At 70.7% G+C, this 57671-nt stretch carries 43 protein-coding genes, 2 tRNA genes and 1 pseudogene (1 of these 46 running past the window's edge); 25 read left to right on the top strand and 21 right to left on the bottom strand.

The window, feature by feature from the left end; translation table 11 throughout:
• Positions 1 to 457 carry the 3' end of a glycosyltransferase family 2 protein gene (locus tag FJM51_RS17840; RefSeq protein WP_181164614.1) on the top strand. The gene continues 629 nt to the left of window position 1, outside the view, so 457 of the gene's 1086 nt are visible here — the last part of the coding sequence; its start codon lies off the left edge, out of view; it ends in the stop codon at positions 455 to 457.
• 69 nt (positions 458 to 526) lie between these two features.
• Positions 527 to 1570: a glycosyltransferase gene (locus FJM51_RS17835; protein WP_140455489.1), complete on the top strand. Its 1044-nt coding sequence runs from the start codon at positions 527 to 529 to the stop codon at positions 1568 to 1570.
• Here the strand turns inward: FJM51_RS17835 and FJM51_RS17830 are convergent.
• From FJM51_RS17830 to FJM51_RS17815, 4 genes are all read right to left on the bottom strand, one after another.
• The gene (locus FJM51_RS17830) at positions 1548 to 2519 is read right to left on the bottom strand and encodes an aldo/keto reductase (RefSeq protein ID WP_140455488.1); all 972 of its coding nucleotides are present in this window, start codon (positions 2517 to 2519) and stop codon (positions 1548 to 1550) included. The two genes, FJM51_RS17835 and FJM51_RS17830, sit on opposite strands and share 23 nt — an antisense overlap.
• Positions 2520 to 2570: 51 nt before the next feature.
• Positions 2571 to 4217 carry a GMC oxidoreductase gene (locus FJM51_RS17825; RefSeq protein ID WP_140455487.1) on the bottom strand — a complete coding sequence of 549 codons (1647 nt, stop codon included), beginning with the start codon at positions 4215 to 4217 and terminating at the stop codon, positions 2571 to 2573.
• A gap of 268 nt (positions 4218 to 4485) precedes the next feature.
• Positions 4486 to 5844, bottom strand: coding sequence for a right-handed parallel beta-helix repeat-containing protein (locus FJM51_RS17820; RefSeq protein ID WP_140455486.1), 1359 nt, complete (start codon positions 5842 to 5844; stop codon positions 4486 to 4488).
• 255 nt (positions 5845 to 6099) lie between these two features.
• Positions 6100 to 7347: a right-handed parallel beta-helix repeat-containing protein gene (locus FJM51_RS17815; RefSeq protein ID WP_181164613.1), complete on the bottom strand. Its 1248-nt coding sequence runs from the start codon at positions 7345 to 7347 to the stop codon at positions 6100 to 6102.
• A gap of 925 nt (positions 7348 to 8272) precedes the next feature.
• On the opposite strand from FJM51_RS17815, the gene FJM51_RS17810 reads away from it, so the two are divergent.
• Positions 8273 to 8362 (top strand) — tRNA-Ser (locus FJM51_RS17810).
• Positions 8363 to 8541: 179 nt separating this feature from the next.
• On the opposite strand, the gene FJM51_RS23850 is transcribed toward FJM51_RS17810, so the two are convergent.
• Both FJM51_RS23850 and FJM51_RS17800 read right to left on the bottom strand, forming a co-directional pair.
• Positions 8542 to 9726 carry a ParB/RepB/Spo0J family partition protein gene (locus FJM51_RS23850; protein ID WP_181164612.1) on the bottom strand — a complete coding sequence of 395 codons (1185 nt, stop codon included), beginning with the start codon at positions 9724 to 9726 and terminating at the stop codon, positions 8542 to 8544.
• Positions 9726 to 11153 carry an AAA family ATPase gene (locus FJM51_RS17800; RefSeq protein ID WP_140455484.1) on the bottom strand — a complete coding sequence of 476 codons (1428 nt, stop codon included), beginning with the start codon at positions 11151 to 11153 and terminating at the stop codon, positions 9726 to 9728. Before FJM51_RS17800 ends, FJM51_RS23850 begins: the two co-directional genes overlap by 1 nt.
• Positions 11154 to 11529: 376 nt before the next feature.
• Between FJM51_RS17800 and FJM51_RS17795 the strand changes: the two genes are divergently transcribed.
• Complete coding sequence (locus FJM51_RS17795; protein WP_140455483.1) at positions 11530 to 12663, top strand: replication initiator protein A; 1134 nt, start codon at positions 11530 to 11532, stop codon at positions 12661 to 12663.
• 111 nt (positions 12664 to 12774) lie between these two features.
• On the opposite strand, the gene FJM51_RS17790 is transcribed toward FJM51_RS17795, so the two are convergent.
• From FJM51_RS17790 to FJM51_RS17775, 4 genes are all read right to left on the bottom strand, one after another.
• Positions 12775 to 13488: an SDR family NAD(P)-dependent oxidoreductase gene (locus FJM51_RS17790; RefSeq protein WP_140455482.1), complete on the bottom strand. Its 714-nt coding sequence runs from the start codon at positions 13486 to 13488 to the stop codon at positions 12775 to 12777.
• A complete protein-coding gene (locus FJM51_RS17785) occupies positions 13485 to 14807 on the bottom strand; it encodes a DUF4910 domain-containing protein (protein ID WP_210240330.1) in 1323 nt (440 codons plus the stop codon). The genes FJM51_RS17790 and FJM51_RS17785 overlap by 4 nt, the downstream gene beginning before the upstream one ends.
• A 140-nt stretch (positions 14808 to 14947) precedes the next feature.
• Positions 14948 to 16186, bottom strand: a complete 1239-nt coding sequence (locus FJM51_RS17780; RefSeq protein ID WP_140455481.1) for a class I SAM-dependent methyltransferase — start codon at positions 16184 to 16186, stop codon at positions 14948 to 14950.
• Between the two features lie 165 nt (positions 16187 to 16351).
• Complete coding sequence (locus tag FJM51_RS17775) at positions 16352 to 18481, bottom strand: hypothetical protein (protein WP_140455480.1); 2130 nt, start codon at positions 18479 to 18481, stop codon at positions 16352 to 16354.
• Positions 18482 to 18882: 401 nt separating this feature from the next.
• Between FJM51_RS17775 and FJM51_RS17770 the strand changes: the two genes are divergently transcribed.
• The 3 genes from FJM51_RS17770 to FJM51_RS23845 are packed head-to-tail and all read left to right on the top strand — an operon-like array spanning position 18883 to position 23799.
• Complete coding sequence (locus FJM51_RS17770) at positions 18883 to 19146, top strand: spike base protein, RCAP_Rcc01079 family (RefSeq protein WP_140455479.1); 264 nt, start codon at positions 18883 to 18885, stop codon at positions 19144 to 19146.
• A 43-nt stretch (positions 19147 to 19189) separates the two neighbouring features.
• Positions 19190 to 19993 carry a hypothetical protein gene (locus tag FJM51_RS17765; protein ID WP_140455478.1) on the top strand — a complete coding sequence of 268 codons (804 nt, stop codon included), beginning with the start codon at positions 19190 to 19192 and terminating at the stop codon, positions 19991 to 19993.
• 5 nt (positions 19994 to 19998) lie between these two features.
• Positions 19999 to 23799, top strand: coding sequence for an exo-alpha-sialidase (locus tag FJM51_RS23845; RefSeq protein WP_181164611.1), 3801 nt, complete (start codon positions 19999 to 20001; stop codon positions 23797 to 23799).
• A gap of 112 nt (positions 23800 to 23911) precedes the next feature.
• Here FJM51_RS23845 and FJM51_RS17755 read toward each other — a convergent pair whose 3' ends face one another.
• The gene (locus FJM51_RS17755; protein WP_140455477.1) at positions 23912 to 24745 is read right to left on the bottom strand and encodes a sulfotransferase family protein; all 834 of its coding nucleotides are present in this window, start codon (positions 24743 to 24745) and stop codon (positions 23912 to 23914) included.
• Positions 24746 to 25017: 272 nt separating this feature from the next.
• Positions 25018 to 25209, bottom strand: a pseudogene (locus FJM51_RS25990) (transposase); the annotation flags it as partial.
• A gap of 269 nt (positions 25210 to 25478) precedes the next feature.
• On the opposite strand from FJM51_RS25990, the gene FJM51_RS17745 reads away from it, so the two are divergent.
• The 3 genes from FJM51_RS17745 to FJM51_RS17740 all read left to right on the top strand — a co-directional run bounded on the left by FJM51_RS17745 (position 25479) and on the right by FJM51_RS17740 (position 26729).
• Positions 25479 to 25766: a hypothetical protein gene (locus FJM51_RS17745; protein ID WP_140455476.1), complete on the top strand. Its 288-nt coding sequence runs from the start codon at positions 25479 to 25481 to the stop codon at positions 25764 to 25766.
• 102 nt (positions 25767 to 25868) lie between these two features.
• Positions 25869 to 26003 (top strand): hypothetical protein, encoded by a 135-nt coding sequence (locus tag FJM51_RS24745; RefSeq protein WP_267901444.1) that lies wholly within the window; start codon positions 25869 to 25871, stop codon positions 26001 to 26003.
• A 129-nt stretch (positions 26004 to 26132) separates the two neighbouring features.
• Positions 26133 to 26729: a hypothetical protein gene (locus FJM51_RS17740; protein ID WP_140455475.1), complete on the top strand. Its 597-nt coding sequence runs from the start codon at positions 26133 to 26135 to the stop codon at positions 26727 to 26729.
• Between the two features lie 184 nt (positions 26730 to 26913).
• Here FJM51_RS17740 and FJM51_RS17735 read toward each other — a convergent pair whose 3' ends face one another.
• A complete protein-coding gene (locus FJM51_RS17735) occupies positions 26914 to 28989 on the bottom strand; it encodes a hypothetical protein (RefSeq protein WP_140455474.1) in 2076 nt (691 codons plus the stop codon).
• Positions 28990 to 29241: 252 nt separating this feature from the next.
• Here FJM51_RS17735 and FJM51_RS17730 point away from each other — a divergent pair, with 252 nt between their 5' ends.
• Together FJM51_RS17730 and rfbC (FJM51_RS17725) are read left to right on the top strand one after the other, a co-directional pair.
• A complete protein-coding gene (locus FJM51_RS17730) occupies positions 29242 to 30351 on the top strand; it encodes an NAD(P)/FAD-dependent oxidoreductase (protein ID WP_140455473.1) in 1110 nt (369 codons plus the stop codon).
• Between the two features lie 17 nt (positions 30352 to 30368).
• A complete protein-coding gene (rfbC, locus tag FJM51_RS17725) occupies positions 30369 to 30899 on the top strand; it encodes a dTDP-4-dehydrorhamnose 3,5-epimerase (RefSeq protein WP_140455472.1) in 531 nt (176 codons plus the stop codon).
• Positions 30900 to 30980: 81 nt separating this feature from the next.
• On the opposite strand, the gene FJM51_RS17720 is transcribed toward rfbC (FJM51_RS17725), so the two are convergent.
• Positions 30981 to 32018 (bottom strand): NAD-dependent epimerase/dehydratase family protein, encoded by a 1038-nt coding sequence (locus tag FJM51_RS17720; RefSeq protein WP_140455471.1) that lies wholly within the window; start codon positions 32016 to 32018, stop codon positions 30981 to 30983.
• A 46-nt stretch (positions 32019 to 32064) separates the two neighbouring features.
• Positions 32065 to 32871: a glucose-1-phosphate cytidylyltransferase gene (gene rfbF, locus FJM51_RS17715; protein ID WP_140455470.1), complete on the bottom strand. Its 807-nt coding sequence runs from the start codon at positions 32869 to 32871 to the stop codon at positions 32065 to 32067.
• A 423-nt stretch (positions 32872 to 33294) separates the two neighbouring features.
• Between rfbF and FJM51_RS17710 the strand changes: the two genes are divergently transcribed.
• The 10 genes from FJM51_RS17710 to FJM51_RS17665 all read left to right on the top strand — a co-directional run bounded on the left by FJM51_RS17710 (position 33295) and on the right by FJM51_RS17665 (position 48148).
• Positions 33295 to 33594, top strand: a complete 300-nt coding sequence (locus tag FJM51_RS17710; RefSeq protein WP_140455469.1) for a hypothetical protein — start codon at positions 33295 to 33297, stop codon at positions 33592 to 33594.
• Positions 33584 to 35116, top strand: coding sequence for a GMC oxidoreductase (locus tag FJM51_RS17705; RefSeq protein WP_140455468.1), 1533 nt, complete (start codon positions 33584 to 33586; stop codon positions 35114 to 35116). The genes FJM51_RS17710 and FJM51_RS17705 overlap by 11 nt, the downstream gene beginning before the upstream one ends.
• 103 nt (positions 35117 to 35219) lie before the next feature.
• A complete protein-coding gene (locus tag FJM51_RS17700; RefSeq protein ID WP_140455467.1) occupies positions 35220 to 37166 on the top strand; it encodes an acyltransferase family protein in 1947 nt (648 codons plus the stop codon).
• Positions 37167 to 37287: 121 nt separating this feature from the next.
• Positions 37288 to 37848, top strand: a complete 561-nt coding sequence (gene rfbC, locus FJM51_RS17695; protein WP_140455466.1) for a dTDP-4-dehydrorhamnose 3,5-epimerase — start codon at positions 37288 to 37290, stop codon at positions 37846 to 37848.
• 90 nt (positions 37849 to 37938) lie between these two features.
• Positions 37939 to 39267 (top strand): UDP-glucose dehydrogenase family protein, encoded by a 1329-nt coding sequence (locus tag FJM51_RS17690; RefSeq protein WP_140455465.1) that lies wholly within the window; start codon positions 37939 to 37941, stop codon positions 39265 to 39267.
• A 14-nt stretch (positions 39268 to 39281) separates the two neighbouring features.
• Positions 39282 to 40343: an NAD-dependent epimerase gene (locus FJM51_RS17685; protein WP_140455464.1), complete on the top strand. Its 1062-nt coding sequence runs from the start codon at positions 39282 to 39284 to the stop codon at positions 40341 to 40343.
• A 124-nt stretch (positions 40344 to 40467) separates the two neighbouring features.
• Entirely contained in the window at positions 40468 to 43140 is a 2673-nt protein-coding gene (locus tag FJM51_RS17680) for a glycosyltransferase (RefSeq protein WP_140455463.1), read from the top strand.
• A 2-nt stretch (positions 43141 to 43142) separates the two neighbouring features.
• On the top strand, positions 43143 to 44711 hold the full coding sequence (locus FJM51_RS17675) for a sulfotransferase (protein WP_140455462.1): 1569 nt from the start codon (positions 43143 to 43145) through the stop codon (positions 44709 to 44711).
• A complete protein-coding gene (locus tag FJM51_RS17670) occupies positions 44692 to 47277 on the top strand; it encodes a glycosyltransferase (protein WP_140455461.1) in 2586 nt (861 codons plus the stop codon). The genes FJM51_RS17675 and FJM51_RS17670 overlap by 20 nt, the downstream gene beginning before the upstream one ends.
• Before the next feature lie 10 nt (positions 47278 to 47287).
• The gene (locus tag FJM51_RS17665) at positions 47288 to 48148 is read left to right on the top strand and encodes a glycosyltransferase family 2 protein (RefSeq protein ID WP_140455460.1); all 861 of its coding nucleotides are present in this window, start codon (positions 47288 to 47290) and stop codon (positions 48146 to 48148) included.
• Here the strand turns inward: FJM51_RS17665 and FJM51_RS17660 are convergent.
• Both FJM51_RS17660 and FJM51_RS17655 read right to left on the bottom strand, forming a co-directional pair.
• Positions 48102 to 49319, bottom strand: coding sequence for a glycosyltransferase family 2 protein (locus tag FJM51_RS17660; protein WP_181164610.1), 1218 nt, complete (start codon positions 49317 to 49319; stop codon positions 48102 to 48104). The genes FJM51_RS17665 and FJM51_RS17660 overlap by 47 nt on opposite strands.
• Before the next feature lie 8 nt (positions 49320 to 49327).
• The gene (locus FJM51_RS17655; RefSeq protein WP_140455458.1) at positions 49328 to 50050 is read right to left on the bottom strand and encodes a class I SAM-dependent methyltransferase; all 723 of its coding nucleotides are present in this window, start codon (positions 50048 to 50050) and stop codon (positions 49328 to 49330) included.
• 131 nt (positions 50051 to 50181) lie between these two features.
• Between FJM51_RS17655 and FJM51_RS17650 the strand changes: the two genes are divergently transcribed.
• Positions 50182 to 52137 carry a polysaccharide pyruvyl transferase family protein gene (locus FJM51_RS17650; protein WP_140455457.1) on the top strand — a complete coding sequence of 652 codons (1956 nt, stop codon included), beginning with the start codon at positions 50182 to 50184 and terminating at the stop codon, positions 52135 to 52137.
• 11 nt (positions 52138 to 52148) lie between these two features.
• Here the strand turns inward: FJM51_RS17650 and FJM51_RS17645 are convergent, their stop codons facing one another.
• Positions 52149 to 52940 (bottom strand): glycosyltransferase family 2 protein, encoded by a 792-nt coding sequence (locus FJM51_RS17645; RefSeq protein WP_140455456.1) that lies wholly within the window; start codon positions 52938 to 52940, stop codon positions 52149 to 52151.
• On the bottom strand, positions 52937 to 53806 hold the full coding sequence (locus FJM51_RS17640; RefSeq protein WP_181164609.1) for an ABC transporter permease: 870 nt from the start codon (positions 53804 to 53806) through the stop codon (positions 52937 to 52939). The genes FJM51_RS17645 and FJM51_RS17640 overlap by 4 nt, the downstream gene beginning before the upstream one ends.
• A gap of 154 nt (positions 53807 to 53960) precedes the next feature.
• Between FJM51_RS17640 and FJM51_RS17635 the strand changes: the two genes are divergently transcribed.
• Both FJM51_RS17635 and FJM51_RS17630 read left to right on the top strand, forming a co-directional pair.
• The gene (locus FJM51_RS17635) at positions 53961 to 55598 is read left to right on the top strand and encodes a KpsE/RkpR family capsule polysaccharide export protein (RefSeq protein WP_181164608.1); all 1638 of its coding nucleotides are present in this window, start codon (positions 53961 to 53963) and stop codon (positions 55596 to 55598) included.
• Positions 55599 to 55628: 30 nt separating this feature from the next.
• The gene (locus FJM51_RS17630; RefSeq protein WP_140455453.1) at positions 55629 to 56291 is read left to right on the top strand and encodes an ABC transporter ATP-binding protein; all 663 of its coding nucleotides are present in this window, start codon (positions 55629 to 55631) and stop codon (positions 56289 to 56291) included.
• A 37-nt stretch (positions 56292 to 56328) separates the two neighbouring features.
• Here the strand turns inward: FJM51_RS17630 and galE are convergent, their stop codons facing one another.
• A complete protein-coding gene (gene galE, locus FJM51_RS17625) occupies positions 56329 to 57384 on the bottom strand; it encodes a UDP-glucose 4-epimerase GalE (RefSeq protein WP_140455452.1) in 1056 nt (351 codons plus the stop codon).
• A 195-nt stretch (positions 57385 to 57579) separates the two neighbouring features.
• A tRNA-Met gene (locus FJM51_RS17620) sits at positions 57580 to 57656 on the bottom strand.
• Positions 57657 to 57671 lie beyond the last annotated feature (15 nt).

Raw genomic sequence — 57671 nt, 5'->3', positions numbered from 1 at the left:
GATCATGGGCTGCTGCCTGCTGATCCGGCGCGACCTCTGGGAGGCGCTTGGCGGTTTCGACCTCTCCTTCGTCATGTATGGCGAGGAGACCGATCTCTGCCGGCGCGCCCGCGACCGGGGCCTCGCGCGGCCCCGGATGACGCCCGAGGCCGAGATCATCCATTTCGGCGGCGCCTCCTCGCCCAAGCTCTCGAGCGACAGTCTGAAGCTCAAGGCGCGGATCACGCTGGCGCGGCGCCACCTCAGGCCCTGGCAGCGGCCGCTCGGCGTCGGGATGATCCGGATCTGGCCGCTGACGCGCAAGCTGACCGGCGGGCTCGCCGCCCGGCTGACCGGCGACGCGCGCTTCCACGCCGCCGCCGCCCGCTGGTCCGCGGTCTGGGACAACCGCGCCGCCTGGCGCGACGGTTTCCCGCTCATCCCGCCCGCGACGGGTGGCGGTGTCCGGCGAAACTAGGCTATCCGCTTCGGAAGACGAGCTAACGCGTTTAAAAGGTATCCTTGAGTCGAGGAGCAGGCGGCACCCGTGAGCAAGCAGATCTACATCACCTGGATCGATTTCCAGCGGCGCGCGGAATCGATGAACCAGTACGTCGATTTCGACCTCTACTACCTGCCGCCGCCGGTGTCGCGGAAATGGCTGAAGCCGTTCGGCTATCTGCTCCAGGCCTGGCGCACGATCCGCATCGTGCTCGCCGAGAAGCCGGACGTGGTCTGGGTGCAGTCGCCCCCCAGCCTGGTGCCGCATATCCTGCTCGGGCTTCGCGCCTTCACCAGGCGCTACGGGCTGATCGTCGATTGCCACAACGCCTCGATGCTGCCGCCCTGGGTGCATTTTCCCGCCGCGACCTGGGTGCTGAACCATTCCGACCGGGTGCTCGTCCATAACGAGGAGATGCGCGGCGTGGTCGAGGCGCATGGCGTGCGGCCCGAACTCGTCCGCGTGCTCGAGGATCCGCCGGCGATGCTCGATCTGCCGCCGGCGGCGCCCCGCGCTCCCGATGCCCGGCCCTATGTGCTGGTGCCCTGCTCGTTCAATCCCGACGAGCATCTGCCGCTCCCCGCGGTGATGGGCGCGGCCCGGCTGCTGCCCGAGGTCGATTTCAAGATCACCGGCCGCAAGTGGAAGGCCGAGGCGCAGGGCCTGACGAAGGACGCGCCCCCGAACGTCCATTTCACCGACTATCTGACGATCGGGCAGTTCGAGGCGCTGCTCGCCGGGGCCAATGTGGTGCTCGGGGTGACGAGCCGGACCAACTGCCAGCTCAGCGTCGCGAACGAGGCGCTCGGCGCGCATTCGCCGCTCGTGCTCTCGGATACCGGCATCCTGCGCAAGATGTTCGGCGACGCCGCGCTCTTCGGCGAGAACACGCCCGAGGCGCTCGCCGCCGCGCTCGGCGAGGCGCTCGCCCATCAGCCCGAGATGCGCGCGAAGAGCGAGGCGCTGAAGCTCCGGCGTCAGGAAAGCTGGCTCGCCGAGGCCAGGCGCGCGAGCCAGATCGGAAACGGTCCGGCGAGCGGCGGCACGCCGGGGGCCGGAACCCTGGTCAAGCCGCCAGCCGGTCGATGAGCGCGCGGGCGGCGTCTCCCGGCGCCGCCCCGGCCATGGCGATGTTCTCCGACCGGCTGCGCCCGGAGAACATCGAGGCGAGCACGATGCCTTCCGGATTGATCGCGAAGGCGCGGGCGAGCAGCAGCCTCCCGAGCGCCGCGCGCGGCTGGTCCACGCCCGCGGCCGCGAGCACCTCGGCGCGGGCGACGGGATCGGCGCCGAGCCGCGCCTCGAGCCCCGCGAGCGCCCCCTCGACGCCGAAGACCGAATGGCCGATCGCGCCGAATCCCGAGCCACGCGCCGCCGCGAAGACCATGTCGGGCCGGCCCGGGTCGGGCAGCGCGAGCTGGACCACGCCGAAGGGCGCGCCGCGGCCGATCGCAGCCTCCGCCACCTCCGGGCTCGTCGCCACCGCGACCGCCCGGGCCTTGCCGGAGGCGAGGATCTCCTCGAGCGCGCGCAGGATGTCGTCGCGGGCGATCTCCGCGGCCTCGGCGTTGTGCAGCGCGTAGAGATCGACATGGTCGGTGCCGAGGCGCGCGAGGCTCTGCTCGAGCGAGCCGCGCAGCAGTTCGGGCGTCAGCGGCAGCTTGGTATTGGCCGTCGCCCCCGAGGCGCGGGCGAGGCCGCGGAGCGCCGGCACCGCGCCGATCGCCTTCCGCGCGAGCGGCATCGCCGCGCCCATGACCCGCCCCTTCAGCCCGCCCGCGTTCCTCGGCGGCGCGAGCCCGACCTTGGTGCAGAGCCGGAGCCGGTCGCGCCGTCCCCGGATGAACTCGGCCGCGATCGTCTCGGCCTGGCCGCGGCCATAGGCGGGCGCGAGGTCGAGCCAGTCGACCCCCTGTTCGAAGACCGCCGCGAGCGCGCGCAGCCCCTCCTCCCTGGGCACCCGGCTGCCGAGCGAGGCGCAGCCGAAGCCGAGGCAGGAGGCTTCGATGCCGGTCCCGCCCAGAATGATCCGCCGCATGTCTCTCTCCTCTCTCTTCCCGCGAGAATCCCCGGGCCTCGGCTCCCGGGGTCAGGCGCCCCCGCGCGGCGCCAGATGCTCCGCGAGCCTCAGGCCGAGCTGGACCGCGGTCAGCGTCGGATTGGCCTGGCTCGAGGTCGGCAGCACGGCGGTCGAGACCACGAAGAGGTTCGGGACGTCGAAGGCGCGGCAATCGGCGTCGACCACCGCGCTCGTCCGGTCGAAGCCCATCCGGGTCGTGCCGACCTGATGCGTGCCGTGCTTGGCCTCGGCGAAGACATTCTCCGCCCGCCGTTCGGGGGGCTCGTAATAGTCGAGCCGGGCAAGGGCGTTGCGCGTGAGCCAGCCCTCGAGCGCCTCGTGGGCCGCGATCACCGAGGCCGCGTCCGCCTGCGAGAAGCGCAACTCGTGCACGAGCCTCGGCAGGCCGAGCCGGTCGGTGCTCTCCCCGAGCGTGAGCCGGCTCTCGGCCGCGGGCAGGTGTTCGGAATGGTATTCGAGCGCGTAGCGCCGGCCGGGATTGGTCAGGAAGAAGCCCGGCAGCCGCATCTTCGCGACCCGGTTCTTCCACAGGAAGGCGGGCGCGAAGCCGATCGTCGCGGGCAGGTCGCGCAGCACGTTCATCACATGCGGCCCCCGCGCATAGGGCGGCGGGCCCGCGTGCTTGAGCCGCATCGGCTCGGCGATGAGCTTGCGCGCGAGCGGTCCCACCGTCAGCGCGAGGAAGACCGCCGAGAGGGGCCCCGAGCGATGCTCGGGATTGAGGATCGGCGGCACCACCGGCCAGAAGGCGACATTGCCGATGCCGGCCGCCTCCTGCGTCCCCCGGCTTGGCGTGATCCGGCGCCGGACATAGGAGCCGTTGGCATCGACATGGTAGGTGAGCCCGTCGTGCAGCGTCCGGTTCTCGAAGACGATGTCGGCGATCGAGCCGTTCACATGGCCCATGTAGAACCGCCCGAGCGGCCCCTCGGGCCCGCCGAAGAGCTCCGGCCGGCGCCGCTGCTCGGCGAGCAGGAGCCGCGTGCCCTGGTTGCCGCCGGCGGCGAGGATCACCCGCGAGGCGGCGAGCCGCTCCCGCCCCGCCCCTTCCAGGTGAAGATCGATCGCACCGATCCGGCCGGCCTCGTCGTAATCGAAGCCGAGCGCCGTCGCGCCGAGCGCCACGAGGAGATCCGCGCGGCCCTCGAGCGCGGCGCGATGGATGGCCTGCGTGCGCGGCGTGTTGCTCCAGCGCTCCAGCGTCTCGAAGGCGAAGGCGGGATCGGCGGCGACGCCCGCGAGCGCCTCGGTGAAGACCGGCCTGCCCGCGCCCAGCCCTTCGATCGCCGACGCGAGATGCGGCGCGAGATCGGCCTCCGAGATCGGCCAGGCGCCGAGCCCGAGCCAGGGACGGTCGGTGAAATCGATCGGATCGAAGGGCAGGCAGCGCCCGCCCCAGAGATTGGCCGTGCCGCCGAGGCGGCGCGCCGAGGCGATGTCGGGCCGGTGGTGGTAGTCGGGATCGTAGCTCTCGGCCTCCGAGAGCGCGGTGATCGCCGGATCGGCCTTCTCCCGGCCGCTCTCGAGGATCAGGACGCGGAATCCCTTCTCCGCGAGCGCGAGCCCGGTCAGGAGGCCGACCGGCCCCGCGCCGATCACATGGATGTCGGCGGCGAAATCGCGCAGCCGGTCGAAGGAGGGCGCGGACTCGATCATGCGCGGGCGACCGATCGGCGGGAAGGCGGGGGAAGGATGGGGGCGGAAACGGGCCCGATCATGTCACTCATTACCCAATCGCTTGACCAGAGACACCGGAGCGAGCGCCGGCGAACCTCCGCGATCTAGCCCCGGATTCCGCCCGCTGTCCAGAAGCCCCCGGGAAGGGCCTTCCGGGCGGCGCGGCCGCGCCGGAAAGGTCGGGCGCGGGATCCGTTCCACCCCGCGCCACCGGCTGGGCGGGCCCCCGAGGGGGCCTGCCCAGTCCTCAGAAGAGGGAGGAGTCGTAGGAGTTCTGGTACTCGTGCCCGAGCCCGGCGAGGACCAGGTGATGCGTGCCCGAATCCTGGTGGATGTCGATCGTCAGCGTGTCGCCGGAGACCTTGGCCTTGATGTCGCCGGACGCCTTGGTCAGCTCCTGCAGATCGGTGAGCGAGTCGATCTTCACATAGCCGCCGCCCGTGCTGTTGTGCACGTAATTGCCGCCGCCGATGTCATCGAAGGTCCCCTTGTCGTACTTCGACAGGGTAACCGTGTCGCCTTCCGAGAAATCGACCGAGAGCTTGTTGGTGGTGCTGCCGTTGACCTTCGTGCCGCTGAAGCGGAAGTGATCCGCCTCGCCGTCGCCGAGAGAGGAGGAGGAGGACGAGGACGAGGACGAGGAGACCGTCTTCGAGGACGTGCTCGTGGCATCCGCCACCGGGGCGCCGAGCGCGACGATCTTGCTGCCGGTATTGGAGAGCGTGCTCACGATCTTCCAGTTGTTCGCATCGTCGGCGATCGCGGGCGCCTTCACCACCGTGTTCCCCGACAGCGACACGCTCTTCGCATCCTTGTCGATGAGGATCATCGGGGTGTTGACGGCCTTCTTGCTGGAATATTCATTGGTCTGCACGACCACGTTGCTCTTGATCGAGACGCCCTGCGCGCCACCGATCGCGACGCCGAGCTTCTGGGCGGTCTTGATCGTGTTCCCCTCGATCGTGATGTTCTTGTAGAACTCGGCGGTATTGCTGCCCTTGGTGTCGGCATTGCCGAAAAAGATGCCGTGGGTGACGCCATCGTCGCTTGTGAGGACATTGCCCTTGATGGTGACGTTCGACGACGGCGCCTTGGCGCCCTGATTGTAGAACTGGATCACGTCGCGGTGCGAGTCGCCATGCGAGTGCATATGGACTTCGTTGCCCTGGATCGTCACGCCCTGGCTGTGGCCGATAACGATTCCGTCATAGCCGATATTGTCGATGTCATTGCCCAGCACCTTGAAGCTGCTGGCATTCCACACCTGAACACCCTTGTAGAAATCCGACAGATCCGAGTTCTGCAGCGTGACATTGCTGGAGCTGCTCACCTTGAACCCGGTTCCGGTACCGTAGCCGGAGACGACCTTCCCGGTGAGGTTCACGTGATCGAAGGTGAGGTTCGAGACGCTCGACAGCGAAATGGCCGAGAAGTTCGCGGGCTTGCTCGTGCTCTCGGACGTGATCGTGACCTTGCTCGTGTATTTCTCGTTGGAGAGCGAGAGGCTTCCGTAGTTCCCGGACTTGAGAGAGATCGTGTCTCCCCCCTTGGCCTTGTTGAGCGCGGACTTGAGCTGCGATTGAGTCGAGACCGTGTATTTCGTCATGGCCCTGGTCTGTCCTTTCTTTTCTAGATGAAGCCGATTCTTATTTTGGCTTCTCTAAGATTTTGTTTCCATTACTCTGCCGAATTTACCAAGACGCAGGAAATACTTCCCTGCTCGATGCCGAGACATCGAGGGCGCATTCGGATGCGATCGGGACCGCGTCCCGAAACGGGATGAGGAAAGGGGGCCGGAACGGGCGGCCGAGCCGCCCCGGGAGACGGGAAGCGGCCTGGCCGCCCCCGTCACCTTCGGATGTCAGAACAGCGACGCGTCGTAGCTGCTCTGGTATTCCTGGCCCAATCCCCCCAGCACGATGTCGTGGACACCGCCGGTCTGAGTGATGTGAAGAGTCAGCGTATCGCCCGAGACTTCGGCGCTGAGCTTTGGCGAGCTGGCCGCCAATTCCTGAAGATCGGTGATCGAGTCGATCTTCACGTAAGTACCAGTGGAATTCACATCGAGTTGGTTACCTTTGTACACTCCTTTGAAGCTGTTCTCTTCGTAGTTGATCAGAACGATCGTATCCCCTTCGTCGAAGTTGACGTTGGAATTCTCATCCACACGGTCGCCACCATTGGCCACCCAGCTGCCCTTGTAGCGGAACTCATCCGCCACGCCGTTGCCCCGCACGTCGGCGTAGGGATCCTCGGTCGACTCGCCGACCCTCCAGCTGAGCGCCACGACCGCGTTGTCGCTGATGGTCCAGCCGCTCCCGGCATCCTTGACTTCCTGCCAGGTATCGTCGGCGGCGATCGGCTTTCCGTTCAGGATGTTCTCCGTGACGGCGACATTGCCCGATTCCTGCGCGACATGGACGATCGGGATCGCGACCGTCCGGCTGTTGTCGTCGAGCGCGTCGTTCTGGATCACGGTATTGCCGGTGATCGTGACCCCGTCGATCTGGCCGATGGCGAGGCCGAGCTTCTGACCGGTCATGATCTTGTTGTCGCGGATCACGAAATCCGAATAGAATTCCGAGGCGCTGCCCGTCGATTTCGCATCGGCGTTGCCGGCGTAGATCCCATGAGTGGTCGTGTCGGTGGCGGTGAGCGTGTTCTTCGCGATCAGAACGTCCGAGCTCGGCGCCTTTCCGCCCTCGTTGTAGATCTGGATCACGTCGCGATGCTGGTCCTCGGCCGGATTGGCATTCATCTCGACCGTGTTGCCGATGATCCTCAACCCCTGGACATGGCCGCTCACGATGCCGTCGTAGGAGATGTTATGGACCTTGGTGTTCTGGATCGTCAGCCCGTCGACCGCCCAGGTCTCGATCCCCTTGCGATAGCCCCAGACGTTCGAGTTCACGATCTGGATGTCGCTTCCCTGGCTGATCTTGATGCCGGTGCCGGTGCCGTAGCTGTCCACGAGCTCGCCGTCGAATTTATCACCCCGGAAGGTGATCCCGCTGGACGACTTCACCACGACGGGCTGCCCGTTGGTCGTGGTCGCGGAGGTATAGTCGAACTTGACCTGCTTGAAGGTCAGGTTCTCGACTCCCTCCAAGTAAAGCTTGTCGATGATTGCCCTGTTCGTGGAAACAGCGGAAACGATCGTCACTTCACCGGAATATTTCAGGTACTGGGTAGACGACGTCGTCCCCCTGAGGGAGATGCTGCCGTAATTCCCTGGCTCCAGGACGATCGTATCGCCTCCCGTCGCGGTCTTGAGCGCGGAAAGCAGCTGGGATTTGTCCGATACCGTTGTCGTCGTCATATCGTTCTTCTACCTCTGTGGACTTCACATGAGGTCCCTGGCCTGTATTTCCGCCTTCCCGTCCCACACGCCTTCTTCGGGCGCGCATCCGCTTGGGCCTCCGCCAAGCAAGCGGCGACCATCGGCCGCGCCGGCTCGCGCCGGCGCTCCGTTCCTTGAAGAGGACCCGAAGGCCCTCGCGACTCAGACGATCCGGATGTCCCGGCGCGACCGCCCCTCCGCCGGGCCCGCGGGCAGCGCGGGTCTCGTCCCGGCGCGGCCGGAACGGGCGGAGGACGACGCCGGGATCCGGTCATGCGAGCGGGCCAGGATCGCCCCTTCGGGCGAACCGGACGCTCCGGCGTGCCGGGATCTCGGCGTTTCGGTCAAAGGTCTGTCCCTTGCTATTGTTTACCAGAAGCCTTCACGCTTCCGCATGAGGCCGTATTGTTTGCTTACAAACGGTGTAAGCGCGACGCTTCCGACGCTCAAGCCCGGGCTTGGCCGCGCGCGCCAATGGGCGAAAACATGCCTGTTTTCAGGGAAGATCCCGGTTTCGCGGAACCTTCTCCCCGCGGTTGCGAAGGGGAGACCGGGCTTTTTCCCGGACCGCGGGTAGAAACGTTTTCTCCCCGTTTTCATTCCGCTAGCTCGCGGGCTTCATCCGCGGGGCCCGCCTCCTTCGCGCGCTCCGCCCTTGCGTCTTCCCGCGAGAGATGGTTTTGTCCGCGCGCCCGGAGAGGTGGCCGAGTGGTCGAAGGCGCACGCCTGGAAAGTGTGTAGGCGGGGAACCGTCTCGAGGGTTCGAATCCCTCTCTCTCCGCCAGACTACCCCGCTACTCCGAATCTTCCGGGGGCGGGGCGGGATTTCCGCTCCCCGAATCGATCCGATTCGCCCCAGATTCCCCCGAGCCATCGCTCCCCGTCCGTCACGACCGGGAGTTTGCCAAGCCCTCGGGAGAGGGAGCCTTACCCCCTCCCCCGGAGGTTCCGCGGGAGCCGCGCTCAGCCCCGCCGCAGCGCGGCGAGGATCTTCTCCCGAAGCGCCGCCGTTACGCCCGCGCCCCGGAGCCGGAGTTCGGGCTTCCCCCCGTCCCGGAAGCCGAGTTCGAGCCCGGGGCCGAGCCGCTCCCAGGACCAGTCCCCCTCCGTCCCGCCCCGCCCGGGCGAGGCCTCCCGCGCCTCCGGCGCCGCTTCGGAAGGCGCGCCCGGTTCCGCCTCCAGCCGCGCGGCGGTCCGCTCGAGCAGGTCGAGCTCCGCCTCCGCGCTCCGGGGCGCGCCCGCCACCAGCGCGGCGACGAGCGCGTCCCCCCGGCCCGCGCGGATGAGTTCGACCAGCCTGAGGCCGAGCCGTTCCGGCAGATGGGCCGGAAAGCCGAGCGCCCCGTCGAGCGCGTGATAGATCTCGGTGAAGGCGCGGATGCGCGAGCGTTTCGCCCGGCTCGCATTCGCGAAGAGCGTGAGCAGCGCCGCCTTCTCGCTCGGGAAGACGCCGCGCTCGGTCGCGACCGCGGCGATGCGCGCGCGCTCGTACTGGCTGAGGCCGAGCCGGATCTCGTTCTCCTCGACCATCGCGACATAGGCCTCGCCCGCGCTCGCGGGCCGGCGGATCAGCGCCGTCGCCGTGGCGAAGCGCTCCTCCCCGGTCTCCTCGAAGAGCGCGCGCAGCGCGGCGAGCCGGCGCCAGCCGGAGATGAGGCCGAAGGGCAGCGTCCCGCGCGCGAACCCGCCGTCGCCTCCCTCGTCCGAGGCGGGGCCACGCAGCGGCGTCACCTCGATCGGCATCCGCTGGCCATGGGCCCGGATCGACTCGCGGAGCGCGATCATCTCCTCGTCCGCCGCGCCGAGGGGATCGGCGCCCATCCGGTCGCGGGCGATATGGTCGGCGGCGATGTCGTCGAGCGGGATCGCGCGCAGCATCCGCCCCTCGGCCTCGGCGCGGCGCAGCGTCTCGACCACCTCGTCGAGCGCGGCGCGCCCCGCCGCCTCCGCCGCGACGCGCGCGATCGGCGCCGGCCCGGCGGCGAAGGCCGCCGCGGCGACCGTCTCGCGAGTCCCCCCGGGATCGGCGGGCGCGAAGGGGGGCGGAACCCGCCCGAAATGTTCCGCGAAATGTTCCGCGCGCGGAACATCGGCCGCGGCCTCCTCCGCGGCGGCGGGGATGGCGGGGTTCAGGCGGCGGCGGGCCATCAGGCGCTCTCCTTCCGGCTCCGGGCCTCGGCCTCCGCCCGCGCCTCGATCTCGTCGCGCCGCCAGCTCGCGAGCAGCAGCCGCTTGAAGAGCGCGTAGGTCTGGTCGAAGGTCAGCCGGCCGCGGGCATAGGTGTCGCGGTTGAAGTCGCGGTAGTCGGCCTCGTAGATCCCGTTCACCTGCTCGCTCGCCTGGCCGACCAGCGCGGTGAAATCCTGCCGCCAGGGCGAGAGGGCGCGGCCGAGATAGGCCTGCATGAGCCCGGCGAGCTCGGCCTGCTGGCCCGCGTCGTAGCGGGTGATGACGGCGCGCACCGCGTCCCATTCGAAATGGATCTCCGGCCGGCCGAGCGCGCGGGCGGCGACGTTCTCCCCCTCCTCGATCGAGAGGAAGGTCGAATGCAGCATGTCGAAGAAGCGGCCGGTGGAATCGAATTCGAGGAAGGAGGCGCCCATCGGCACCAGCAGGATGTCCGCCGCCGTCAGCCCGTTGATCGTGAGATAGCCGAGCGCGGGCGGGGTATCGAGGATGACGATGTCGTAGGCGTCGAGCACGCCGTCGCGCTGAAGCGCGTTCGAGAGCGCCTCCCAGAGCTTCCAGCCCCGGAGCGACATGCGCCAGACCGGGATCTGGAACTCGGCCCAGTAGAGATTGAGCTGCGCGCCGATGAGGTCGATGTTGGGCCAGTGCGTCTTCCGGATCACGTCGGCGCTCGAGCGGGTCAGCGCCTCGGTCAGCGTCTCGTCGAGCGGCAGCGGCGGATCGCCCCGGTCGACGCGGCGCTGGTTCTCGGCGCGGAGACCGAGCGCGTAGTCGCGCGCCACGAGCGGGAAGACCGTGTCCCATTCGGAGGCGACCCCGCCGCCGAAGATCGAGGTCATCGAGCCCTGGCTGTCGAGGTCGATCACCAGCACCCGGTAGCCGTCGAGCGCGGCGGACATCGCGAGATGGGCGGCCATCGAGGTCTTGCCGACGCCGCCCTTGAAGTTCGCGACCGCGCAGACCTTCGCGGGCAGCCCTTCCGGGCGGTAGGGCCTGTACTCCTTCGCCCGCGATCCCTCGGCGGCGAAATGCGCGCGCAGGCGAAGCACCTCGTCGAGGGTGAACCATTTCGCGCCGCCCACCGTCTCGCTCGCGCCCTGGGGCAGGTCGGGATTGGCGCGCAGCACCCGGCGGAAATGCGCGGGGGCGACCGGGATCAGGTATTTGGTGATCTCCCATGTCGAGAAGAGCCGGAGCCGGCGCGCGCCCGTTCCCTCATGGCCGCGGGCGACGAGATCGGCGCGGCCGCGCGCGCAGGTCTCGGCGATCCGCCCGAAATCCGCCGTGCCGACCGGCGCCTCGAGCTCGGCGAGCGCCTCGTCGGGGGAGATGTTGAAATAGGGCGGCGGGGCTTCCTCCGGGGAGCCGCCGGGGGTCTGGGACATCGCTCGAAAACCTCATGTGCCGCGTTTTCAGCAATGTACCATGATTCGCGGCATATCAAAGCGGAACCGGCAGGCGAAGCGTTTTTTCCCGGTTTTTCAGGGATCGGAACCGGGCTCGCGGGGTCGGCGAGGATTTTTCGCAGTGTTATCCGGTGTTAGAGAATGTGTTACGGCTTCGGAGCTTTCCGGTAAACCCCTGCTTCCACGGAGAGAAAGCGCGGTTCGGGGGGCTTTGGTGAATCCGGAACCACGTTGGGATGAATCCGAAACCACGGGAAGATGAATCCGAAACCCCGAAATGTCCTGTTGCGGGGCGGCGGCGCGCCCCCTAAGCGTGGGTGGCATTGAAACCACGATAAGATGGGGCCGCCGTTTCATGAGGCAGAGCAGGCGCGACGCGGCGGAGACTTCCGGCTCCGTTCCGGAAAGGACTCCGCGCGGGCGATCCGGGGCGCGCAAGACGGGCGGCGCTTCCGGGGCGGAGCCGCCGCCGCCGGCGGTCCTGTCGGGCGAGACGCTGCCCGCCGCCCCGGCCGAGGGGTTCTTCATCTGCGACCTGCCCTGGGCGAGCCCCAAGGAGGACATGGCCTCGATGGAGCATCCGCTCTTCACGCTCGCGACCCGGCCCGACCGGCGGATCCTGAGCTACGAGCATGGCGAGGCCACGATCGAGATCACCCCCTCGGTCAAGGGGCTCGCGACGATCCATGACAAGGACATCCTGATCTATTGCGTGAGCCAGCTCGTCGCCGCGCTGAACGAGGGCCGGCCGGTGAGCCCGGTGCTCCATCTCAAGGCGCATGACCTCCTGAGCGCGACCAACCGCGAGACCTCGGGCGACGGCTACCGGCGGCTGCGCGAGGCCTTCGAGCGGCTCTCGGGCACGCGCATCGTCACCAATATCGCCACCGGCGGCGTCGAGAGCACCCGGGGCTTCGGTCTGATCGACTCCTGGGAGATCCAGCGCAAGGCGCGCGGGGGGCGGATGATCATGGTCTCGGTCACGCTCTCGGACTGGATGTACCGCTCGGTCGTCTCGAAATCGGTGCTGACGCTCTCCCGCGACTATTTCCGCCTCAGAAAGCCGCTCGAGCGCCGCGTCTACGAGATCGCGCGCAAGCATTGCGGGCGCCAGGCGGAATGGCGGGTCGGGCTCGGGACGCTGCTGCTGAAGTCCGGCTCCACCTCGCCCCGCCGGGTGTTTCGCAGGATGATCCGCGACATGGCCGAGGAGGACGGGCTGCCGGATTACGCGCTGTCGCTCGGGGCGGATGACGTCCTGCTCGTGCGCGCCCGGGGCCGGATGGCCCCCGCGCCGGGCGAGGGGCCGCGGCTCTCGGCCTTCGCGCATGAGCGCGCCCGGGCGGCGGCGCCGGGTTTCGACACCCACTGGCTCGAGGCGGAATGGCTGCGCTTCTGGGTCTCGACCGGCCGCCCGCCGCTCCACGACCCCGACGCGGCCTTCCTCGCCTTCTGCCGCTCCCGCGCCGAACGCGGGCTCCCGCGGTGAGACGGAAGTTCCGCGCGCGGAACATCCCGGGGACGAGAGAGGCGGCGGACAGCTGACCGCCGCGCGGAAGGGATGCGCCGCGGAATGTTCCGCGCGCGGAACATCCGTCCCCTACCCTTTCAGCGCGGGGCGGATGTGGAGGTCGGTCACCTCGGCCGTCTCGGGCAGGGCCAGGGCCGAGAGCACGCTCCCGGCGATCGCCTCGGGCTGGAGCAGGCGCTCGGGGTGGTAGGGGGCGCCGGCCGCCTGCGACGCCTCCGCCTGCATCCGGCTCGCGGTCCGGCCCGGATAGACCGAGAGCACCCGGACGCCCCGCCCGTTCACCTCGGCGCGCAGCGCGTCGGTCATCGCCCGGAGCGCGTATTTCGACGCCGCGTAGCCGGCGAGCCCGGCCCGCGCGTTCATCCAGATCGAGGAATTGAGCATGACGACCCAGCCCTTCGCCGCGATCAGCCGGGGCAGCAGGCCGGCCGTCAGCTGCCAGGGCGCGCGCAGGTTCACCTGGAGCTGGCGGTCGAGCGCGGCGAGCCCCGCCTCCGGATCGCCCTGTTCCGCGGTGAAACCGTCCGGCGTCAGCAGTCCCGCGCCATGGACGAGGATGTCGAGCCGGGGCGGGGCGAAACCCGCGAGGAAGCCCGCGATCGCCGCCGGATCGCCGAGATCCACCGGATGCCAGCGATACGCCCCCGCCCCGCCCGCGCGCGCGATGCCATGGACCTCGGCCCCGGCGGCGGCGAGCGCGGCGGCGATGCCCGCGCCGATCCCGGCCGAGGCGCCGGTGACGAGCGCGACCTTGCCGGCGAGATCGGGCGCCGCGGCGCTCATAGGACCCGCCCCGCGGCGGGGGCGAGCAGGTCGTGGGCCTGAAGCGTCTCCGCCACGTCGGCGACGAGCTCGAAGGGCAGCCCCGCCCGTTCCGCGATGTCGAGCAGCGAATGGCGCCCGTCGGAAAGGTTCAGCACCCAGAGCATCGCCATCTGTCGGTCCTTCGTGTCCGACCGCCCGCCGAGCGCCGCGTAGAGGCCGCGCTTGCCCAGCATCGGCTCGCCCTTCGGCGAGAGGTTGAGATAGACCCCGTCCCGCTCCAGCACCGCGAAGATCGCGCGGAACGTCTCGAGCGAGGCCGCCAGCGCCTCCTCCCGCACCAGGTCGAGATTGTCGGCGGAGGTGTGATATTCCGGGAAGCGGCCGTAGGGCGTGCGCGACAGGCAGCCGACGGGGAGGTCGATCCCCGGCGAGCAGAACTGCCGCTCGTCATAGCCATAGGGCGAGAAATCCTCGATCCTGTGATCGCCGCGCGCCCCGAGCACATGCGCCGCCGCCCGGTCCACCGCCGCGTCGCCGCGCCGGCTCTTCTTGTAGTGCATGATCCCGGGATCGCCGAGATTGACCGCGACGAGTCCGGCCCTGATCCGGGAAAGCCGCGCCTCGTTCAGCGCGAGCCAGGTGATCGAGCCGATCGTGCCCGGGATGAAGAGGAAGCGGTAGGAGAGCCGGGGCTTCCTCGCCATCAGCCCCCTGATGAGCTCGACCGCGACCGCGATCCCGGAGAGGTTGTCGTTCGCGAGCGACGGGTGGCAGGTATGGGCGGAGACGAGCACCTCCTCGTCGCTCTCGCCCGGAACGAGGCATTCGCCATAGGTGAGGGAGCCGGGCTTCACCTCGGCGTCGATCTCGACCTCGTAGGGGCCGGGCCCCATCGCCCGGAGCCGGTTCCAGGGCAGGCAGAAGCCCCAGGCCTCCTGATAGTAGCTGGTGCGGTAGGGGATCCAGTCGGGATGGGCCTCCTCGGCGTGGAGATGGGGCCGGAGTTCCTCGAGCGTGAGCCTGCCCCTGAAGGGGCGGGAGTAGTTCACGACCGAGAGGTTGTGCGCCCGGAAGTCGATCACGCGCGCGCCCGAGGGGTCCTTCACGAAGGCGTCGCGGATCACCCATTCCTCCGGCACCACCCAGTCGAAGACCGGGGTGCCGGAGGGCACCTCGCGGATCTCGAGCGGGATCTGCTCCCTCAGGATGCCCAGCGTCTCGCGCACGCCCGGCCCGGTGATCGAGCGGCAGATCGGATAGAGCCGGGCGATCAGCGCCTTCATCGCGGCGCCGGGCGCGTTGGCCGCGCCCGGATGTTCCGCGCGCGGAACGTCCATGGAGTCGGGAGAATGTTCCGCGCGCGGAACATCGGAGGGGGTGGAAGAATGTTCCGCGCGCGGAACATCCGGGGCCGCGGAGGGCGTGGCGGGGGAGGGGGCGACCGCCCCCTCGGCTCCGGGGGTGGTCGTCCGGCTCATCAGTCGAGCACCTCGACCCGGGGCAGGGGGACGACGAACCGGCCGCCCCAGTCGCGCACCGCCGCCATGTTCCGCGTGATCTCGTCCTTGATGTTCCAGGCGAGGATCAGCACGTAGTCGGGCTTCGTCTCCAGGATCCTCTCGGGCGGATGGATCGGGATCCGGGTGCCGGGCAGCAGGCGCCCGTGCTTGTAGGGGCTGATGTCGACCGTGTAGTCGATCATGTCGGTCTTGACGCCGCAGTAGTTCAGCAGCGTCGTGGCCTTGGCCGGGGCGCCGTAGCCGACCACGGTCTTGCCCGCCTCCTTCGCCTCCATCAGGAAGCGCAGCAGGTCGCGCTTGGTCTCCCGGACCCGCTCCGCGAAGGTCCGGTAGCCTTCGGGCGTGGTGAGTCCCGCGGCGATCTCTCGCGCGCGCAGCGCCGCGACCCGTTCGGTCACCGGATGGGCGGCGTCGCCGGCGTGGCAGGCGAAGATCCGGAGGCTCCCGCCCTGGGGGGCGATCTCCTCGACGTCGAAGAGCGTCATGCCGTGGGCGGCGAAGATCTTCTCGACCGTGACGAGCGAGAGATAGGAATAGTGCTCGTGATAGACCTGGTCGTAATAGAGGTCCTCGATCGTGCGGAGCAGATGCGGGAATTCGATCGTGACGATCCCGCCCGGTCTCACCAGGATCGGGAAGCCGCCGATGAAGTCGTTCAGGTCCGGCACATGGGCCATCACGTTGTTGCCGAGCATCAGGTCGGCGGCGAAGCCTTCCTCCCGCAGCGCCTTCGCGGTCTCGACGCCGAAGAAGCGCACCCGGCTCGGGATGCCGGCCTTCTCGGCCGCCTCCGCGACGCTGCCCGAGGGCTCGATGCCGAGCACCTTCACGCCGCGCTCCTGGAAGTATTTCAGCAGATAGCCGTCGTTGCTCGCGACCTCGATCACCTGGGAGCCGGCGTCGAAGCCGAAGCGCTCGATCATCATCTCCACATAGGCCTTGGAATGGGCGAGGACCGAGGCCGAGTAGGAGGAGAAATAGGCGTATTCCTCGTTGAAGATATGCTCCCGCGATTCCATGTTCGGAAGCTGCACCAGGAAGCATTCGCCGCAGACGAAGGCGTGGAGCGCGAAGAACGGCTCCATCTTCATGAAATTCTCCGGCTTCACGTAGGAATTGGCGATGGGGGAGGTGCCGAGGTCGATGAAGGTCTCAGAAATTGGCGCGTCGCAGAAGCGGCACTTCAGGTTGTACATGCGTAAATCCATCGAAATGGGAACCGAACAAGCCAGTACACCCCTGGCTCCCGAGGGAGCGCCGAGACGCGGCGGCGTCTTTTCCCGTAGCCGCTCGACCCCGGCTTTTCAAGAAAATCGGCCGGGGATGGTGGATGGCGGAAATGTTCCGCGCGCGGAACATCCTCAGGGGGCGCCGGGGGTCTCCGTCACGGTGAGTGTCCCGTCCTCCTCCTGGCGGAGCGGATAGGCGACGGTTTCCGGTCCGGCGGCGGCCTGGCGGCGGCCCGCCGCGTCGAAGGCTTCCCGCGCGCCGGTCCTCCAGCTGCGGATCCAGCCGAGGGGCGCGCCGTCCTCGGCGTAGAGATAGTCGTCGCGCCAGTCGGCGCGGGGCAGGAGCAGCGGGTCGGCCGGGGCCTCGGGATGGCCGTGGTGGTCGATGCTCGCGATGCGCGCCGTCCCGTCGGGGCCGGTCTCGTAGACCCGCGCCTCGTCGGGCGGGAAATAGACCGAGAGGATCGCGGGCGCGCTGTCGTGGACGCCGTTGTTGGCGAAGACGCCGATGTCGACCCGGTGGCTCGTGACCGGATTGTCCTTCGAGATCGGAAAGGGCTCCTGCCAGTCGAGCTCGATCGTCGCGCTCCGCCCGTCCTCCGAGGGCGAGATCCGGACCTTCTCCGGATCTCCCGCGAGCAGGCGCCATGCGAAGGAGAGAGCGCGGCCGTTCGGATCGGCGGTCTCCGCCGCCGAGAGCGTGATGGTCCTCGTATGCGCGCGGGAGCGCCAGATCCGCGCCACCGCCGCCGGCGTGTCGAAGAGCTGTTCCGAGAGGCCGGTCCCGAAGAAGTCGAGCCCCTCGGTCCCGAGATCCTCGGCGGTGACGGCGATCCGGACCTGGGGCGGGATGTCGGAGGGACGGATCGAATTGGCGAGGCTCACCATCCGGGCGAGGTTGATGTCATAGGGCTCGTAGGCCGCGGGATGGGCGGCGGCGCTCATGTAGTCGTCGCGGGAGAGCACGCTCCGGAGCGAGCGGCGGAAGACCATCTGGGTCATCGGCACGATCAGCCCCTCCTGGACGAGCCGCGCCTTGGTCTCGGGCCGGTAGGCGGCGTAGATCATCGCCACCGCCTCGAGGAAGGGCTGATCCGAACCGGCCGCGCCATGGCTGACGAGGAGATAGGGGGTATTGGCGGGAAAGAGGTCGCCCTGCTCCGGGCCGTAATCCTTGTGCGACGGATAGACGTAGAGCGCGTTTGCGCTCGCGTTCTGCCAGAGCCGGAGCGGACCGGTGCCGTCCGTCCGCGTCGTCGCCGCCCGCGGCAGGCTGCGCCAGAGCGCGCCGCCGGTGATCGCGGTCGAGGAATTGCCGAGCGCCGGCGCGTTGAACAGGATCTGCTCGGCGAGCCCGTAGTCGAGATCGGCGGCGCGGGCGGCGGGCGGATAGGTGACGCGGGCGAGCTGGGGGTGGTTCGCGGCCGGCGGTTCCGAATGGCCGCGGTCGCGGTTGTCGTAGAGATCGCCGAGATTTCCCGCGGCGCGGCCCCGGCGGTAGTGTTCGCGCAGGATGTCGGTCTCGGCGGTCTTCCGGTCGGGGACCACCGGGTCCTCGGCGCGGGCGGGAAAGGCGAAGCCCGCGCGCAGCCGCTCGGCATCCGGATCCCAGACGGTATTGGCGCCGGAGACCGGGGCCATGCCATCCGTGACCGGCGCGAGGCGGAGCGGCGGGCGGGGCCGCGGGCGCTCCGCCCGCGGAAGCAGCGTTTCCGCCTCCGCCCCGGGGGGAGGGGCGGCCACCCCCGCCGCGGCGAGGGCGGCGATCCGGGGGTCACGGACGACGGCGGCGAAGATCGGGTCGGCGGCGAGGGCGGCGATCCCGTCATAGCCGGCGGCGGCCGCCGCCTCGAGGGCGCGGACCGCGCCCCCGGTATCGCCCCGCAGCGCGAGGAGCGTCGCGCGGTTGGCCTCGAGCAGGCCGATCCGGGGATGGTCGCGGGCGAGCCGGTCGAGGATCGCCGCCGCGCCGTCGAGATCGCCGGCCTGGATCCGGGCGGAGGCGGCGCGGGTCTGCTCGGCGATCGCGGGCATCGCGAAGAGATCGGCCTCCCGTTCGGCCTCCGCGACGGCCGCCGTCCTGCCCGCGGCCGCCGCTTCCGGATCCGGAGGCGGGGGCGCGGTCAGGGCCGCCGCTTCGGAAGCGGGCCGGGCCAGGGGAGCGGGATCGGCGGCGCGGGCGCCCGTTCCCGCGAGAAGAAGCAGGAGGAGCGCCGGAAGGAGCGGGGAGGGGCGGGGCCGCCGGGGCCTTGGAATGCTCAAGCGCTCGTCTCCCGTCGCGGGTTCCTCGGGCCCGGCGCCCGCCGGCTCTCTTTACCGGATCACATCGGTTCCCGGGGTTTACCGGCTGGCCGGGGCGCCGCGCAATTGCGAAGCGGCGGCGCGCGGGGCGGCGGGAACACGAAGCCGGGAGGGCGTTGCGCCGGGGCGCGGCGGGGCGCGCGGCGGGTTCAAACCCCGTAAACCCTCCGCGCCTAGAACCGCTCCGGCCGGGTCCGCCCCCTCGCGGGGGGACGGTCCGGAACGCAGGCACCAGTACCATCGCGCGACATCGTCGGCGCCAGATCGCGAGCGGCCTCGGGAGGCCAGCCGATCCGTCCGGGGGCGCGCCTCCGGGATGGCGCCACCCTCCGGGACCGTTTCCAGCAGCAAGGGGACCCCGGATGACCGATCTCTTCAAGCATCATGCCCGCGGCCTTTCCTCGCCGGCCGAGAACGCGGTGGCGATCGTGCCCGACGACGCGGCCGATCTCGCGACCGCGCCGCGCGCGCTCTTCGTGGGCCAGGGCGGTGATCTCGCGCTCACGCTGCTGGGCGGCGACACCGTCACCTTCGGCAACGTGCCGGCGGGCAGCCTGCTGCCGGTCCGCGCGATCCGCGTGCGCGCGAGCGGCACCACCGCGGCGCGGATCCTCGGCCTCTGGTGAGCACGCGCGCCGCCTCCCCGTTTCCCGTCAGGAGATACCGACCTTGAACGCATCGCCGGACTTCACCTTTTCCATCGCCGGGGAGGGGATCGCGATCGATCCCGCCACCGGGCTGCTCACGATCGCGACCGAGGCGCTGATGGCGGGCGTCGGCGTGGTGCTGACCGGGCGCGACGCCTCCGGCGCGCCCACGAGCGCCTTCCGCGTCACGGTGAGGCTCGGCGAGGAGGCGGAGGAGCCGGCGGTGGCCGCCCCCTCGGTCACCGGCGCGCTTCCCGATCTCGTGCTGGTGACGGCGGCGGAGAGCTTCCGGGTCGAGACCGCCGGGGTCTTCGCGGGCGCGGGGCTCGGCTTCTCGGTCGCGGGCGGGGACGGGGCGATCGATCCCGCGACCGGCGCGCTCGACCTGCCGCTCGGCCTGCTCCGGACGGCGGAGACCGTGACGGTCACCGCGGCGAACGCCGCCGGCGCGGCGCGGGCGAGCTTCGCCCTCACCATCCTCGCGATGGCGCCGCCCGTCGCGACCGGCGGCGCCGGGGATCTGCTCTGGCCGCTCGCCGCCGGAACGCGCTCGGTCTCGACCCAGGCCTGGTTCGAGGGCGCGGATCTCTCCTACGCGCTCGAGGCGGCGCCCGAGGGGGTGACGATCCTGCCCGGCTCCGGCCTCGTGACAATCCCGACCGGCGCGCCGCTCGACGGGATCGTCACGGTCCGCGCCGGGAACGCCGGCGGCGCCGCGCGCCAGTCCTTCCGGGTGACGGTCGCCGCGACCGCCCCCGCCCCCGAAGCCGGGACACCCGCCGCCGCGCAGGACGGCGAGTGGAACCTCGAACAGGTCACGGAGTGAATCCCATGCGTTACACGGCGGTCATCAGACTGGGCGGCGCGCCCGCGGCGGCGGTCGCGGTCGAATGGACGCAGAGCGCCGCGCCGCTCGGGAGCGGCGAGGGCTGGGAGGCCTGCGTGAGGCTGCCCGACGGCGGCTGGCGCCTCTCCTCCCACGAAATCGTGGCGGACAAACAGTCGCACTGGCGCGGCGCGGGGCTTTTCGCGAATATCGGCCTGCGCTATCGCTTGAGCGCGACGGGACCCTGGTCGCCGGTCTCGGCGAGCCGCAAGGACATCATTCTGGTCGAAGTGAACGAGGATCCAGCCGGGACGCCCCCGGCCCTGACCGCGGCGCAGTGGTCGACGCCCGAGCCGAGCGCGCTCGGCGATCTGCGCTACGCGGGGGTGGTCACGCTCCAGGGCGTCTCGGCCGCCGCGCTGCGCTGGACCACGGCCGCCGATCCGGCGGAGGAGGCGTCCTGGTGCGATTGCGTCCCGCTCGCGGACGGAAGCTGGCGGCTCGACGGTCTCGAACTCGGCAACGGCGAGAGCCGGGGCGGCATCGGCCTCTCGCGCCGTCTCGCGGCCGGGGGGGAGTGGTCGCCGGTCTCGCCCGAGCGCAAGACGCTCCGGGCGCCGCTGACGCTGATCGCGCCCTTCGCGCTCACCGCGCCGAGCCTCTCGGGCAGCGGGGTGATCGGCGCGGCGCTCGGCCTCTCGGCCGGGCTCTGGAGCGGAACGCCGGCGCCGGCGGTGACGCAGGAATGGCTGCGCGACGGCGTGGCGATCCCGGGCGCGACGGGCGGGGACTACACGCCGGTGGCCGCGGATGACGGCCGCGCGCTCTCGGTCCGGGTGACGGCGGCGAGCCTCGCGGGGACGCGGGTCGCGATGGCGGGACCGGTCACGGCCATCTACGCCGCGCCGGTCCTCCGGGGAGAGCTGCCCGAGGAGATCTTCGACCGGGGAACGGGCGTTCAGAGCGTCGCGGCCGCGGGCGTCTTCGAGGGCCAGGGGCTCCGCTTCTCGGTTTCCGGCGCCGGGGCTTTGATCGACGCGGCGACCGGCGTCGTCTCGATCCCGACCGAGACCGCCTTCTCGGGCTTCGTGACCGTCACCGCGACCAATTCCGGCGGCGCGGCCAGCGCGCGCTTCGCGGTCACGGTGGAGGCCGGGGAGGCGGAGCGGCCCCGCGCGCCCGCCGAGGGCGAGTGGGACGTCACCTGGGACTACGATCCGGACTATCCCGACCGCGCGACCTGGCACATCCGGCTGATCTCGGGCCCCGCGCTCGGCGCGACCCGCGTCTTCTTCCGCGGCCTCGCCGACGTCGCCGAGGGCATGACCGCGGGCAACGGCTTCCATGCCTGCGTGAAACATCCGACCAAGGCGAATGTCTGGGTCACCCGCGACGGGATCGACGCCCGGGTCGCGGCCTGGCTCTGGGTCAATTCGGCGACCGCGAAATACAACATCATCGGCCAGATGAAGTCGCAGAGGATCATCTACACGCTCGACGATCTGCTGATCCCGGCGGCCGGGGCGCTCTATTCCGAACCCTCGAACGTCGTCACCAAGACCGTGACGGTCCCGCCCAAGGTCGGGCCCTGCGTGCTCGCGCCCTATCACACCGCCGCGCAGAAGGCGGCGGGAAGCGCGCCCTGCGACACCGAGCAGGTCTGCCTCTCCTTCGCCCGGGCGAAGACCCAGCCCGCCCGGATCTACGCCGCGGGCGACATGCACGGCGTCTGGGTCTCGCGCGATTCGGGGCGCTCCTGGTACACGCTCAGGAACCGCGGCCTCGGCACGCCGAGCGTCTATTCGCTCGAGGTCGATCCGACCGATGCGAACAAGGTGATCGCGGTCTGCGGCGCGCGCTACACGACCATCTCGGACGGGGGCGGCATCCACCGCTCGCTCGACGGCGGGCTGACCTGGGAGCGCGTCTTCGTCTGGACCGGCACCGGCGAGCCGCGCAAGATCATGCGCCGCGTCGCCTACGCGCCCTCGACCGCGAAGGACGGCACCGACAGGATCCGCTGGTACGTGGTCTATGACAGCGCCGACCAGTTCTCGAGCGGCAACAATACCGCCGTGCCGGGGCTCATCACCTCGGCGGATGGCGGCGCGACCTGGCAACAGGTGGGCAACCTCGCCCCGGCGACCTTCGGCAAGGACATCTACGGCTGCCGCGTGCACCCCACCGTGCCGACGCGGCTCTATACCTGGGGCACGGCGGGGCTGATCCGGATCGAGAACGCGCACCAAGGCGACACGGCCTGCGCGGTGATGAGCGGGACGGGCGGCCTGCCGGCGGGCGCGGTCCGGGGCGATCTCTACCTTTCGGCCGACGGCGCGGTGATGATCGTCGCGGTGGTGGGCAAGGGCGTCTACAAGTCGGTGAACGGCGGCGGCGCCTGGTCGTCGCTCTATGCCTGGTCCGACATCACCCATTGCGCGGTGAACGAGGGCTATCCGGACTATCTCTACGCCTATGCCCAGGGGGCGAACAGCGGCCCGGCGCCCCGGATCTCGAACGACGGCGGCAAGAGCTGGTTCCAGCCGGTCACCCAGGCGAATTTCCCGGGGTTGAGCGGCAAGGCGCTCGTCGGCGGCAACGAGCCCTGGATCATGCCGGACCCGTCCAATCCGCTCCGCGCCCTCTGCCACGCCCATGCCGATTTCATGGGTACCGAGGATGGCGGCCGGACCTGGTCGGCGGCGGACAGCGCCTATTTCTGCGGCTCGCATCACAACAGCTACGCGACCCCGCATTGCTTCGACCGGAAGGATCCGCTCCGATACGTCCTGCCGATGATCGACCGGCACCTGATGCTGACCGAGGACGGTGGCGTCACGAACCGGGTCTCCGGTTTCCAGGACGTGGAAGGCTATGACCACGGCACGGTCAACGGCGTGGCGGTCCATCCCGACGGACAGCACATCATCGCCTGCGTGAACAGCGGAACCAAGGGGATCCTGTGCCATTCCGGGGACCGGGGCGGGAGCTGGACCACCGTCGACACGCCGGACAAGCCCCGGATGTACCTCGGCTACGACGCGGGCGATCCGAGCTACGCCTATCAGTTCAACAAGCGCTCCTCCGACCTGGGCAGGACCTGGAGCGTCATGGCGAACATGCCGTCGGAATGCTACGTCGTCGGGGTTTCTGAGACGGCGGCGAACGGCGCCTCGGTCCTCTATGCGATGGATCTCGGCGTGAGTTCGAACTCGGCCGGGACCAAGAAGAAGCTCTACAAGTCGCTCGACCGGGGCGAGAGCTGGAGCCTCGTCGCCACGGTCGCCTACAGTTTCCGCGCCAATGTCGACGTGCGGGTCGTGTTCCGGATCCATCCGAAGGATCCGCATGTGGTCTTCACCAAGGGCGCGACCACGAACGACCAGTCGACGATCCGGCGCTGGGACACCGGGAAGGCCTCGGGCCTCGTCACGACGGATTTCGACATCCTCTCGGTCGACCGGCCGACGGGCACCTTCTACGCGCAGAACTTCGTCGTCGACGGCTACGATCCGCGCGTGATGTATTTCCTGTCGAACCAGGGAAGCACCGGAAACTGCCTCTACATGAGCACGGATTCCGGCGCGACCTGGAGCAACATCTCGGCGGGCTTCCCCAACATCACCGTGCTCGCGACCGGGCTCGAGGTGCATCCGCTGACCGGCGTGCTCTATCTCGGCACGGCGAACGGGATGTTCGCGCGCAAGCCTCCCTATCCGGCGCCGACGCCGGACAACACCTACGACCTGATCCTCGCCAACTACCCGGACTGGGATCACAACCGGCATCTCGACACGCCCTACTGACGGAACCGGCGTGTTCCGGGGGATCCCCGGACACGCCGCCCCGGACATGCGAAGGCCCGCGGACCCGAAGGGGTCGGCGGGCCTTCGCCATGGCGCGGGATCGTCCCGGCGCTCAGCGCAGCCAGTGCGTGAGGTCGCGGCCGATCAGCGTCCCGGTCGCGAGGATGTCCTCGCGGAAGATCGCGAGCGCGGCCTTCCGGTCGGCGGCCGACATCGGCTGCTTCCTCAGGTTGCGGCCGCGCAGGTCCTTCAGCTTCTCGACCGCGTCCCGGGGCAGGAACTTCCGCCCGAAATCCCTGAGGCCCGGATGGGCGAGCAGGTCGTGCAGGAGCTTGATCCTGGGTTCGCCGCCCGGGTTGGAGATCCGCGAGAGATCCGGCCGGAAGGCGGGATCGACGCCGAGGAACTCGAAGAGGCCGCGCATCACCGCCTCGGGCCTGCCCTCGAGATCCTCGAGCAGGATGATCCGGATCCGCTCCCTGGGGAAGAGCGCGAAATAGCGTTCGAGCTTGTCGGCGTAGGTCTCACGCAGATTGTGGTCGGAGCGGATCGCCTCGGCATAGGGAAGGCCGGTGTTGGTGCCCTGGTTGCGCAGGTTCATCTGGTAGACCGAATAGGAGCGGTCGACCGGATTGCGCAGCGAGGCGATGAGCCGCGCCTCCGGCAGGAGGTCGTGGATCCGCTCGGCGACATGCGGATAGATGAGGTAATGCGGCGTCGCCTCGCCGATCGCGATCTCGTCCCGGACCGGGGCGAAGAGCGCCTCGTATTCCTCGAGGCTCTGGACCGGCCAGCGGGTCCGGTCGCCGCCCTGGCCGCGGTAGGCGAAAAAGCGCGTCTCCTTCGGATCCGACATGAAGATCTGGGGATGCTCGCGCATGTAGTCGTAGAGGGATGTGGTGCCGGCCTTCGGCGCGCCGATGATGAGAAAGTTCGGCAGGGTCATCTGAGCGGCATCTCCCTCGCAACCGGCGCCCGCGCCGGCTCTCGTCACGCGTACAAAAAAGGGAACCGGCTGGGACGGGCCGGACCCGGCCGCGACCCTAGTTCAACGCGTCCCCCCGCGCCACCTCGAATTCGGGAAAGGGGAGGCCTCCGTCGGCGCGATCAGGGGCGACGGCCCCTTGACCCGCGTCCTGACTGTCGTCTCGGCTCCCTTGACGAAGAGATGTTCCGGGGGATGGGCGAAATCGGTTCCGGCGGCTGGGGAGGGGAGTGTCAGAACATGAGGGCGAATTGGTTCACCGCTGTCAGCCACCCTCGAACGGTCCGGCTGGTTTTTCGTGGCCCCGGATCGCGAGGTAGATCAGCTTCTCGGCGGCATCCCCGGACGGGAAACGAGCCCCGGGTCTTGATCGCCTTCCGGATGATCCGATTGAGACTTTCAATCGCTTTGGTAACCGGTATGAGATGATCGGAGCCTCACTTCCAGCCGTTGGTCTCCTTGTCCGGCGGCGTATGCTGCGAGCATCCGGGACAGAGGCTCCGGGAGCACGAAGGTGCGGGCAGGCCGGTCTATTCGATGAGCTTCGAGCTCGCGTTAGTAGGTGGCCACCTCTGCGACTTGCCCGCCGCCACCGGAGCTTGGACCGGTGGCGCATCCGGTGGCGGCCGCCGCGCGCGGATCCGTAGTTGTCGTGTCGCCCCGCCGCTCCCGTCGTCGGAACTGGCTGGGAGGCGTGAGATGCGACGCGTGGGCGGCGTTGCGCGCGGACGCGAAGCTCGCGGGCGAGTTCGACCGGTTCCTCGCGGCGACCGAGGCGCGGTTCGGCGCCAAGGGAATGCGCGCCTTCGCGCGCGGCGGGGTTCCCGAAGAGGCGAAGCTTGCGCCCGCTGCGCGCGCGGGGCTCGCCCAGGTGGGGCGCGCGGTCCGGGCGCTGCGCGTCGCCGAGCGCGCGGCGGCGGGGGAGGCACGGCGGCTCGCCGCGACCCGGCGCGCCGGGCAGGGGCCCCGGGCGAAGATGTGAGGCGCGGATCGCGGCGAGGGATCGCCGTCATGCGCCGCGCCGCCTCGACAGCCGTCAGGTCCACCGCTAAGAGCTCGCGCTCGGGATGAGCGGAGATATCGGATGAGTGGCGGAAGCTGGATCAATCAGGCGGGCGTGCGCCGGCGCGAGCAACGCGGGGATGTCGTCGCCGCCGGGGCGGAGGATCTGCTCGGGATCCTCGAGCTCGGTGCCGACCTGATCCCGGGCGCGGGTTAAGAGATCCCGCGCGATCTCTTCGGTCTGCTCGCCTATGCCTGGGCGGCGCGGGCCAAGTCGGGAGAGATCTTCAGCCCGCACGCGGTGCTGCGCGAGATCCGCGAGCGCGCCTGGCTCGGATACACCGACATGGCCACGCTCGTGGCGCTGATCCGGCGCGACCTGCCCCGGGCCGAGACCGGGGCGCGTATGGTCGCCTTCTTCGAGGAGCTGGCCGAGGCGCGCTCGACCTATCTCTTCCTGCCCGTCGTCTCAGGCATCGACGCGCACCAGGGCGGCGACGCGGCCGGGCCGGGCGCGCTCAGGCTCGACGGGCTCGCGGACCGCTGGGCCTCCTCGGGCGCGGCTCAGCTGGCCTCGGCCGCCTTCGTGATGGCGCCGGGCTCGGAACGCGCGCGCGACGCCTTCCTGGTCGCGCTTGCGACCTCGGGCTGGGGCAAGGGCACGCGGCGCCTCGACAACGCCAGGCTCCTCGCCGAGATCGCCCGGCAGCTGCGCCGGCTCCGGGCGGACCCCAGGAAGGCCCTGGCCTCGGTCAGGAAGGATGTGATGGATCGCGGTGCCGACGGCGCCCACGCCCGCGAGCTTGTCGCGATCGCCGGGGAGGTCTCCGAGCGCGCGCCCTGGATCTGGCTCGAGACGCTCTTCATCGTCGAGAACTGGATCACCGGGCCGAAGTTCTTCCACCACGCCTTCGAGGTGAGGAGTATGCCCGCGCCGGGGTAGAGAAGGACATTTGATGTCTCAGGCAAAAAACTCTCAGACGCGCCCATCAACCCGCCGAGGTGTCCGGTTAAACGGGGCAACTCCACCGAAATCCATGTTGATCGTCATGGCCGCACCCCGGCCTTTTCGGTGTTCAGCCGCACGCTGAGTCGAAGAAGAGGGCAAGGCTATTCCAAGGGTCCAGCTACGAGATCACGTCCTCGACCATGGCGCGGAATTCGGCGCAGACCTGCGCGTCGGAGGAGCGGTCGGCGACCTGGGCCATGATGTCGCGCGCGAGCGCCCAGTCGGGGCCTCCGAAGGCCGAGGCGACGCGGGCCATGTCGTATTCGAGCTGCGGGATCCTGGTTCCCCCGACGTAGAAGGGATAGTCGTCGCCGAGATACTGCAGCGCGTCCTCGTCGTCGCGGCCGACCACGACGACCGCGCCGGCGCGCGCCGCGGTGAAGCCCTTGAGGAAGGGCTTCCAGCCGTCATGCGCCTTGGAGCGCCGGACGATCCAGTGGCAGTTGTAATGGGGCAGGAGCGCGATCCAGCTCATGTCGACCCGGGCGGTCTCGAGCGGGATCATGTCGATCATGTTGCGCAGGCTCTCCGACAGGACCGTGTTGGCGCGGAAGCCGAAATAGGCGGTGCGCGGCCGGTCCCCGGGGGGCGTCGAGAACGGGATCTCGGAATTCACGTGGTGGGTGACGTGATAGGCGCGGATCGCCGGGAAGAGCCGCGCGAAATCGTGGGTCTGGCGGTTCGACACCCCCATGGCCGCGTCGGTGGCCGCGATCTTGTCCGCGCTCGGCAGCCGGTCGTCCCAGCTGCCGATCACCGCGCGGTTGCGCCGGCGCAGGGCCTCGAGCGCCTCGGCGGAATGGGTGTCGAGCGCGCCCTTGGTCACGATCACCACCCGGTCGCGGAGCGCGTCGATGTCGCTCGTATAGGCCATGTCGATCGCATCAGGATAGCGCGCGGCGACCATTTCGGAGAGCTGCTTGCCGCGCAGGATGGTCGAGGCGGAATTCGCATAGCGCTCGGCATAGAGGAAGGCGACGCCGAGCGGCCGGCCCGAAACCGGGGCGGCCGGGGCGCAGGGGCGCGGCCGGAGCGGGGGGCGCGGAAAGCGCCGCGCGGCGAGGGCGTTGTAGGAGGCGGGGCCGAGGGCCGCGGGCAGGATCCGCGCGGGGGCCGGGACGCGCTCCGCCGCCGGGACCCGCGCCTCCTCCCCCGCCGCCCAGGGCAGGGCCGGATCGTTCAGCGCCGCGTAGAGGCTGATCTCGTCGAGGCCCGGCGCGCGGGCGAAGGCCTGCCACCAGGCCTCGGCCACCGCCCGGACCTCGGGCGCGCGGTGGCGCCGCCAGATCACCCCGGTGTCGAACAGGCCCCGGTCGCGCGGCAGGCCGCGGGCGGCGCAGTCGCGCGCCTGGGCGAGCACCCGCGCCTCGTTCACGCCGGGGCGACCGAAGGCGCGCCGGACGAGGACGCGCTCGGCGAGATCGTGCCAGTCCACCCCGCCGCTGTGCCGCCACAGCACGAAATCCGCCGGCAGGAACCAGCGCGCGATCATCGTGTGGAGATTGCCGATGAGCGCGCGGTCCGGGCGCAGGCAGAGCGAGGCCTCCGCCTCCGGCGCGATCTCCGCGAGCGCCGCCTCGGCATGGACGCGGGCCCAGGCGCCGGCCTGGTCCGGCGGCGCGGGCGGGGAGAGGAGATGCGTCTCCCAGCCCGGGACCGAGAGCCCGGCGCGCCCGGTCAGGAGCAGGAAGCGGATGCCCGGGGGCTCGTGGAACAGCGGCGCGGGCGCCTCCTCCCCGTCGAAGGCGGTGGTATAGACGACGATCCTCCGCGCCTCCTCCGGATCAAGGAAGCTCGGCCGCGTCGCCGCGGGCAGGGCGGGCCAGATCGGCGGGAAGGGGCGCAGGCGCAGGAGCTCGGCCGCGGCCCCCGGCCGCGCGCGCGCGGCCTCGCGCGCGAAGAGCGCCGCCGCCGCCTCCCAGCCCCGGCCGCGCGCCGTCAGGATCGCCTCGGCCTGGGCGAGGAAGGCGCTTCGCGGCGCCAGGCGCCGGGTGCCGGCGACCGGACCGAGCAGCCGGCCGGGGTCGGCGGCGCAGACCCGGTTCATCCCCCTCAGCCCCTGGGTCGCGAACCGGCCAGGTGCGCGGCGCATCCCCTCGGCCGCGTCGGCCATCGCCTCGGCGAAGGTCACCCAGATCCGGTGGCGGATCTTGCGGCCGAGCGGGACCCGCGCCGGAGGCGTCTCCGGGGGCATGAGCCGGGGAGCGCGGGGAAGATCTGGGGGCGGAGAACTCATCGACCTCGGAACCTGTCTCGCACGTCCTGTCAGCCCCCCGGCGCGGAAAGGCAAGTTGAAGCAATGGCCATGGTTAACGGATTATTTCCGGGGTGACAAAGGCTTCGCGCCCGGCCCGCGCGCCGGGACACGCTTCGGGGCGCGATTTGACTTTCCCGCCGCGACACGGGAGTGATGGGCGCGACCGGAGGGCGGGGCGGAGAACCAGGGATGGAGCGGACGGATTGCATCGTCGTCGGCGCCGGCGTGGTCGGGCTCGCGGCGGCGCGGGCGATCGCCCGCGCGGGGCGGGAGGTGATCCTGCTCGAGGCCGAGGAGAGGCTCGGCTGCCATACGAGCGCGCGCAATTCCGAGGTGATCCACGCCGGGATCTACTATCCCGCCGGCTCGGCCAAGGCGGAATTCTGCGTTCGCGGCCGCGAGATGCTCTACGCCTACGCCGCCGCCCGCGGGATCGCCCATGCCCGGACCGGCAAGATCATCGTCGCGACCGGCGAGGACCAGGTCGCGCGGCTCGACGCGATCGCGGCGGCGGCGGCGGCCAACGGCGTCGCCGATCTCCTCGCCCTCGACCGCGCGGGTCTCGCCCGGCTCGAACCGGCGCTCCGGGGCGTCACGGGGCTCCTCTCGCCCTCGACCGGGATCATCGACGGCCACGGGCTGATGCTGAGCCTCCAGGGCGAGATCGAGGACGCGGGCGGGGCGATCGCGCTCCGCAGCCGCTTCCGCGCCGCCCGGCCGCTCGGCGGCGGCGGTTTCGCGGTCACGGTCGAGAGCGGGGGCGAGACCGTGACGCTGGCCGCGGACCGGCTCGTCAACGCCGCGGGGCTCTTCGCGGGCGAGGTGGCGGCGGCGATCGAGGGGCTCGCCCCCGCGCACCGCCGGCGGATCCATTACTGCAAGGGCAGCTATTTCGCCGCCTCGGCCCGGGTGCCGTTCCGCCATCTGATCTATCCGGTGCCCGAGCGCGACGGGCTCGGCGTGCATCTGACGCTCGACCTGGCGGGGCAGGGGCGTTTCGGCCCGGATACCGAATGGGTCGAGACGATCGACTATTCCCTCGACCCGCGCCGGGGCGCGGGCTTCGCCGCGGCGATCCGGAGCTACTGGCCCGGCCTGCCCGAGGGCGCGCTCGCCCCGACCTACGCCGGGATCCGGCCGAAGCTCGCCGGACCCGGCGGGGCGGCGACCGATTTCCGCGTCGAGGGGCCGGAGACGCACGGGCTGGAGGGGCTGGTCAATCTCTTCGGCATCGAGAGCCCCGGGCTCACCTCCTCGCTCGCGCTCGGCGAGGCGGTCCGGGACCGGCTCGCGGCCTGAGCGCGGAGGAACGGGAGATGATATTCCACGAGACCGGTCTCGCCGACGCGCGGCTGATCGAGCAGGAGCGGCACGTGGACGACCGGGGGCATTTCGCCCGCGTCGCCTGCGCCGGGGAATTCGCCCGCGCGGGCATCGAGGCCGACTATCCGCAGGCCTCCGTCTCGCACAACACCCGCGCGGGCACGCTGCGCGGCATGCATTTCCAGCGCCCCCCCCATGCCGAGGCCAAGGTGGTGCGCGCGACGCGCGGCGCGGTCTTCGACGTGATCATCGACCTCAGGCCCGGGAGCCCGACCTTCCGCCGCTGGCAGGGGTTCGAACTCTCGGCCGGGAACGGGCGGATGCTCTACATCCCGAAGGGCTTCGCGCACGGCTTCCAGACGCTCGAGGACGAGACGGACGTGCTCTACCTCATCACGCCCGCCTTCGTGCCCGGCCATGGCGACGGGGTCCGCTTCGACGACCCGGCCTTCGCCATCGACTGGCCGCTGCCGGTCTCGGTCATCGCGGAGAAGGACAGGATCTGGCCGCTGTTCGGCGGGTAGGGAGGAATATGCGAATGCATGTTCCTCCCCGGGGCCGGAATCGCACGGGAATACGCATTCGCATATTCCCCCCCGAAAGGGTCAGACCGGCTCGGGCTTCGTCCAGTAGAGCGTCGGGTCGATCTGGTTCGTCGCGCGCAGGTGCTTGATTTCCCTCAGCCGGGTGAAGGGCTCGGCCTCGAACATCTCGCGGGTGAGGCCGATGCGCTCGAACATGGCGCGGAGCTGGCGCGCGCCGCGCTCGGCGGTCCAGGATGTCTCGAATTCGGGCATGTGGGCCCGGATCTTGGCGAAGCTCACGCGGTAGCTGCGCGTGTCGCCGCCCGATTCGCCGATCGTGAGTTCGCAGCCCGGGAAGGTCTTCGCCACGATCTCGGCGATCTCGCGGATCCGGTAGTTCTCGGAATCGGCGCCGACGTTGAAGCTCTCGCCCGAGACCGCCTCGCGATCGGCGGTCAGCGCGCAGAGCATCGCCTGGCAGATGTCCTCGATATGGACGATCGGCCGCCAGGGCGAGCCGTCGGAGGTCATCCGGATCTCCCCGATCGTATGGGCGAAGCCCGCGAGGTTGTTCAGGACGATGTCGAAACGCTGCCGGGGCGAGGCGCCGTAGGCGGTGGCATTGCGCATGAAGACCGGGGTGAAGGTCTCGTCGGCGAGGTCGCGCACGTCCCGCTCGACCAGGATCTTGCATTTCGCATAGGCGGTCTGGGGCGCGAGTTCGCTCTCCTCGGTGCGCATCCCGTCGCCGCCCGCGCCATAGGTCGAGCAGGAGGAGGCGTAGACGAAGCGCTTCACGCCGGCCTCGCGCGCCTTTTTCGCGAGCGCGACCGATCCCTCGTGGTTGATCGCCATCGTGAGGCCCGGGTCGTTCTCGCCGATCGGGTCGTTCGAAAGCTCGGAGAGATGCACGACCGCGTCGAATCCCTCGAGATCGGCGGATTCGATCCGGCGCAGGTCCTTCGAGACCACGCGGGGATGGATCTTCGCATCGTCGAAGAGCCAGCCGCGGCGGTAGTAGCCGGTGTCGATCCCGGTCACGTCGTGGCCGGCCTCGATCAGCTTCGGGCCCATGATCGCGCCGATATAGCCGTCGGCGCCGGTGAGGAGGACTTTCATCTTTGATCCCGGTCTGATTGCGATCTCGTGGGGAATGGGGGCGCCGTCACTCGGCCGCGTTCGCCCTGGCGGCGGGACGGTCCCAGATCTTCCAGGGCGCGTCGCCGCTGTCCCAGAGTTCCTGCAGCACGTGCTTGTCGCGCAGCGTGTCCATGTTCTGCCAGAACCCCGCGTGGCGGTAGACCGAGAGCTCGCCCGCGGCGACGATCCGGCGCAGCGGCGCGTGCTCCCACATGTCGTCGTCGCCGTCGACGTAGTCGATTACCCCGGGCTCGCAGACGAAGAAGCCGCCGTTGATCAGATGTCCGTCCATCGCGCTCTTCTCGCGGAATCCCTTCACGCGGTTCGCATCGGCCGCGAAATCGAGCGCGCCGAAGCGGCCCGGCTGCTGCACCGCCGTCACGGTTGCGAGCGTGCCCTCGGCCTTGTGGAACTCGATGAGCGCGGTGATGTCGATGTCGCTCACCCCGTCGCCATAGGTGAGGCAGAAGGGCTCGTCGCCGATATAGTCGCGCACCCGCCGGAGGCGACCGCCGGTCATCGTCTCGAGACCGGTATCGGCGAGCGTCACCTTCCAGGGCTCGGTGACGGTCCGGTGGACCTCGACCGAATTGTCGCGCAGATCGATCGTCATGTCGTTCTCGCGGTGGAAGAGGTCGAGGAAGTAGCGCTTGATGAGATGGCCCTTGTAGCCGCAGCAGATCACGAAGTCGTTGAGCCCGTGGGCGGAATAGATCTTCATGATGTGCCACAGGATCGGCATCGACCCGATCTCGACCAGCGGCTTCGGCAGGACCGTCGTCTCCTCGCTGATCCGGGTGCCGTAGCCGCCGGCGAAAATCACGACCTTCATCAAGTATCCTCTTTACCTGTCCGCGCCGGCCCGCCCGGTCCGCCAGGGGGGACCGGAATGCGATCTTCCCTTCCGCGGGAACCGGCGCGGCGCATCCCTCACACACGAAGTCACACAAGGCCCAGACACGCGGGTGGCATCGCCGGAAATGGTCGCGCGCGCCGTCGAAGGGCGCGCGAAGCCTAGCACAGGCCGCGGGCGAAGGAACAGCCCTCCGCCGGCGTGACCGTTAAGCCGGCGGGGTCGCGCCGCCCGTCCCGGCCGGCCGGAAGCGCGCCGAAAACTCTTGGCTTTGCCGAATCACGCGGAGAGAGTTCATACTTCGTCTACGCGCCTCGCGAGCATTTTCGGGAGCGGGGGGCGGAGCGGGCCGGGGGAGGCCCGGACGATGTTGCCGAGTGGTCCGGTACCGGGGAGTATGCATTGACCAGGAAGAGTTCCGCGCCCGGAGGGCGCTTCGCCGATCCGCGCGGCGCGGGCCGCCGGAGGTTCCTCGGGACGGCGCTCGGCGCCCTGGCCGCGATGCCGGCCGGCGCGGCCTTCGGGGCCGGGTTCGGCGCGGGAAGCGAAGGGGAAACCGGCGCCCTGGCCGGCATCCGCCGCCGGGGCGGCCATTATCTCGTCGACGGCTGGGTGCTGACCGGGGAGGATCTGCGCGCCCTCGGGATCGCGCTTCCCGCCGCCGCCTCCCTCGGGGGAGCCGCGCGCATCCATGATCTTTGACGCCCAGGACATGGACCGGTCGCTCTTCGACCGGATCTTCGACGTCTGCGTGATCGGCTCGGGTCCCGCCGGCATGACGGTGGCGCTGATGCTCGCGCGGCAGGGGTTCGACGTCGCGCTGATGGAGGGTGGCGCCGAGGATCTGACCGAGGAGAGCCAGGCGCTCTACGAGGGCGAGGTCGAGGGGCTCGACAATTTCGAGCTCGACGTCTCGCGGCTCCGGATGCTCGGCGGGTCCTCGAACCACTGGAACGGCCGCTGCCGTCCGCTCGAGGCCTTCGACTTCTTCGAACGGCCCTACAACCCGATGAGCGGCTGGCCGATCGGCAAGACGGAGCTCGATCCCTACGCGGCGGCGACCGAGGAGGTCCTCGACCTCACCCCGGCGCTGGCGCCGGAGCGGCCGGTCGCGGGCGGCGGCGGAAATTTCCGCGAGGTCTTCTGGCAGCGCAGCGCGCCGACGCGCTTCGGGACGAAATACCGCGACGAGATCGCGGCCCTGCCCAATCTCGCGCTCTGCCTCGACGCCAATCTGCTCGACCTCAGGCTCGACGACGCGCTCGCCAGCGTGACCGGCGCGGTCTTCCGCTCCTACGCGGTCGGCGATCCGGGCTTCACCGTGACGGCGCGGCGCTACTGCCTCTGCCTCGGCGGGATCGAGAACGCCCGGGCGCTGCTGAATTTCGACAGCCAGGTGCCGGGGGGCATCGGCAACCGGAACGACCTGGTCGGGCGCTACTTCCAGGACCATGTCGCGGTCGAGGTCGCCGATGTGCTGTTCGAGCATCCGTTCCCGACCGGAAGCGAGCGGACCTATACGCCGGGCTTCGACTACCAGAACCGGATCGAGGGGCTGGCGATGGCCTTCGTCGTCGCGCCCCGCTACATCGATCCCGACCGCTCGCTCCCGCATCAGCTGGTCCGCGCGGCGGAATGCATCACGCCCCTCACCGAGCGGCTGTTCGAGCATCTGCGCCACCAGACGCTGAAATGCAGCGTGAACGGGCTGACCGAACTCTGGACGCAGCGCGATCCCGAGCATTACCCCTCGGGCTATGTCTGGGCCCAGACCGAGCAGCCGCTGATGGCGGATTGCCGGGTCATGCTGAACGACGAGCGGGACGCCTTCGGCCAGCGCCGGGCCACGCTCGACTGGCTGCTCGACGAGCATTACTACGAGACGCTGCGCGAGGCGACGATCGCGCTCGGCGCCACGCTCGCCGACGAGGGGGTCGGGCGGATCAAGATCCGCAACTGGCTGCTCGGGAAAAATCCGGTCCTGCCGAGGCGTTCCGAGAAGGTCGGCGACATCGCGGCGCGCCATCACATGGGCACGACCCGCATGGCGGCCGATCCGGCGAAGGGCGTGGTCGATCCGGACTGCCGGGTGCACGGGATCGCCAATCTCTATGTCGGCGGCTCGAGCGTCTTCCCGACCGGGGGCTTCGCCAATCCGACCTACACGATCACGCAGCTGTCGCTCCGCCTCGCCGACCACCTCTCGGAGGAACTGAGCGCGTGAGGGGGCGCGAGGCCGCGCGCGATAATATCCGTTATGTTGTCTCCGCGCGAGGCGGGGGCAGGCCGAGTATCCAGGTCCGACGCGGACATCGAGGAGTACCCCGTTGAAATATCGCGCTGAGATCGATGGCCTGCGCGCGCTCGCCATCCTGCCGGTCGTGGCCTTCCACGCCGGGCTTGAGCGGCTTTCCGGCGGCTTCACCGGCGTCGACGTCTTCTTCGTCATCTCGGGCTTCCTGATCACGACGATCATCCTCGGCGAGATCGAGGACCCCTCCGGCGACCGCTTCTCGATCCTCGAATTCTACAAGCGGCGCGTGCTGCGCATCCTGCCCGCGCTCGCCGTCGTGCTCGCGGCCACCGTGCTCGCCGCCTGGGCGATCATGCTGCCGAACGAGTTCCGCGCCGCGGGGCGCAGCGTGGTCGCGACCGCGCTCTTCCTCTCCAACGTCTATTTCTGGCGCACCTCGGGCTATTTCGCGGCGACGGCCGAGCTGAAGCCGCTGCTGCATACCTGGAGCCTCGCGGTCGAGGAGCAGTTCTACGTCTTCTTCCCGCTGATGCTCGTCTTCGTCGCGCGCTTCCTCGGGCGGCGGTTCCGGCTCTGGATCGGCCTCATGGTCCTCGTCTCCTTCGGGCTCGGCGTGGCGCTGACGCCGCGCGACCCGATGACCGCCTTCTTCCTGCTGCCGAGCCGGATCTGGGAGCTCGGCCTCGGCGCGCTGATCGCCGCCGGCGCCGCGCCCGCGGTCGGCGCCGGCCCGGGCCGCGGCCTGCTCGCCTGGGCGGGGATCGCGCTCATCGCCTTCGGCGTCCTCGGGCTCGGCGAGGAGGATCCCTTCCCGGGATGGAACGCGCTCTATCCGGTGCTGGGCGCGGGTCTCGTGATCGCCTATGGCGCCGGCACCTCGGCCGGGGCGCTGCTCTCGACCGCGCCGCTCGTCTATGTCGGGCGGATCTCCTATTCGCTCTATCTCTGGCACTGGCCGGTGATCGTCTTCTACCGGCTGGCGCGGGGACAGGCGCTCGCGCCCCTCGACATCCTCCTGGTGCTCGCCCTCTCCTGGCTGCTCGCCGATCTCTCCTTCCGCTTCGTCGAGCGGCCGTTCCGGACCCGCGCCATCCGGCTCGTCCCGGCGCCGAGGGTGGTGGGTCTCGGCCTCGCCTGCCTCGCGGGATTCCTCGCGCTCGGCGGGCTCGTCAATGCGACGGGGGCGAAATGGCGGAGCTATCCCCCCGACGTGCTGCGCATCGCCGCCTATACAGATTACAACGACACGGCCGAGCACGCCTACCAGTTCGGCGAGGGCGACGGCTGCGGGATCTCGGGCCACAGCACCGACGGTTCGGGCTTCGACCGCGAGAAATGCCTCCGGACCGAGCCGGGACGGCCGAACTACCTGGTGATCGGCGACAGCCACTCGGCCGCGGTCTGGCGCGCGATCGCGCTCGCCTATCCGGAGGCGAATGTCCTCAAGGCCTCGGTCAGCGGCTGCCGCCCGCTGCTCGACGCCGATGGCGAGGCGCCCTGCCGCGCCATCATCAACCATGTCTACCGCGACTTCGTGCCGGGCGCCCATCTCGACGCGGTGATCATGGTCGGGCGCTGGCGCGCGACCGATTTCCCGAAGGTCGCGCCGACGCTCGCCCATCTCGGGCCGCTCGCGGGGCGGGTCGTGGTCTTCGGCCCGACCGTCGAATACGAGGGCGAATTCCCGCTCCTGCTCGCGCGGGAGCGGATGAACGGCGTCGACGGCGTGACCGAGGCGGCGATCGACCCGACCAAGAAGGGGCTGAGCGACGCGCTCGGCGAGATCGTCCGCGCCGAGGGCGTCGCCTATGTCCCGGTCTACGACGTGCTCTGCCCCGGCGGCGACTGCGTCGAGACCGCGGGCGAGGACGTGCCGATGCAGTCCGACTACGGCCATCTGACCTTCGCGGGCGCGAAGCTGCTGATCGCGCGCATCCGGGACGACCTGCCGCTCGGCGACGCGCTCCCCCGGCGGCGCGCCGCCCTCGACCCGGTTCCGGACACGCGCCCGGCCCCCTGACCCCGCGCCCGACGCCGCGTCCGGCGCGGGCGCGCGCGCCCTTGCGGGGCGGCGCGGGATATCCGACAAGGAAGCGGCGCCCGCCCAGGCGGGCGCCGAGGCGGAGCAGAGAAACGAGAACATGGCGCGGCGCGACCTGGCGGAAATACCCGGCCTTCTCCTGGTGGAACCCGGAAAGTTCGGCGATCACCGGGGCTTCTTTTCCGAGACCTACAACCGGCGGCGGCTCGCGGAGGCCGGGTTCGATCTGGAATTCGTCCAGGACAACCATTCGCTCTCCGTCGAGCGGGGCGTGGTGCGGGGCCTGCATTTCCAGAGCCCGCCCCATGCCCAGGACAAGCTGGTGCGCGTGGTCCGGGGCGCGGTGCTCGACGTCGCGGTCGACCTGCGCCGGGGCTCGCCCACCTTCGGCGACCACGCCGCGGTCGAGCTCTCGGCGGAGAACTGGCGCCAGTTCCTGATCCCGAAGGGCTTCGCCCATGGTTTCGTCACGCTCGAGCCCGAAACCGAGATGATCTACAAGGTGACCGACTATTACGCGCCCGAGGCCGATCACGGGATCCTCTGGAACGATCCCGCGCTCGGCATCGACTGGCCGGTGGCGCCGGAGGCGGCGCGGCTTTCCGACAAGGACCGCGCGCAGCCGGGGCTCGCGGAAATCGAGAGTCCCTTCGTCTTTTGACCCGTGCGCCGCCCGTGCTATCGCGGGACCGCGCCGATTTCGACATGTAACAGGCGGCCCCCCGCGGGTCGCGACGCCCGAGGAGTTCAGATGCGGATCACAGTTTTCGGTACCGGGTATGTCGGGCTGGTGCAGGGGGCGATCCTCGCCGAGGTCGGTCATGACGTGCTCTGCGTCGATGTCGACCAGGCCAAGGTCGACGGGCTGAAGGCGGGCCGGATCCCGATCTACGAGCCCGGGCTCGAGGACATCGTGAAGCGGAACCACGCCGCCGGCCGGCTCAGCTTCACCACCGACGCCGCCGAGGGCGTGGCCCATGGCCCGGTCCAGTTCATCGCCGTCGGCACGCCGCCCGACGAGGACGGCTCGGCCGATCTCAAATACGTGCTAGCCGTCGCCACGACCATCGCCGAGCACATGGCCGAGGCGAAGGTGATCATCGACAAGTCGACCGTGCCGGTCGGCACCGCCGACAAGGTCCGCGACCGCGTGGCCGAGGTGCTGGAGGGCCGGGGGTCGGACCTGAGGTTCGACGTGGTCTCGAACCCGGAATTCCTGAAGGAGGGCGCCGCGGTCGCCGACTGCATGCGGCCCGACCGGATCGTGATCGGGACCGACTCCCCCGAGGCCGAGGAACTGCTGCGCGAGGTCTACGCGCCCTTCAACCGCAACCATGACAAGATGATCGTCATGGACGTGCGCTCGGCCGAGCTCACCAAATACGCGGCCAACTGCATGCTCGCGACCAAGATCTCCTTCATGAACGAGATCGCGGGCCTCGCGGAACGGCTCGGCGCCGATGTCGAGGCGGTGCGGCTCGGCATCGGCTCGGATCCCCGGATCGGCTACCACTTCATCTATCCGGGCGCGGGCTACGGCGGCTCCTGCTTTCCGAAGGACGTGAAGGCGCTGATCCAGACCGCGCGGGGCATCGGCTTCGATCCGAAGGTGCTCCAGGCGGTCGAGGACCGCAACGACGCGCAGAAGGAGGTGATCTTCGCCAAGATCGCCAGGCATTACGGGGGCGATCTGAAGGGCAGGGTCTTCGCGCTCTGGGGCCTCTCCTTCAAGCCCAATACCGACGACATGCGCGAGGCGGCCGCGCGCGTGCTGATGGAGGCGCTCTGGGAGGCCGGGGCCTCGGTCCAGGCCTATGACCCCGAGGCGATGGAGGAGACGCAGCGCATCTACGGCGACCGCGACGGGCTCACCCTCGTCGGCACCAAGGAGGCGGCGCTCAAGGGCGCGGACGCGCTGGTGATCCTGACCGAATGGCAGGTGTTCCGCGCGCCCGATTTCGACCTGATCGCCGAGCGGCTCAAGGCGCCGGTGATCTTCGACGGCCGCAACCTCTACGACCCGGCGCGGATGGAGAAGCGCGGCTTCTCCTATTACGCGATCGGGCGCGGGCGCGCGTGACGGGCGCCGCTGCGATGGCGGAGAAATCGACGCGGGAAGGGCCGGAGCGGGTCCTCGTCACCGGCGCGGCCGGGTTCATCGGCTTCCACACCGCCGCCCAGCTGCTGCGCCGGGGCGACGCGGTCGTGGGATTCGACGTGGTCAACGACTATTACGACCCGGCGCTGAAGGAGGCCCGGCTCGCCGAGCTCGACCGGATCGCGGGCGAGAGCGGATCTTCCTGGCGCTTCCTGCGCGCCGATCTCGCCGACCGCGCCGCGGTCGAGGCGGCCTTCGCCGAGGGCGCGGAGGGCGCGCCCTTCGACCGGGTGATCAACCTCGCCGCCCAGGCGGGCGTGCGCTACAGCCTCGAGAACCCGCTCGCCTATGTCGAGAGCAACCTCGTCGGCTTCACCCATATCCTCGAGGGCTGCCGCCACCACGGCGTGAGGCACCTGACCTTCGCCTCGACCTCCTCGGTCTATGGCGGCAACCGCAGGATGCCCTTCGCCGAGGATCAGGGCGTCGACCATCCGCTGCAGTTCTACGCCGCGACCAAGCGGGCGAACGAGCTGATGGCGCATTCCTACGCCCATCTCTACGCCCTGCCGGTGACGGGGCTGAGGTTCTTCACCGTCTACGGCCCGTGGGGGCGGCCCGACATGGCGCCGATGCTGTTCGCGAAGGCGATCTCGGAAGGCAGGCCGATCAAGGTCTTCAACCACGGCAACCACAGCCGCGACTTCACCTATGTCGGCGACATCGTCGAGGGGGTGATCCGCGCCTCCGACCGGCCGGCGACGCCGGATCCGGCCTGGAACGCGATGGATCCCGATCCCGCGACCTCGAACGCGCCCTTCCGGATCTACAACATCGGCAACAACGCCCCGACCCAGCTCGCCGATTTCATCGCGGCGATCGAGGCGGCGCTGGGAAAGACGGCGATCCAGGAGTTCCTGCCGCTGCAGCCCGGCGACGTGCCCGACACCTTCGCCGATTCCTCGCGCCTCGAACGGGCGGTGGACTGGTCTCCCGGCACGCCGGTCGAGGAAGGGGTGGCGCGGTTCATCGACTGGTACCGGAGCTTCTACGGCTAGGGGCGCGCGCGCGAGGGAACGGGGGCCCGGTGTCATCGCACTGGCGCGACCCGCCTCCGGACTGGTAGATCCTCTCCGAGGCGAGCCCGATGAAAACGCCCGAGGCCGAGCCCCGAGGTCGAGCATGACAAAAAGACAAGGCGTCCCGGCGCGGACGATCCAGCGCTTCTATCTCAGCCTGCCCGAGCCCTGGCGCGCGGCGCTGCCGCGGGACATGCGCGGCCAGGTGCGCGACTGGCTCGGCCTCGGGTCTTCCGGGCGGGCGCGCGCCCCCCTCGCGGAGATCGGAGAGGAGGCGGGCCAGGAAGACGTGGCCCCCTCCGCCCGCGGCTCGGGGGGTTCCGGCCCGCTGGCGCTCGAGGAGAGGCTCTGGTCGGGCTACGCCGCCCGGGCGATCCCCGAGCTCGAGGCGCTCGCGGGTCCGCGCGGCGCGCGGCCGGCCGCCGGCGTCGCGAGGAGCAAGCGGGCCGAGGCCGCCTGGGCGCTCGCCCGCTGGCACGCCGCCGGCGGCGACGTGCTCCGCGCGCGCTCCTGGCTCGCCCGGCTGCGCGAGCTCGATCCCGGCAAGGCGCGGGGCATGCGCGCGCTGCTGCTCGAGAGCGACTGCCTGCGGCGGACCGGCGCGGGGACGGAGGCGCGCGCGCTGCTGGCGCCCGCGCTGGCGCGCGCGCCCGACGATCCCGATCTCTGCCTCGCGATGGCGAACAGCTTCCTCGTTCCGGACGCCCCCGCCGATCCCGGGACCGATGCGATCAGGCTCGACTGGCTGAACCGGATCTACCGCGCCCGGGGCCTCGCCGAGGTCGCGCTCCGCGACCCGGGCCGGGGCCTCGCGATCGGCAACATCACGGCGACCGCCGCGCCCGAGGAGTGGGGCGGGGCGCCGATGCCGCGGGTCAGCGTGATCATGCCGGCCCACCGCGCCGAGACCACGATCGGCTTCGCGCTCGAGAGCCTCCTCGCGCAGAGCTGGCCCGATCTCGAGATCATCGTCGTCGACGACGCAAGCCCGGACGGCACGGCGGCGGTGGCCGAGGCGATCGCTCGGCGCGACCCCCGGATCACGGTGATCCGCCAGGAGACGAACCGGGGCGGCTACGCCGCGCGCAACCGGGGCTGGCGCGCCGCGACCGGGGATTTCATCACCACCCACGACGCCGACGACTGGTCGCACCCCGAGAAGATCGCGCTCCAGATGCGTTACCTGCGCGATCACCCGGAGGCGCCGGTCTGCTTCTCGGACTGGGTACGCGCCACCCCCGAGCTCGGCTTCGGCTGGCTCTTCCGCGCCTGGTCGCGCTTCGCCGGCAAGAGCATGTCCTCGATCCTGATCCCGCGGCCGCTGATGGAGCAACTCGGCGGCTGGGACGTGGTCCGGGTCGGCGGCGATACCGAGATCCTGCGCCGGATCCAGACGATCGCGGGCGATCCCGGCCTCTCGCCCCAGGCGATGAAGGGGGTGCCGCTCGCCTTCGCGCTCCATGCCGGGACCTCGCTGACGCGCCAGTCCGCGACCCACGTCCGGACCATGCTCTATGGCGCGCGGCGCGAATACGCCGAGGCCTCCGACCACTGGCGCCGCGCGCGCTGGGGCGCGGGCGCCGATCCCGCGGCGCTCCGGATGGATCCCGCCGCCGGGCCGGAGACCCCCCGCCCCTTCCCCGCGCCGCCCGCCGTGCTCGGCCGGCCCGGCGAGACGCGGGAATTCGACCTGCTCGTCGTCACCGACTTCGCGATGAAGGGCGGCTCCTTCGTCTCGACCTTCAACACGATCCGGGCCGCCGTCGCGGCCGGGATGCGCGTCGGCGTCTTCCACTGGCGCCGCTACGACCTCGACATGGCAAAGCCGCTCGACCCGCGGCTGCGCGACCTCGTCCAGGCGGGCGGGGTCACGGTCGTCTCGGCGGGCGAGACGGCGCGGGCGCGAACGCTCGTCTTCGGCTATCCGGTGATCCTCGCGGACGTGCCCGATCCCCTGCCCGCGATCAGCTGCGACGAGGTGATCGTCGTGGTGAACCAGATGGCCGCGCGGCTGCTCGACGGCGGCGACCCGCAATACGATCCCGCGGAACTCCGCGCGACGCTCGCCGGGCTCTTCGGCACCGAGGGGATCTGGGCGCCGATCTCGGGCCTGGTCGCGCGGCTGATGCGGGCCGATCCGCGCTATCCCGCGCCCTCGGACGAGATCTGGATCCCGCTGATCGAGACCGGGGCCTGGTGCGACAAGCCCCCGCGCTGGCGTGGCGCCGGCGGCGCGCTTCCGGTGCTCGGGCGCCACGCGCGCGACGCCTACACGAAATGGCCGAGCGATCCGGAGGCGCTGCGCGCCGCCTATTGCGCCGGGAAACCCTGCGTGATCGAGCTGATGGGCGGCGCGAACCGGGCGCGGGACGTGATCGGCGCCTTCCCGTCGAACTGGGTGGTGCATCCCTTCGACACGATGGACAGCCACGCCTTCCTCGACCGGCTCGACTTCTTCCTGCATTACCCGCACGAGACCTATATCGAGGAATTCGGCCGCGCCGTGCTCGAGGCGCTCGCCCGCGGCCTGCCGGCGGTGCTGCCGCCGGTCTTCCGCGAGACCTTCGGCGAGGCCGCGGTCTATGCCGAGCCCGGCGAGGTCTGGGCCAGGGTCGCCGCGCTCTGGGCCGACGAGGCGGCCTATCTCGCGCAGGCGGCGCGGGGCCAGGCCTTCGTGCACGCGCATAGTGACTGGGAAAGGTTCCCGGCGCGGCTCGCGGCCACGCTCGGGCGAGAAACGGAGACCCCGCGGGAAACGGCGGCGGCGTTGAGGTGAGCATGAAGGACGAGATGGGGGCCGGACCGGCGGCGGGAAGGAAGAAGGCGCGGCGCGGGACGGGAAAGGCCGCGGCCGGCGCGCCCGCGATCGGGAATTTCGCGCTGATCCTCGGCGCGATGAAATCGGGCACGACGACCCTCTACGACTATCTCGTCACCCATCCCGAGATCGCCGCCTGCGTCCGCAAGGAGCCGAGCTTCTTCGCCTCGGACCGGCGGCGGAAGCTGCCCCGGCGCTACTACCGGCTCTGGCCGGATTTCGATCCCCGCCGGCACCGCTACGCGATCGAGGCCTCGGTCGATTACACCAAGCAGCCGCGCTACCGGAACGTCACGAAGTGGATCGGGGAATTTCCCGCGAACTTCAAGTACATCTACATCATGCGCGATCCGGTCGACCGGATCGAGTCGCAGATCGCGCACAACATCGCCAAGGGGCGGATCACCCGGGAGAACTACGCCGACAATCTCGAGGCCACGATCTCGACCTCGCGCTACGCCTATCAGCTCGACGCCTTCCGGGAGCCGCTCGGCGATCCGGAGGTGCTGCTGCTCGATTTCGACGAGCTCCGGCGCGACCCGATGACCCTGCTCGCGCGCGTGGTGGATTTCCTCGGGATCGACCCCACCTTCACCTTCGCCGAGCGTCCGGCCTCGAACACGCGCAAGGCGGTCAATGACAGCGAGACCTTCCGGCTGAGCGCGGAGGAACGCGCGCGCTATCGCGCCGAACTCGCCCCCGACATGGCGCGGCTCGCACGGACCTACGGATTCGACGTCGCGCGCTGGGGTTTCGATCCCGCCGCCGCGCCCTCCCCTGCGCCCGTCCTTCCGCCGCCCGTCCCCCCGGCGGTCCGGGCGGCGCCCCCCTCGCCCGGGGCGGAGAAGGCCAGCCCCCCGAAGAACCGGGACAAGACGGGAAAGACCGGGAAGTCGCGAAGCTACTGGAGCGGCCGGCGGAAGATGGTCTGCTACGACTGCGTCCGGGCGATGGTCGGCCGCTTCGCCGCCGGCTCGCGGAGCCTGCTCGACGTCGGTTCCCACGGCACGGGCCTCGTCGAGGAATTCAAGTGGATCCCGGAACGCGTCTCGCTCGACCTCCGCGAGCCCTATTCCTCGGAGGCGGTCCGGGGCATCGAGGCGGATTTCCTGACCTTCGATCCCGGCCGGCGCTACGATTTCGTCACCTGCCTCCAGGTGCTCGACCATGTGCCCGACGCGGAGGCCTTCGCGAAACGCCTGCTCGCGGTCTCCGACCGGGTGCTGGTCTCGGTGCGCTATCTCTGGCCCGGAGACCCGAATGACGCGCATGGGCACGATCCGGTCGACGAGGCGAAGCTCGACGGCTGGTTCGGCCGCGCGCCCGATCACCGGGTGATCGCGCAGGAACCGCTGCGGGGCGGGCCGGAGAGCCGCCGGATGATCGCCTATTACCACAACGTTCCCGGCGAGACCTTCTCGCTCCGGCCGCCGCGCGCGCGAAGCGCCGCCGCTCCGGCCGTCGCCGCCGCGCCGCGCGACGAGGGGATCCCCGAGCCCGCCGGCGCCGATGATCAGCGACCGGCTTGAGAGCGCCTATCTCGCCCTGCCGCCCGCCCTCCGCCGGCTGATCCCGGAGCACTGGCGGACGGCCTTCCGCGACCGGCTGCTGCCGGAATGGCGCCGCGCCCGGGGCGGCGGCGGCGATGCGCGCGCGCTCGAGGACAAGCTCTGGGGCGGGTTCTCCGCCTCGGCCGCGGCCGAGCTCGACGCGCTGCGCCTCTCCTTCGCCGCCCATCCGCGCGAGGCGGCGCAGGCGGCCTGGATCCTCGCGCGCTTCCAGGCGACGCGGGGCGAGTTCGGCTCCGCCCTCGGCAACATCGTCTTCATGCGCTCGGCCGACCGGGGCGCGCGGCGGCACAAGCGGCAGTTCCTGCAGGAGGCGAAGATCCTCTGCCTGCTCGGGCGCGGCGCGGAGGCGCGCGCGCTGCTCGCGCTCCGGCACGGCGGTTTCGACCCCTCGATCGAGCTCATGCGCGCGGCGAGCCACAGCGCCACCGCAATGGGCACCGCCTGGACGCGGAGCCGCGACGAGGCGGCGGCGCTCGCGCATCTCAACGCGATCTTCGCGCGGATGGGCCTCGCGGAACTCGCGCTCCGCGATCCCGACGCGCCGCTCTCGATCGACAATCTCGTCGCGGCGAAACCGCCCGCGCCCGTCACCGGCGGGCCGCTCGTCAGCGTGATCCTGCCCGCGTACCGGGCGGCGGAGACGCTGCCGACCGCGCTCGCCGCGCTCGCCGCGCAGAGCTGGCGCGAGATCGAGGTGCTCGTCGTCGACGACGCGAGCCCGGATGCGACGGCGGAGGTGGCCCGCGCCTTCGCCGCGCGCGACCCGCGTTTCCGGCTGATCCGGCTCGGGACGAACGGCGGATCCTACGCCGCGCGCAACCGCGCGCTTTCCGAGGCGCGGGGCGAGATCGTCACCGTGCACGACGCCGACGACTGGTCGCATCCCGAGAAGATCCGGCTCCAGGCCGAGCATCTGCTGCGCGAGGGGCCGCCGCACAATCTCACCGCCTGGACCCGCGCCCTGCCCGACCTGATGTTCACCGGCACCGCCCAGGCGAGCCGGAGCCTCGTCTCGCCCAACCTCTCGTCGCACATGATCCGGCGCGAGGCGCTGATCGCCGCCGGCGGCTGGGACCACATCCGCGTCTCGGGCGATACCGAACTCATCTGGCGGATCGAGGCGCTCGCCGGGCGCCCGCGCGAGGCCTGGCGGGCGGAGATCCTGAAACCCGCCTGCCCGCTCTCCCTCGGCCGGCTCGGCCCCGCCTCGCTGACCGGGTCGGAGGCGACGCATGTGCTCTCGATCCACCACGGCGGACGGCGGGAATACCGCGAGGCGGCCGAGCACTGGCACGCGGGCCTGCGCCGGGGCGAGGGGCGCGAGGCGCTCGCGGAACTCGGCGTGGCCCGCTTTCCCGCCCCGCCCGCGCTGCGTCCCGACCGGGGCGCGGGCGCGCCGCTCGACGCGCTGCTGATCGGCGATTTCAACCTCAAGGGCGGCACGACGGGCTCGGCGCTCGCCATGCTCGCGGCGGGCCGGGCGGCGGGGCTCGCGATGGGGATCCTGCACTACCGCCGCTACGATCTCGACGTGACCCGGCCGCTCTCGGGCGCGATCCGCGACCTCGCGCGCGCCTCCGGCGTCCGGATCGTCGCCCCGGGCGAGCGGCTTCGCGCGGCGACGGTGATCCTCACCCATCCGCCGCTCCTCGAACATGCGATGGACCGCTTCCCCGAGATCGACCACGACGCGCTCGCCGTCGTGGTGAACCAGATGGCCGAGCGCGACCTCGACCGGAGCGAGATCGCCTATGATCCGGGCCGGGTCCGGACCAATCTCGGCCGGCTGCTCGGATCGGAAGGGCACTGGCTGCCGATCTCGGGCCGGGTCCGGGCGCTGATGGCCGGGGATCCGCGTTACCCCCGGCCCGCTCCCGCGACCTGGACGCCGCTGATCGACCTCGAGGCCTGGGGCGCGCGTCCCCCGGCCTGGCGCGGCCGGGAGCGGGCGCGGCCGGTGCTCGGCCGGCAGGGGCGCGACCACGCGCTGAAATGGCCGCGGACGGCGGCGGAGATCCGCGCCGCCTATTGCGCCGGGCGCGCCTGCGAGACGCGCTTTCTCGGCGGCGCGCGGGCGGCGCGGGCGCGGCTCGGATCCTGGCCCGGGAACTGGCGCGTCCAGGCCTTCGGCGGCGACGTGCCGGGCTTCCTCGCCGATCTCGATTTCTTCCTCCACTATCCCGATCCGCGCTACATTGAGGAATTCGGCCGCGCGGCGCTCGAGGCGATGGCCGCGGGCGTGCCGGCGATCCTGCCGCCGGAATTCGAGCCGACCTTCGGGCCGGCCGCGCTCTACGCCGCGCCCGAGGAGGTCTGGCCCCTCGTCGAACGGCTCTGGGCCGACGAGGCGGCCTGGCTGGCGCGGGCCGAGGCCGGGCGCGCCTTCGCGCGCGAGACCTGCGACGCGCGGCTCTTCCCGGACCGGCTCGCCGCGCTCGCCGCCGAGGCGCCCGCCCGCGCCGCCGAACTCGCCGAGGCCGAGTTGGGGACCGGGGCTGAACTCGGGGCCGGGCTTGGCGGCTGAGGGGGAGATCATGCCGCCGGACGCGCCGGCCTTCTCGGTCGTCGTCCCGGTCTACCGGCAATGGGAGCATCTCCCCCGGCTTCTCGCGGCGCTCGCGGCGCAGGCGGACGCGCCCGGGTTCGAGCTCATCCTCGTCGACAACGAGCCGGAGGCGGCGGCGCCCCGGCCGGAGGCCCCGCCCGGCCTCGCGCTCCGGATCCTCGCCTGCGCCCGGCCCGGCTCCTACGCGGCGCGCAATCTCGGCGCGGCGGCGGCGAGGGGGCGCTGGCTCGTCTTCACCGACGCCGACTGCCGGCCCGCGCCCCGCTGGCTCGCCGCGCTCGCCGCCGGAGTGGATCCCGGGAGCCTGCTCGCCGGGCCGGTCGAGGTGGTCGGGGGCGAGCCGCCGAATCCCTGCGAGATCTACGACATGATCCGGGGCATCCCGCAGGCGCGCTATGTCGCGCGCGGCTACGCGGCCACCGCCAATCTCGCCGTGCCGCGCGCGGTCTTCGAGGCGCTCGGCGGGTTCGATCCGCGCCGCCTCTCGGGCGGGGACGCGGAATTCTGCCGCCGCGCCGGCGCGGCGGGGCATCCGCTCCGTCTCGTCGCCGGGGCGCTCACCCGGCATCCGGCGCGCGCCGACTGGGCCGAGCTCGCGGCGAAGGAGCGGCGGATCAAGGGCGGGCAGATCGGCGCCGGCCCCCTGCCCCGCCGGATCGCCTGGACCTTCCGCACGCTGCTGCCGCCCCTGGGCGACACCCGCGCCTATCTCGCCGCGCCCGCGCCCTGGCGCTGGCGCGCCGTCGCGGTCGGGATCAGGTTCCGGCTCTGGGGAGTGGATCTCACGGAGATGCTTCGTCTGCTCGCGGGCGGTCGGCCCCGGCGGTGACGGCCGCGTCGGGGGTCCCGGGCGGCCGCGCGCCCGAGGAGACCGAGATCAGCCCCGAGGCGGCGCGGGCGATCAGGAGCCGCTCGGCCGGGAACCACGCGCCCGCGACGGAGCGGATCACGAGCCGCCGTCCGCCCGCCATGAACCAGTCCCGGAGCATCGGCTGCGGGACGGGATGAAGCCCCTCGATCCGGGCGCGCGCGATCTCGCCCTCGGGGCCGGAGACAAGATACTCGACCGCCGCGCCGGGCCCGAGCGCGATCCGGAGCGCCCCGTCGGCGAGGCGTTCGAGCCCGGGCCGGGCCGCGTCGAACCCGTCCCCGGCGCCCTGGGCGAAGACCGGCCCCGGCGGCATCGGACGGGAGTCATCGGTAGGCGCATCCTGCCGGGCGAGGCCGATCCCGAGCTTGTGGGCGAGAAAGGCGCGCGCGTCGACATGGGCCGCGCGGAAGATCGCCGCGTTCTTCCGGACGAGGCGCCGGTTGCTGGCGCGCCCCTCCTTGCCGAAATTGGCCGCGCCCCGGAAGTAGTGCACGAGCGGCGGCCCCTCGGGATCGGGGTTCACCACCTTGCCGCCGAGCGCAGCGAAGCGCAGCGCGAAGTCGAAATCCTCGGCGCGGTTCAGCGTCTCGTCGAACGGGGTGCGCAGGAAGACCTCGCGGGGACCGAGGATCGTCTGCAGCTGGATGTGCCGCCGCGTGTGGATCGCGGCGATGTCGTCGAGCGCGATCGTGGGCCCCGGGCGCAGGATCTGGCCCGGGTCGCGCGCGCTCTCGTGACGCAGATAGTTGCAGGTGAGAAGCAGCCGGCCGGCGGGGTTCTCCGCGCGCGCCCGCGCGAAGGCCTCGACCTGCCGGGCGAGCTTTTCCGGGGTCCAGAGGTCGTCGGCGTCGTACCAGGCGACGAGTTCTCCTCCGGCACGGGCCACCGCGAGGTTGCGCGAAGCGCCCCGGCCGCGGTTCTCGGGAAAGCGCGCGAGGGCGAGCCGGACGCCCTGGCCCTCGCAGCGCGGGCCGAGTTCCGCCACGCGCTCCCCGGTCCCGTCGGTCGAGCCGTCGTCGGCGACGACGATCTCGAAGGGTGGCGCGGTCTGGCCGAGGATCGTGTCGATCGCCTGCCCGACCACCTCGGCCGCCTGGTAGACGGGCAGGAGCACGCTGACGCGGGGCATCGCGGGGGTCATCGGGCGAGAAAGCCGATCCGGCCCTGGATCAGGGCGGCGAAGGGAAAGTCGTCCCGCGCCAGCACATGCTCCCAGGCGCGGCGGCTGCCGGGCGTCGACATCACGTCGTCGACCAGCACCACGGCGCGCGGCGCGAGCCAGCCGAGCAGCGACTTGTAGTCGCGGACCACCGTGTCGAAGTCGTGCCTGGAATCGAGAAAGCACAGATCGACCCGCGCCTCGGGTTCGAGATGACGGGGAAAATCGCCGAAATCGCCGGGGATCACCCGGGCCCCGGGCAGGATCATCCGGATCGATTCCTCGGCGAGCCGAAAATAGTCGCCGATCTCGAAGCTCAGGAACCGCCCGGTTCGGGTGAGCGCCGCGGCCGCGGCGAGATACATCCCCGAGATGCCGAGCCCGGCCCCCGCCTCGAGCGTGAGCCGCGGACGCACCTCGGCGGCGATCGAATAGAGGAGCCGCCCGTAGCGGCGCGGCAGCGAGATCGTGCCGGGCGTGACGAAGGCCTGCCCGGCATGGTCGTTCACCCCCGCGTAGCTCGGATGCAGCGTGAGCGGCGGCAGGCTCGCCAGATGCCGGCGGCGTTCCTCGATCCCGGCGAGCGCCCTGTTGCGCAGCGGCCGGTCCGCCAGATGCCGGAGCCGCTCGCCGGACCAGATGTCGGATCCGGCGCGAAGGCAATCGATCGCCAATGGCGTGGAGTCGGGGGTGTTTCGCATTTCGTCCCTTGGCCTTGGCCGGTATATCTAGCCGGGGGCGCGAGGCAGTGAAAGAGGATGGCCGTTCCGGGGCCGGCGCGGGGGGCGCGAGCCGCGGAAGGCGCATCCGGGCGTAGTCATCGAAAGACAACATGTTTACGAGCAGAAAGAAGAACATCCGCCTCGATGAGGCCCACCCCCGGGAAGCCATCGTCGTCAGCTTCTTTGGCGGGGATGAATATTATGCGAAATGCGCCGATCGCCTCGCGCGGCAATGCGAGGACTTCGGCCTTTCCTACGACATCTGCGAATACACCCCTTCCGATGGCGAGGGATGGATCAACATCTGCCGCAGGAAGATCGCCTTCTACACGGAGAAGGCGGAGGAATACGGGGCGCCGATTCTCTGGCTCGACATCGACGGCCAGATCATCGCCGATCCGCGCCGGATCCTGCGCTCCGGCGCGGATCTCGGCGCCTTCCTGCGCAACTTCAGATATCTCGTCGGCTTCGATCCGGTGATGTTCGCGCGGCTCCTGCATCCGGGCTATCTGCTCATCGGCCAGTCCGACCGGACCCGCGCCTTTCTCGAGACGCTGCGCGAACTCGACCGGACCGGCGATCCCGAGGGAACCGACGATTACATCCTGCAGGAGGCGCTCGAGCGCCACGAGGGCCGGCTCGGCTTCGAGATCTTCTCGCCGGCGGACATCGTCTTCTCCAACGAGGCGCGCGGCCGGGCGGGGGCGGTGTTCCAGCATGGCGACAGCGGCAATGTGAAACCCAACGTGACGGTCGCGACCCAGCACGAGGCGCTGATCCTGACCCCGGAGCGGCGCAAGCGCGTGCTGCGCGACTCCGCGGAGGCGCATGTCCGGGCGAAGCGGCCCCGCGAGGCCGAGCCCCTGCTGCGGGAGATGCTGCGGGTCGATCCCCGCGATCCCGACGCCACGCTGCGGCTCCTCAAGCTCTATCGCTCCCTCGGCTGGAAGAGCAAGCACGCCGCCCTGGCGCGCAAGGCGGAGGCCGAGCCCGATCTCGCGCCCCGGATCCTGCGCCACCGCTACGAAGCCGCCGTTTCCGACGGCGATCTCGCCCGGGCGGCGAAGCTCGCCCTGAAGATCGAGACACGAGGGAGCGAGGCCGATCGCGCCTTCGCCCGGAGCCGGCAGTACCGGCTGAGCTTCGACGAGGAGGCCGAGGCGCGCGGGATCGCCGCCGAGGCGCGGGTGCCGCTCTGGTGGTGGGAGCGCCCCTATCCCGGCAATCTCGGCGACATGATCAATCCCTATCTGATCGGGAAGCTGACCGGCGTGCCGCCGCGCTTCGCACCGAAGGGCGAGCGTGTCCTCGCCATCGGCTCGATCATCAAGTTCGCCCGGCCCGGCGATACGGTCTGGGGCGCCGGCTGCCCCTCGGCCGGGCATCCGATCGAGCCCGGGGCCGAATACCGCGCCGTGCGCGGCCCGCTCACCCGGCGCATGGTGCTCGAGGCGGGCGGGGCCTGCGCGCCGGTCTACGGCGATCCGGCCTGGCTCCTGCCGCTCGTCCATCCCGACCCGGGCCGGCCGAAGACCCACCGGCTCGGCCTGATCCGGCATTTCACCCATCGCGACCGGCCGATCGAGCTTGGCGAGGGCGTGCGCGAGATCGAGATCCTGCGCGCCGGCCGCGAAGGCATCGAGGCCTTCCTCGACGAGATGCTCGGCTGCGAGGCGATCGTCTCGACCTCGCTGCACGGGCTCATCATCGCCAATGCCTACGGCATCCCGGCCCGGCTCGCGACCTTCGTGGACGCCGACCGCCAGATCCATGGCGACGGGATGAAGTTCGACGACTATTTCCTCAGCATCGGCCTGCGCGAGGCGAGGCCGTTCGACCTGACCGGCGTCGGGCGGCTGACCGGGGATTTCGCCGCGCGCTGCGACGACAATCCCGAGCGGGAGATCGACCTCGCGGCGCTCATCGCGGCCGCGCCCTTCGAGGTCGTCCCGGAGGTTCTCGCCGCGCTCGAGGAGCGGAGGCGGGCGAAGGCGGCGCTCCGGGCCCGGATGGGAACGCTGACGCGCCGCGCCCTCGCCGCCGTGGGCGCGGCGCGGCGCGCCTGAACCCGCTCGCCTCAGGACCGGCGCGGGCGGGTTCCCCCGCGCGCGCCGGTCCGCCCGAGCACGCCGTGAACGGCGTATTGCCCGAAATACCAGGCGGCGCGCGGCGCGGAGAGGCCGAGCTCGCCCCGGTAGAGCGCCCAGGTGTCCCGCGCGGCGACAAGCTTGTTGCCGGAGAGCGAGGCGGCGGCCACGCGGTAGTCGGCCAGCACCTCGGGCAAGCCATGCGCGGCCTCCACCCGTTCGAGCAAGCGGAGCCAGAGCGCGTAGTCCTGGCGGCGGCGGATCGCGGGCATCTCGACCCGGCCGAGCGCCTCCGCGTCGTAGACCGCCGTCAGGCAGCCGATCACGTTGCGCCGCAGGAGCGCGGCCCGGGTGACCCGGGACGGGGCGGCGACGATCCCGAGCGGCCGGCCGGAGGCGTCCTCGCGCGCATAGGCGGTGAAGGCGAAGGCGTGGCCGCCCCGCTCCATGAAGCCGATCTGGCGCGCGAGCTTCTCCGGGCGCCAGCGGTCGTCGGCGTCGAGGAAGGCGATGTAGCGCCCCCGGGCCGCGCGGAGCCCGGTGTTGCGCGCGACGCCCGCGCCGCCGTTCCATCCGGTCGCGAGCGGCCGGACCCGGGGATCGGCCGCGGCCGCGGCCGCGATCAGCGCGGCCGAGCCGTCGGTCGAGCCGTCGTCGATCAGCAGGTGCTCCCAGTCCGCGAGGCCCTGCGCCCGGACCGAGGCCAGGGTGCGCGGCAGGGTCGCGGCCGCGTTCCAGACCGGGGTGACGATGGAGACCAGCGGGCGCGGGGAGGCGCTCACCGGTCGAGCAGCGCCGCGGTGTGCCGGCGCAGCAGGTAGAGGCCGATCACGAAGAGGCCGAGCGAAATGCCCGCCACATAGGGGATCGAGACATAGCCGGGATGATAGCCGCCATAGACTCCCGCGCGCGACAGGCCGATCACATGGGCGAGGGGATTGTACCAGAGCACGTCCTGCAACCCGGTCGGCACCGACTCGTAGAGGAAGAGCACGCCCGAGGCGATCATCTTCGGCCGGCTCAGGATCTTCCAGATCGAGCGCCAGGTCGGAAAGAAGCCGAAGAGCACGCAGTTCACCGCGCCGATCCCGAGGCCGAAGAGTGCGGCGAGGAAATAGGCGAGCGTGACCGTGCCGAGGTCGATCTCGACCGGCTGGTCGAGGGTCGCGAGGATCGCGGCGTAGAGGACCACGGCGACGACGCCCATGGTCAGCGTCGAGAGCAGGAATTTCGAGAGCACCGCGTCGACCACGCCGACGACCGGATGGCTGAGGAGCCCGCGGTTCGAACGGACCGCGGAGGTCACCGAGGAGGAGACGACACGATAGGCGTTAAAGGGAATGTAGCCGCTGGCGTAGAAGAGTATGAAGCTCGAGCCGAGCGGCGGCGAGCGGAGCGCGAGGCTGAAGGCGAGCGAGAGCAGCAGGATGCCGCCGAGCGGTTCCGCGATCGCCCAGAAATAGCCGCCCCAGGACCGGCCGAAGTCGGTCTGCATCTCGCGCACCATCAGCGCGAAGAGCACCCGCAGCCGCTGGAAGCGCACATGGCCCGCCCGGGCCGCCGGAGCCATTTCCGGCGCGTCGGGGGAAGCGAGGGGGGGTCGGGGAGCGGCCATGGAGGGGGCCATGGCCATCGCGCCGTCGTCCATGAAGTCTTCCGAAATAAGGCGTTGCGTTCCGGCACCGCTCGCCAACGACCGCGTGAGGAGCACCCCGCGCCGGTTTGCTTTCATCCGGGGCAAGGAGTAAACCTTGGCCGGTTGCGATGACAAGCACGGTTTCGTGTCAGCTTCCGGGGGTCCGATGACAAATTCGCAAGGTCGCCGCGCCAGGTCACGCCCGGCGCTCCCGGCCATCGGACCGGCGGAGCCCGACGCGCCCGACGGTTTCCCGGAAGCCGGGGGCGGTCCCGAGGATCCCGGGACCGCTCCCGGGGCGGAGCGGCTGGTGCCCGACGAGACGCTGGCGGCGCGGCGCGCCGCCCGCCGCGCCCGGCGTGCCGTCCGCGCCGGGGAGGAGGCCCGGGAGCAAACCCCGGCGGAGAGCGTTTCCGCCCCCTCTCCCGGGGAAGCCTCCGCGGAAGGGACCCTCCCGGCGCCGGGATCCGGTGACGGAAAACCCGATTGGGCCGCGCTGCCCGCCGCGCGCCGCGCCGCCGCGCGGCGGGAGGCGCGGGAGGCCAGACTCGCCGCCCGGGCCGCGCCCGATCCCGAGCTCGATCCGGAAGCCGAGGGACTCGAGCCCGCGCCGCGCCGCCGCCGCCGGCGCGGCCGCGCCGAGCCCGAACTCGCCCCGGGCGAGATCGAGGCGACGCTCGCGGCCCAGCCCGAGGTGCGGCCCGCCAGGGCCGAGCGGCGCCATCTCCTGATGGCGCTCAGCTTCGCCGCGCTGGTGCTCCTGCCCTTCCTCGTCGTCGCGACCTATCTCTACACCCGGGCCGCGGACCAGTATCATTCCTCCGTCGCCTTCTCGATCCGCTCCGAGGAAGCCGGCGGCGGCGCCTCGGGCATTCTCGGCGCGCTGACCTCGATGGGCTCGGGCTCGGCCTCCGATACCGACATCCTGTTCGATTTCATCCGCAGCCAGAAGATCGTCGAGGAGATCAACCGCGATCTCGATCTCCGCGCGATCTACAACCGGGCGGCGCCCAGGGACTTCTGGTTCACGCTCGGCGAGAATCCCACGATCGAGGCGCTGCATGACGAGTGGAACCGGATGGTCACGGTGAACCTCGGCTCGGCCGGGATCATCGAGGTGACGGCCAAGGCCTTCGATCCGGAGGACGCGCGCAAGATCGCCCAGGCGATCCTCTCCCATTCGAGCGCGCTGGTGAACCGGCTCTCGCAGCAGGCGCGCGGCGATGCGATCCGGTTCGCGAGCGGCGAGCTCGCCCAGGCCGAGACCCATCTGCGCGCGATGCGCCAGAAGATGAACGATTTCCGCCGCGAGCACCGGCTGGTCGATCCCTCGGCCGACGCGGCCGGCCAGGCGGGTCTCCTGAACGCGCTGCAGGCCCAGCTCGCCCAGGTGCTGGTCGACCGCGACATGCTCAGGACCTACGCCTCCGACACCGACCAGCGGATGATCCAGGCGAACCGGCGCATCGACGCGATCACCGAACGCATCGACCAGGAACGCTCGACGCTCGGGGTCGAGGGTGTCGAGGGCTCGCTGCCGGACGTGCTCTCCGACTACGAGGAACTGCGCGTCGATCTCGAATTCGCCAATACCGCCTATACCCAGGCGCTCGCCGGCCTCGCCGCCGCCAAGGCCGAGGCCGGACGGCAGAGCCGCTATCTCGCGCCCCATATCCAGCCGACCTTCGCCGAGACCTCGCTCTATCCCCGCCGCGCGATGCTCGCCGGGCTGACCGGGCTCTTCCTGATGCTGGGCTGGGGCGTGGCGATGCTGATCTACTACAATGTGCGCGACAACCACTGAGCGCGGGATCGCGGGAGGCCCCGGCGGCCGGTGATCGAGTTTCGCGACGTCTCGAAATACTATGCGACGCCGGGCGGGCGGAAGGTGGTGCTCGACCACCTGAACCTGACCCTGCCCTCGGGGACGAAGATCGGCGTGCTGGGCAGGAACGGCGCCGGCAAGTCGACCTTCCTCGCCATGGTCGCGGGCACCGCGCATCCGAACCGGGGCCGGATCCTGCGCCACGCCTCGATCTCCTGGCCGCTCGGCTTCTCGGGCAGCTTCCACTCCGACCTGACCGGCGCGCAGAACGTGCGCTTCGTCGCCCGGATCTACGGGATGGATACCGACACGCTGGTCGATTACGTGCAGGATTTCGCCGAGCTCGGCGAGTTCATGGACATGCCGATCCGCTCCTATTCCTCGGGGATGAAGGCGCGGCTCGCCTTCGGCATGTCGATGGGGATCGCCTTCGACTGGTATCTCGTCGACGAGATCACGGCGGTCGGCGACACGTCCTTCCGCAAGAAGTCGCTCGCGGTGTTCCGGAACCGGCTGAGCGCCGCGGGGCTGCTCATGGTCTCGCATTCGACCGGCACGATCCGGAACTACTGCGACTCGGGCCTGGTGCTCGAAGGCGGCACGGCGCGCTATTTCGAGGACGTGGAAGAGGCGATCGCCCATCACGAAGGCAACATGAGACGCCGCCGCTGACCCGGTCGGCGGCGCGCACGCGCGCCCCGGGGGATCGTCAGCCGGAGGCGGCGGTCCTTTCTCCCCCCTCCTCCCCCGGATAGCCCTCGGGGTTGCTCGACTGCCAGTGCCAGCTCGAGGCGCACATCTCGGCGATGCCGAGTTCGGCGCGCCAGCCGAGTTCGCGGAGCGCCTTGCCGGGATCGGCGTAGCAGGTGGCGACATCGCCCGGCCGGCGCGGCGCGAGGACGAGCGGGATCTCGCGCCCCGCGGCCTCTCCGAAGGCCCGGGCGAGTTCGAGTACCGAGGTGCCCCGGCCGGTGCCGAGGTTGAACGCCTCCCAGCCCCGGCCCGCTTCCTCCCCCGCCGTCCAGTCGACGGCGGCGAGATGCGCCCGTGCGAGGTCGGTCACATGGATGTAGTCGCGCACGCCCGTCCCGTCGGGCGTGTCGTAATCGGTGCCGAAGACGTTGAGCGCCGGGCGGCGGCCGACCGCGACCTGGGTGATGAAGGGCATGAGGTTGTTCGGGAAGCCCGCCGGATCCTCGCCGATCCGCCCCGAGGGATGCGCGCCGACCGGGTTGAAATAGCGCAGGACCGCGATCGACCAGGCGGGATCGGATCCGGCGAGATCGCGCAGGATCTCCTCGGCCTGCAGCTTGGTCCGGCCGTAGGGGCTCGAGACGCGCGTCGGATGAGCCTCGTCGAGCGGCAGGTAGTCGGGATCGCCATAGACCGTCGCCGAGGAGGAGAAGACGAAGCGCCGGCAGTCGCTTTCCGCGAGCGCGCGCAGGAGCGAGAGCGAGCCGGCGACGTTGTTGTCGAAATAGCCGAGCGGATCGGCGACGGATTCCCCGACCGCCTTCAGCCCGGCGAAGTGGATGACCGCCTCGGGCCGGAACCGGGCCACGACCGCGCGCACCGCCTCGGTGTCGCGCAGATCGGCCCTGGTGAAGCCGAAGTCGCGGTTGGAGAGCTGGCGCACGCGATCGAGCGCGGCGGGACGGGAATTGCCGAGATTGTCGACGACCCAGGCCTCATGCCCGGCCGCCAGGACCTCGACCAGCGCATGGGTGCCGATATAGCCGGCACCGCCGGTTACAAGAATTCGCAAGGCGACCTCCTCACGCGGATTGGACCAGAACCGGATAAACGGGCGAACACGGAAAGTTGCATCGCGGTGCGCGAAGTCTACACAAGGCCGCGACCGGCTGCCAAGGCCCCGCGCCCCTTCTTGACCGCAAGCGCAACGAAGCCCCGGAGGGTCACTCCGGGGCTTGCTTAAGTGTTTGATCTTGTGCGTAAATCTTGGTTGCGGGGGCAGGATTTGAACCTGCGGCCTTCAGGTTATGAGCCTGACGAGCTACCGGGCTGCTCCACCCCGCGTCAAGGGTTGCGTCT

This window comes from Amaricoccus solimangrovi (genome assembly GCF_006385685.1).
Classification (GTDB): Bacteria; Pseudomonadota; Alphaproteobacteria; order Rhodobacterales; family Rhodobacteraceae; genus Amaricoccus; species Amaricoccus solimangrovi.
Note: the sequence above shows the minus strand (reverse complement) of the source record. Positions and strands in the feature narration are given on the sequence as shown.

Bases quoted from the DNA above. Each gene is read 5' to 3' on its own strand.
- FJM51_RS17780 (WP_140455481.1), bottom strand. From the start codon at position 16,186: ATGTACAACCTGAAGTGCCGCTTCTGCGACGCGCCAATTTCTGAGACC.
- FJM51_RS17685 (WP_140455464.1), top strand. From the start codon at position 39,282: ATGGCGGAGAAATCGACGCGGGAAGGGCCGGAGCGGGTCCTCGTCACC.
- FJM51_RS17680 (WP_140455463.1), top strand. From the start codon at position 40,468: ATGACAAAAAGACAAGGCGTCCCGGCGCGGACGATCCAGCGCTTCTAT.
- FJM51_RS17720 (WP_140455471.1), bottom strand. From the start codon at position 32,018: ATGAAAGTCCTCCTCACCGGCGCCGACGGCTATATCGGCGCGATCATG.
- FJM51_RS17650 (WP_140455457.1), top strand. From the start codon at position 50,182: ATGTTTACGAGCAGAAAGAAGAACATCCGCCTCGATGAGGCCCACCCC.
- FJM51_RS17755 (WP_140455477.1), bottom strand. From the start codon at position 24,745: ATGACCCTGCCGAACTTTCTCATCATCGGCGCGCCGAAGGCCGGCACC.
- FJM51_RS17800 (WP_140455484.1), bottom strand. From the start codon at position 11,153: ATGTCCCAGACCCCCGGCGGCTCCCCGGAGGAAGCCCCGCCGCCCTAT.
- FJM51_RS17670 (WP_140455461.1), top strand. From the start codon at position 44,692: ATGATCAGCGACCGGCTTGAGAGCGCCTATCTCGCCCTGCCGCCCGCC.
- FJM51_RS17825 (WP_140455487.1), bottom strand. From the start codon at position 4,217: ATGATCGAGTCCGCGCCCTCCTTCGACCGGCTGCGCGATTTCGCCGCC.
- FJM51_RS24745 (WP_267901444.1), top strand. From the start codon at position 25,869: ATGAGTGGCGGAAGCTGGATCAATCAGGCGGGCGTGCGCCGGCGCGAG.
- FJM51_RS23850 (WP_181164612.1), bottom strand. From the start codon at position 9,726: ATGGCCCGCCGCCGCCTGAACCCCGCCATCCCCGCCGCCGCGGAGGAG.
- FJM51_RS17675 (WP_140455462.1), top strand. From the start codon at position 43,143: ATGAAGGACGAGATGGGGGCCGGACCGGCGGCGGGAAGGAAGAAGGCG.
- FJM51_RS17730 (WP_140455473.1), top strand. From the start codon at position 29,242: ATGGAGCGGACGGATTGCATCGTCGTCGGCGCCGGCGTGGTCGGGCTC.
- FJM51_RS17660 (WP_181164610.1), bottom strand. From the start codon at position 49,319: ATGCCCCGCGTCAGCGTGCTCCTGCCCGTCTACCAGGCGGCCGAGGTG.
- FJM51_RS17830 (WP_140455488.1), bottom strand. From the start codon at position 2,519: ATGCGGCGGATCATTCTGGGCGGGACCGGCATCGAAGCCTCCTGCCTC.
- FJM51_RS17655 (WP_140455458.1), bottom strand. From the start codon at position 50,050: ATGCGAAACACCCCCGACTCCACGCCATTGGCGATCGATTGCCTTCGC.
- FJM51_RS17770 (WP_140455479.1), top strand. From the start codon at position 18,883: ATGACCGATCTCTTCAAGCATCATGCCCGCGGCCTTTCCTCGCCGGCC.
- rfbC (WP_140455472.1), top strand. From the start codon at position 30,369: ATGATATTCCACGAGACCGGTCTCGCCGACGCGCGGCTGATCGAGCAG.
- FJM51_RS17635 (WP_181164608.1), top strand. From the start codon at position 53,961: ATGACAAATTCGCAAGGTCGCCGCGCCAGGTCACGCCCGGCGCTCCCG.
- rfbC (WP_140455466.1), top strand. From the start codon at position 37,288: ATGGCGCGGCGCGACCTGGCGGAAATACCCGGCCTTCTCCTGGTGGAA.
- rfbF (WP_140455470.1), bottom strand. From the start codon at position 32,871: ATGAAGGTCGTGATTTTCGCCGGCGGCTACGGCACCCGGATCAGCGAG.
- FJM51_RS17735 (WP_140455474.1), bottom strand. From the start codon at position 28,989: ATGCCCCCGGAGACGCCTCCGGCGCGGGTCCCGCTCGGCCGCAAGATC.
- FJM51_RS17740 (WP_140455475.1), top strand. From the start codon at position 26,133: ATGGCCACGCTCGTGGCGCTGATCCGGCGCGACCTGCCCCGGGCCGAG.
- FJM51_RS17640 (WP_181164609.1), bottom strand. From the start codon at position 53,806: ATGGACGACGGCGCGATGGCCATGGCCCCCTCCATGGCCGCTCCCCGA.
- FJM51_RS17790 (WP_140455482.1), bottom strand. From the start codon at position 13,488: ATGAGCGCCGCGGCGCCCGATCTCGCCGGCAAGGTCGCGCTCGTCACC.
- FJM51_RS17820 (WP_140455486.1), bottom strand. From the start codon at position 5,844: ATGACGAAATACACGGTCTCGACTCAATCGCAGCTCAAGTCCGCGCTC.
- FJM51_RS23845 (WP_181164611.1), top strand. From the start codon at position 19,999: ATGCGTTACACGGCGGTCATCAGACTGGGCGGCGCGCCCGCGGCGGCG.
- FJM51_RS17690 (WP_140455465.1), top strand. From the start codon at position 37,939: ATGCGGATCACAGTTTTCGGTACCGGGTATGTCGGGCTGGTGCAGGGG.
- FJM51_RS17795 (WP_140455483.1), top strand. From the start codon at position 11,530: ATGAGGCAGAGCAGGCGCGACGCGGCGGAGACTTCCGGCTCCGTTCCG.
- FJM51_RS17705 (WP_140455468.1), top strand. From the start codon at position 33,584: ATGATCTTTGACGCCCAGGACATGGACCGGTCGCTCTTCGACCGGATC.
- FJM51_RS17785 (WP_210240330.1), bottom strand. From the start codon at position 14,807: ATGGACGTTCCGCGCGCGGAACATCCGGGCGCGGCCAACGCGCCCGGC.
- FJM51_RS17665 (WP_140455460.1), top strand. From the start codon at position 47,288: ATGCCGCCGGACGCGCCGGCCTTCTCGGTCGTCGTCCCGGTCTACCGG.